The 56,717-nt window shown below is 63.7% G+C and carries 53 protein-coding genes, 1 pseudogene and 1 riboswitch (2 of these 55 cut by a window edge); of the genes and pseudogenes, 17 read left to right on the top strand and 37 right to left on the bottom strand.

Going from position 1 to position 56,717, the window contains the following annotated elements:
* A protein-coding gene (locus J2X56_RS19770) for a methyl-accepting chemotaxis protein (protein WP_310161919.1) crosses the window boundary here: on the top strand, positions 1-71 show its final stretch. 1,492 nt of this gene lie to the left of the window's left edge; the window shows 71 of its 1,563 coding nt (coding positions 1,493-1,563); its start codon lies off the left edge, out of view; it ends in the stop codon at positions 69-71.
* A 9-nt stretch (positions 72-80) separates the two neighbouring features.
* Here the strand turns inward: J2X56_RS19770 and xylB are convergent, their stop codons facing one another.
* The 7 genes and pseudogenes from xylB to J2X56_RS19735 form a co-directional block, all read right to left on the bottom strand.
* Positions 81-1,553: a xylulokinase gene (xylB, locus tag J2X56_RS19765; RefSeq protein ID WP_310161915.1), complete on the bottom strand. Its 1,473-nt coding sequence runs from the start codon at positions 1,551-1,553 to the stop codon at positions 81-83.
* Between the two features lie 63 nt (positions 1,554-1,616).
* On the bottom strand, positions 1,617-3,050 hold the full coding sequence (gene dalD, locus J2X56_RS19760) for a D-arabinitol 4-dehydrogenase (protein WP_310161912.1): 1,434 nt from the start codon (positions 3,048-3,050) through the stop codon (positions 1,617-1,619).
* Between the two features lie 37 nt (positions 3,051-3,087).
* On the bottom strand, positions 3,088-4,206 hold the full coding sequence (locus J2X56_RS19755; RefSeq protein WP_121042696.1) for an ABC transporter ATP-binding protein: 1,119 nt from the start codon (positions 4,204-4,206) through the stop codon (positions 3,088-3,090).
* Positions 4,207-4,250: 44 nt separating this feature from the next.
* A complete protein-coding gene (locus J2X56_RS19750; protein ID WP_121042693.1) occupies positions 4,251-4,976 on the bottom strand; it encodes an HAD family phosphatase in 726 nt (241 codons plus the stop codon).
* Positions 4,976-5,755: pseudogene (locus J2X56_RS19745) on the bottom strand (carbohydrate ABC transporter permease); the annotation flags it as partial. The gene J2X56_RS19750 and the pseudogene J2X56_RS19745, both read right to left, overlap by 1 nt.
* Positions 5,756-5,787: 32 nt before the next feature.
* Entirely contained in the window at positions 5,788-6,762 is a 975-nt protein-coding gene (locus J2X56_RS19740) for a sugar ABC transporter permease (RefSeq protein WP_310161908.1), read from the bottom strand.
* A 153-nt stretch (positions 6,763-6,915) separates the two neighbouring features.
* On the bottom strand, positions 6,916-8,271 hold the full coding sequence (locus tag J2X56_RS19735) for a sugar ABC transporter substrate-binding protein (RefSeq protein WP_121042689.1): 1,356 nt from the start codon (positions 8,269-8,271) through the stop codon (positions 6,916-6,918).
* A gap of 337 nt (positions 8,272-8,608) precedes the next feature.
* On the opposite strand from J2X56_RS19735, the gene J2X56_RS19730 reads away from it, so the two are divergent.
* The 3 genes from J2X56_RS19730 (at position 8,609) to J2X56_RS19720 (ending at position 11,697) form a co-directional block, all read left to right on the top strand.
* Positions 8,609-9,571 (top strand): sugar-binding transcriptional regulator, encoded by a 963-nt coding sequence (locus J2X56_RS19730; protein WP_121042687.1) that lies wholly within the window; start codon positions 8,609-8,611, stop codon positions 9,569-9,571.
* 51 nt (positions 9,572-9,622) lie between these two features.
* Complete coding sequence (locus J2X56_RS19725) at positions 9,623-10,528, top strand: carbohydrate kinase (RefSeq protein WP_121042685.1); 906 nt, start codon at positions 9,623-9,625, stop codon at positions 10,526-10,528.
* A gap of 71 nt (positions 10,529-10,599) precedes the next feature.
* A complete protein-coding gene (locus J2X56_RS19720) occupies positions 10,600-11,697 on the top strand; it encodes a J domain-containing protein (protein ID WP_121042683.1) in 1,098 nt (365 codons plus the stop codon).
* 100 nt (positions 11,698-11,797) lie between these two features.
* Here J2X56_RS19720 and J2X56_RS19715 read toward each other — a convergent pair whose 3' ends face one another.
* Together J2X56_RS19715 and J2X56_RS19710 are read right to left on the bottom strand one after the other, a co-directional pair.
* The gene (locus J2X56_RS19715; RefSeq protein ID WP_158601264.1) at positions 11,798-11,956 is read right to left on the bottom strand and encodes a hypothetical protein; all 159 of its coding nucleotides are present in this window, start codon (positions 11,954-11,956) and stop codon (positions 11,798-11,800) included.
* Positions 11,957-12,078: 122 nt separating this feature from the next.
* Positions 12,079-14,358: a UvrD-helicase domain-containing protein gene (locus J2X56_RS19710; RefSeq protein ID WP_121042681.1), complete on the bottom strand. Its 2,280-nt coding sequence runs from the start codon at positions 14,356-14,358 to the stop codon at positions 12,079-12,081.
* Between the two features lie 120 nt (positions 14,359-14,478).
* On the opposite strand from J2X56_RS19710, the gene aroQ reads away from it, so the two are divergent.
* The 3 genes from aroQ to J2X56_RS19695 all read left to right on the top strand — a co-directional run bounded on the left by aroQ (position 14,479) and on the right by J2X56_RS19695 (position 17,215).
* Positions 14,479-15,048 carry a gamma subclass chorismate mutase AroQ gene (gene aroQ / locus J2X56_RS19705; protein ID WP_310161901.1) on the top strand — a complete coding sequence of 190 codons (570 nt, stop codon included), beginning with the start codon at positions 14,479-14,481 and terminating at the stop codon, positions 15,046-15,048.
* 194 nt (positions 15,049-15,242) lie between these two features.
* The gene (locus J2X56_RS19700; RefSeq protein ID WP_121042677.1) at positions 15,243-16,484 is read left to right on the top strand and encodes an MFS transporter; all 1,242 of its coding nucleotides are present in this window, start codon (positions 15,243-15,245) and stop codon (positions 16,482-16,484) included.
* A gap of 236 nt (positions 16,485-16,720) precedes the next feature.
* Positions 16,721-17,215 (top strand): Dps family protein, encoded by a 495-nt coding sequence (locus tag J2X56_RS19695; protein ID WP_310161898.1) that lies wholly within the window; start codon positions 16,721-16,723, stop codon positions 17,213-17,215.
* A gap of 85 nt (positions 17,216-17,300) precedes the next feature.
* On the opposite strand, the gene thiE is transcribed toward J2X56_RS19695, so the two are convergent.
* From thiE to thiC, 5 genes are all read right to left on the bottom strand, one after another.
* The gene (thiE, locus tag J2X56_RS19690; protein ID WP_121042675.1) at positions 17,301-17,933 is read right to left on the bottom strand and encodes a thiamine phosphate synthase; all 633 of its coding nucleotides are present in this window, start codon (positions 17,931-17,933) and stop codon (positions 17,301-17,303) included.
* 1 nt (position 17,934) lies between these two features.
* Positions 17,935-18,801, bottom strand: a complete 867-nt coding sequence (locus J2X56_RS19685; RefSeq protein ID WP_121042673.1) for a hydroxymethylpyrimidine/phosphomethylpyrimidine kinase — start codon at positions 18,799-18,801, stop codon at positions 17,935-17,937.
* Between the two features lie 2 nt (positions 18,802-18,803).
* A complete protein-coding gene (locus tag J2X56_RS19680) occupies positions 18,804-19,613 on the bottom strand; it encodes a thiazole synthase (RefSeq protein ID WP_121042671.1) in 810 nt (269 codons plus the stop codon).
* 80 nt (positions 19,614-19,693) lie between these two features.
* A complete protein-coding gene (thiS, locus tag J2X56_RS19675; protein WP_121042669.1) occupies positions 19,694-19,894 on the bottom strand; it encodes a sulfur carrier protein ThiS in 201 nt (66 codons plus the stop codon).
* A 5-nt stretch (positions 19,895-19,899) separates the two neighbouring features.
* The gene (gene thiC, locus J2X56_RS19670; protein ID WP_121042667.1) at positions 19,900-21,813 is read right to left on the bottom strand and encodes a phosphomethylpyrimidine synthase ThiC; all 1,914 of its coding nucleotides are present in this window, start codon (positions 21,811-21,813) and stop codon (positions 19,900-19,902) included.
* A 95-nt stretch (positions 21,814-21,908) separates the two neighbouring features.
* A riboswitch (TPP riboswitch) is annotated at positions 21,909-22,019 on the bottom strand.
* A gap of 466 nt (positions 22,020-22,485) precedes the next feature.
* Between thiC and J2X56_RS19665 the strand changes: the two genes are divergently transcribed.
* The 6 genes from J2X56_RS19665 (at position 22,486) to J2X56_RS19640 (ending at position 31,101) form a co-directional block, all read left to right on the top strand.
* Positions 22,486-24,240, top strand: a complete 1,755-nt coding sequence (locus J2X56_RS19665; protein ID WP_121042665.1) for an OmpA family protein — start codon at positions 22,486-22,488, stop codon at positions 24,238-24,240.
* Positions 24,241-24,283: 43 nt separating this feature from the next.
* A complete protein-coding gene (locus J2X56_RS19660) occupies positions 24,284-25,870 on the top strand; it encodes a hypothetical protein (protein WP_310161891.1) in 1,587 nt (528 codons plus the stop codon).
* Positions 25,867-26,709 carry a hypothetical protein gene (locus tag J2X56_RS19655; RefSeq protein ID WP_121042661.1) on the top strand — a complete coding sequence of 281 codons (843 nt, stop codon included), beginning with the start codon at positions 25,867-25,869 and terminating at the stop codon, positions 26,707-26,709. Before J2X56_RS19660 ends, J2X56_RS19655 begins: the two co-directional genes overlap by 4 nt.
* 115 nt (positions 26,710-26,824) lie before the next feature.
* Complete coding sequence (locus tag J2X56_RS19650; protein WP_134040280.1) at positions 26,825-27,499, top strand: flagellar biosynthesis protein; 675 nt, start codon at positions 26,825-26,827, stop codon at positions 27,497-27,499.
* 175 nt (positions 27,500-27,674) lie between these two features.
* On the top strand, positions 27,675-30,485 hold the full coding sequence (locus J2X56_RS19645; protein ID WP_204726160.1) for a valine--tRNA ligase: 2,811 nt from the start codon (positions 27,675-27,677) through the stop codon (positions 30,483-30,485).
* Between the two features lie 151 nt (positions 30,486-30,636).
* Complete coding sequence (locus J2X56_RS19640; RefSeq protein ID WP_209568173.1) at positions 30,637-31,101, top strand: DUF2147 domain-containing protein; 465 nt, start codon at positions 30,637-30,639, stop codon at positions 31,099-31,101.
* 10 nt (positions 31,102-31,111) lie between these two features.
* On the opposite strand, the gene J2X56_RS19635 is transcribed toward J2X56_RS19640, so the two are convergent.
* The 4 genes from J2X56_RS19635 to ruvA form a co-directional block, all read right to left on the bottom strand.
* Complete coding sequence (locus tag J2X56_RS19635) at positions 31,112-31,567, bottom strand: YaiI/YqxD family protein (protein ID WP_310161886.1); 456 nt, start codon at positions 31,565-31,567, stop codon at positions 31,112-31,114.
* Between the two features lie 19 nt (positions 31,568-31,586).
* The gene (locus tag J2X56_RS19630) at positions 31,587-32,429 is read right to left on the bottom strand and encodes a 2-keto-4-pentenoate hydratase (RefSeq protein ID WP_199725087.1); all 843 of its coding nucleotides are present in this window, start codon (positions 32,427-32,429) and stop codon (positions 31,587-31,589) included.
* A 180-nt stretch (positions 32,430-32,609) separates the two neighbouring features.
* The gene (ruvB, locus tag J2X56_RS19625; protein ID WP_034341561.1) at positions 32,610-33,665 is read right to left on the bottom strand and encodes a Holliday junction branch migration DNA helicase RuvB; all 1,056 of its coding nucleotides are present in this window, start codon (positions 33,663-33,665) and stop codon (positions 32,610-32,612) included.
* Between the two features lie 24 nt (positions 33,666-33,689).
* A complete protein-coding gene (gene ruvA / locus J2X56_RS19620; RefSeq protein WP_034341563.1) occupies positions 33,690-34,268 on the bottom strand; it encodes a Holliday junction branch migration protein RuvA in 579 nt (192 codons plus the stop codon).
* Positions 34,269-34,381: 113 nt separating this feature from the next.
* Here ruvA and J2X56_RS19615 point away from each other — a divergent pair, with 113 nt between their 5' ends.
* A complete protein-coding gene (locus J2X56_RS19615) occupies positions 34,382-35,323 on the top strand; it encodes a DUF808 domain-containing protein (RefSeq protein WP_310161881.1) in 942 nt (313 codons plus the stop codon).
* On the opposite strand, the gene ruvC is transcribed toward J2X56_RS19615, so the two are convergent.
* The 5 genes from ruvC to J2X56_RS19590 are packed head-to-tail and all read right to left on the bottom strand — an operon-like array spanning position 35,320 to position 39,292.
* Positions 35,320-35,862, bottom strand: a complete 543-nt coding sequence (gene ruvC, locus J2X56_RS19610; protein WP_034341567.1) for a crossover junction endodeoxyribonuclease RuvC — start codon at positions 35,860-35,862, stop codon at positions 35,320-35,322. The two genes, J2X56_RS19615 and ruvC, sit on opposite strands and share 4 nt — an antisense overlap.
* Before the next feature lie 36 nt (positions 35,863-35,898).
* Complete coding sequence (locus J2X56_RS19605; protein WP_121042649.1) at positions 35,899-37,365, bottom strand: FAD-binding domain-containing protein; 1,467 nt, start codon at positions 37,363-37,365, stop codon at positions 35,899-35,901.
* A 1-nt stretch (position 37,366) separates the two neighbouring features.
* A complete protein-coding gene (locus J2X56_RS19600) occupies positions 37,367-37,783 on the bottom strand; it encodes a thiol-disulfide oxidoreductase DCC family protein (protein ID WP_121042647.1) in 417 nt (138 codons plus the stop codon).
* Positions 37,770-39,104, bottom strand: coding sequence for an FAD-binding domain-containing protein (locus J2X56_RS19595; protein ID WP_310161872.1), 1,335 nt, complete (start codon positions 39,102-39,104; stop codon positions 37,770-37,772). Before J2X56_RS19595 ends, J2X56_RS19600 begins: the two co-directional genes overlap by 14 nt.
* A gap of 11 nt (positions 39,105-39,115) precedes the next feature.
* Positions 39,116-39,292 carry a DUF2256 domain-containing protein gene (locus J2X56_RS19590; protein ID WP_134135654.1) on the bottom strand — a complete coding sequence of 59 codons (177 nt, stop codon included), beginning with the start codon at positions 39,290-39,292 and terminating at the stop codon, positions 39,116-39,118.
* 96 nt (positions 39,293-39,388) lie between these two features.
* Here J2X56_RS19590 and J2X56_RS19585 point away from each other — a divergent pair, with 96 nt between their 5' ends.
* Positions 39,389-40,408 (top strand): MerR family transcriptional regulator, encoded by a 1,020-nt coding sequence (locus tag J2X56_RS19585; RefSeq protein ID WP_134135655.1) that lies wholly within the window; start codon positions 39,389-39,391, stop codon positions 40,406-40,408.
* An 80-nt stretch (positions 40,409-40,488) separates the two neighbouring features.
* Here J2X56_RS19585 and purH read toward each other — a convergent pair whose 3' ends face one another.
* The 7 genes from purH to tyrS form a co-directional block, all read right to left on the bottom strand.
* The gene (gene purH / locus J2X56_RS19580) at positions 40,489-42,060 is read right to left on the bottom strand and encodes a bifunctional phosphoribosylaminoimidazolecarboxamide formyltransferase/IMP cyclohydrolase (protein ID WP_034341574.1); all 1,572 of its coding nucleotides are present in this window, start codon (positions 42,058-42,060) and stop codon (positions 40,489-40,491) included.
* A gap of 108 nt (positions 42,061-42,168) precedes the next feature.
* Positions 42,169-42,402 carry a Fis family transcriptional regulator gene (locus J2X56_RS19575; protein ID WP_006463627.1) on the bottom strand — a complete coding sequence of 78 codons (234 nt, stop codon included), beginning with the start codon at positions 42,400-42,402 and terminating at the stop codon, positions 42,169-42,171.
* A 185-nt stretch (positions 42,403-42,587) separates the two neighbouring features.
* Positions 42,588-43,607: a tRNA dihydrouridine synthase DusB gene (gene dusB, locus J2X56_RS19570; RefSeq protein WP_121042639.1), complete on the bottom strand. Its 1,020-nt coding sequence runs from the start codon at positions 43,605-43,607 to the stop codon at positions 42,588-42,590.
* 217 nt (positions 43,608-43,824) lie between these two features.
* Positions 43,825-44,469, bottom strand: coding sequence for a histidine phosphatase family protein (locus J2X56_RS19565; protein WP_121042637.1), 645 nt, complete (start codon positions 44,467-44,469; stop codon positions 43,825-43,827).
* Between the two features lie 14 nt (positions 44,470-44,483).
* Positions 44,484-45,131: a YbhB/YbcL family Raf kinase inhibitor-like protein gene (locus tag J2X56_RS19560; protein ID WP_209568185.1), complete on the bottom strand. Its 648-nt coding sequence runs from the start codon at positions 45,129-45,131 to the stop codon at positions 44,484-44,486.
* Positions 45,132-45,218: 87 nt separating this feature from the next.
* Entirely contained in the window at positions 45,219-45,701 is a 483-nt protein-coding gene (gene dtd, locus J2X56_RS19555; protein WP_134135656.1) for a D-aminoacyl-tRNA deacylase, read from the bottom strand.
* Positions 45,702-45,713: 12 nt separating this feature from the next.
* Positions 45,714-46,976, bottom strand: coding sequence for a tyrosine--tRNA ligase (tyrS, locus tag J2X56_RS19550; RefSeq protein ID WP_121042632.1), 1,263 nt, complete (start codon positions 46,974-46,976; stop codon positions 45,714-45,716).
* A 244-nt stretch (positions 46,977-47,220) separates the two neighbouring features.
* On the opposite strand from tyrS, the gene J2X56_RS19545 reads away from it, so the two are divergent.
* Positions 47,221-48,618, top strand: coding sequence for a M23 family metallopeptidase (locus J2X56_RS19545; RefSeq protein WP_034341584.1), 1,398 nt, complete (start codon positions 47,221-47,223; stop codon positions 48,616-48,618).
* A gap of 80 nt (positions 48,619-48,698) precedes the next feature.
* Complete coding sequence (locus J2X56_RS19540) at positions 48,699-49,817, top strand: anhydro-N-acetylmuramic acid kinase (protein WP_310161867.1); 1,119 nt, start codon at positions 48,699-48,701, stop codon at positions 49,815-49,817.
* 179 nt (positions 49,818-49,996) lie between these two features.
* On the opposite strand, the gene J2X56_RS19535 is transcribed toward J2X56_RS19540, so the two are convergent.
* The 7 genes from J2X56_RS19535 to J2X56_RS19505 form a co-directional block, all read right to left on the bottom strand.
* Complete coding sequence (locus J2X56_RS19535) at positions 49,997-50,467, bottom strand: glycine zipper 2TM domain-containing protein (RefSeq protein WP_034341587.1); 471 nt, start codon at positions 50,465-50,467, stop codon at positions 49,997-49,999.
* A gap of 135 nt (positions 50,468-50,602) precedes the next feature.
* Positions 50,603-51,568, bottom strand: coding sequence for a magnesium/cobalt transporter CorA (gene corA, locus J2X56_RS19530; RefSeq protein ID WP_039789235.1), 966 nt, complete (start codon positions 51,566-51,568; stop codon positions 50,603-50,605).
* 197 nt (positions 51,569-51,765) lie between these two features.
* The gene (gene mtgA, locus J2X56_RS19525; RefSeq protein ID WP_134135659.1) at positions 51,766-52,473 is read right to left on the bottom strand and encodes a monofunctional biosynthetic peptidoglycan transglycosylase; all 708 of its coding nucleotides are present in this window, start codon (positions 52,471-52,473) and stop codon (positions 51,766-51,768) included.
* A gap of 166 nt (positions 52,474-52,639) precedes the next feature.
* Positions 52,640-53,455, bottom strand: a complete 816-nt coding sequence (gene aroE / locus J2X56_RS19520) for a shikimate dehydrogenase (RefSeq protein ID WP_310161858.1) — start codon at positions 53,453-53,455, stop codon at positions 52,640-52,642.
* Positions 53,456-53,535: 80 nt separating this feature from the next.
* On the bottom strand, positions 53,536-54,417 hold the full coding sequence (locus tag J2X56_RS19515) for a TonB C-terminal domain-containing protein (RefSeq protein WP_121042622.1): 882 nt from the start codon (positions 54,415-54,417) through the stop codon (positions 53,536-53,538).
* A 55-nt stretch (positions 54,418-54,472) separates the two neighbouring features.
* Positions 54,473-56,605 carry an RNB domain-containing ribonuclease gene (locus tag J2X56_RS19510; protein WP_310161855.1) on the bottom strand — a complete coding sequence of 711 codons (2,133 nt, stop codon included), beginning with the start codon at positions 56,603-56,605 and terminating at the stop codon, positions 54,473-54,475.
* A gap of 6 nt (positions 56,606-56,611) precedes the next feature.
* Positions 56,612-56,717, bottom strand: partial view of a chorismate lyase gene (locus J2X56_RS19505; RefSeq protein ID WP_039789229.1) — the end only. Its footprint extends 509 nt past the window's final position; 106 of the gene's 615 nt are visible here — the last part of the coding sequence; the start codon falls outside the window, past its right edge; the stop codon is at positions 56,612-56,614.

Below are 56,717 nucleotides of genomic sequence, written 5' to 3'. Positions count from 1 at the left end.
CCACCAGTCTGGAAGAGCAGACCATGCGCTTGCTGCAGGCCATTTCGGTGTTCAAGTTCCAGCGCAAGTAAGCGCTGCGCTCAGGCACTCTCTCCCTGCAAGGGCGCAAACGGCGCATAGATCGCCCGATAGCGTTGCAGCCGCACCTGCAGGGCCGCATGCCGTGCCGCATCGGGCTGGTACAACGCCTGCTGTTCCGGTTTGCGGCACACCTCGGCTTCATCGCCGCCGTCGGCCAGCCAGGCCAGGCGCGCCGCACCCAGCGCACCGCCGGCCTCGCTGCCCACGTGGGTGACGATGCGCACCTGCAGCGCATCGGCCAGCAACTGTGCCCAATAAGCACTGCGCGCGCCACCTCCTACCAGCGACAATTCGGCCACATCGGTGCCCGCCGCACGCAGCGCATCGAGTCCATCCACCATGCCGAAGGCCACGCCTTCAAGTACCGCATAACCGAGTGCGGCACGCTGGTGTTCCGGTGTCAGCCCGTGGAAGACGCCGGTGGCGTAAGGATCGTTGTGCGGTGTGCGCTCGCCTGACAGGTAAGGCAGGAACAGCGGCGCGTTGTTGCGCGCTTCTTCGTCGAGTTGTTCGATCTCGGCCAGGAGGCTCTTCTCATCCACGGAACACAAACGGCAGAACCAGCGCAGGCAACTGGCCGCCGAGAGCATCACGCTCATCTGGTGCCAGCGCTGCGGCAGGGTATGGCAGAAGGCATGAATGGCCCGCCCCGGATTCGGACGGAAGCGGTCATTGACCACGAACAGCACACCGGAAGTTCCCAGCGAGAGGAAGCCATCGCCGGGCTTGACCGCCCCGATGCCCACTGCACTGGCCGCGCCATCACCGGCACCACCGGCCACGATCACGTCCGCACGCAAGCCCCAGGCCTGTGCCACTTCCGGCAGCAGCGTGCCGGAGACCGCGCTGCCATCGACCAGCGCCGGCATCTGATCGCGCCGCATACCGGAGGCGGCCAGCAGTTCGTCGGACCAGTTGCGGCCTTCCACATCCAGCCACAGCGTGCCGGCGGCGTCCGAGGGATCGCACACCTTGCGCCCGGTCATCATGAAGCGCAGCCAATCCTTGGGCAGCAGCACGGTCGCGATACGCGCAAACAGTTGCGGTTCATGGCGCGCCACCCACAGCAGCTTGGGCGCAGTGAAACCCGGCATAGCCAGGTTGCCGGCGATACCGTGCAGGCGCGGTGCGCGGCGTTCCAGCTCGGCACATTCGGGGGCACTGCGCGAATCGCTCCAGAGGATGGCCGGACGCAGCACCGCATCTTGCGCATCCATCAGCACCGCACCATGCATCTGGCCGGACAGGCCGATGGCGCGGATGCGGCCGAAACGCTCACTGCCGAGCTGCTCGCGCAGTTTGTCCACGGTGGCACAGGTGGCCTTCCACCAATCGGCCGGACTCTGCTCGGACCAGCGCGGATGCGGACGCGAGACCGTCAGCGTACTGCCGGCCAGTGCCAGCAGCGCGCCCGTCTCGTCGATCACCACCGCCTTGACCTCGGACGTACCCAGGTCGATCCCAAGATACATGGTGCTCCTCGTTATTCGTTATTGAACGGCAATTCTATGACGCCTTGGGCACAAAAGGCAGCGTCAGTGCGCCTGCCCCAGCCACTGCTGCACGCGTCCATAAGCCGAGCGCACCAGCGCCACCAGGCGCGCATCACCGGCCAGTTCGCCCCACAGCACGGCATCCGCGCAGAAGGCCTGCACCACATCCTCTGCCGCCAGCATGCTGCGCGCGGCAGCGGCGTCGAAGATACCGTCCTGGTATTCGTAAGGCAGCGCACCGGCGGCCCAGCGCTGCAGGAACACCAGGAACAGCGCAGGCAGCATGGCTGTAGCCTGCGGATCGCGGCCGGCCGCCAGGCTCTCCTGCAAGGTCGGGCGGATGAAGCCGGGGATCTTGGAATAGCCATCGGCAGCCACGCGCTGGTTGGTGTCCTGGATGGCCGGATTGGAGAAGCGCGCCAGCGTCGTATCGCGGTATGCCGCCAGGTCGATGGGGCTGGGCGTGAGGCAAGGAATCACGTCCTGCGTCACATAGTCATGCGCCATCTGGCGGATGTCCTCGCGCAACGTACCTTCGTGGATGTATTGCAGCCCGGCCAGCGTGCCGGCCCAGGCGATGCAGCTGTGGCTGGCATTGAGGATGCGGATCTTGGCTTCCTCGTAGGGCAGCACCGATTGCACCATCTCCACGCCGGCCGCTTCCAGGCGCGGGCGACCGGCCTTGAAGTCGTCTTCGATCACCCATTGGATGAAGGACTCGCCCATGAGGGCGCAGGGATCGTCGACACCTGTATTTTCTTTCACACGGGCCGCAACCGCCGGTGTGGGGCGGGGGGTGATGCGGTCCACCATGGCATTGGGGCAGGTGGCATGGGCATCCATCCAGGCCACCAGTGCGCTCTCGCCGCGCAGGGTCAGGAACTGGCGCAAGCCGTCGCGGAAACGTTCGCCGTTGTGGCGCAGGTTGTCGCAGTTCAGCAGGGTCAGCGCCGCCTGCGGATGGGCCTGGCTGCGTGCGCGCAGGATGGCTGCAATCGCGCCGTAGATGGTGCGCGGTGCACCGCTGCCATCGAGGGCACAACGCAGGTCATCGGCCAGATCGGCGTTGCCGGTGTCGAGCTGGTAGTGATGGTCGAGGTAGTAGCCGCCCTCGGTCACGGTGAAGGAGATGATGCGGGTGCGCTCTTCCGCACCGGCGGCGATCAGTTGCGTGAGCCGCTCATCCCACGGCAGGATGCGGCCGATGGAGGCGATGCGCTGGTAGCTGCGCTCACCCTCGGGTGTGACGGTCTCCAGCGTGTACTGGCCCTGCTGGCGGGCCAGCGCTTCCAGCAGCGGGCTCATGTCGGCGCGGATGTTGGCCAGCGCCAGTTGCCAGCGACGGTCGGCACCGCTCTCGCGCAGCGCATTCAGGTAGACCGCCTGGTGGGCGCGATGGAAGGAACCGGCGCCGATGTGCAGCCAGGTCAGGCTGTCGGCGGCGTACTGGTCGAGGGAAGTGGCGGTACGGGTCATGCCTGGTCCTTGTCGAGGAAGTGAATGGGCGAAGGGATCAATGCGGGCGCGGCGCGGCCACGCCCGATGCCAGGCGCGGCAAGGCCTGGCCGTCGGCACCGAACAGATGGCAGCGGGCCGGATCGGCAGCCAGGTGCAAGACGCTGCCATGCGGCGGATCGAGGCTGTCGGGCACGCGCAGGATCAGCGCATCGTCGCTGCCTTCATGGGCCGCATAGAGGTAAGAGAAATCGCCCAGCAGTTCCAGCGCCGTACACCGTGCCTGCAGCGCGGCCTGGCCCTGGGCGATGTTGAGATGCTCGGGACGTACGCCCAGCGTGACCTTCTGCCCCGCTTGCAGCGTGCTGCCGTCAACCGCAGCCCACTGCAGACCGCCCCCGGGCAATTGCACCTGCACGCCATCGGCCTGCACGGCGGCCACGGTGCCATCGATGAAGTTCATCTTGGGCGAACCGATGAAGCCGGCCACGAAACGATTGGCCGGATGGTGATACAGCTGCTGCGGCGAACCGACCTGTTCGATGCGTCCCTCGGAGAGCACCACGATCTTGTCGGCCAGGGTCATGGCTTCGATCTGGTCGTGGGTCACGTAGATCATGGTGGTCTTGAGGTCATCGTGCAGCTTGGCGAATTCCAGGCGCATCTTCACGCGCAGCGCGGCATCGAGGTTCGACAGCGGCTCATCGAAGAGGAACACGCTGGGCTGGCGCGTGATGGCGCGGCCAATGGCCACGCGCTGGCGCTGCCCCCCGGAGAGCGCACGCGGCTTGCGGTCCAGCAGGTGATCGATGTGCAGGATCTTGGCGGCATGCTGGACGGCGGCATCGATCTCGGCCTTGGACTTGCCCGCGATCTTCAACCCGAAGGCCATGTTGTCGTACAGGCTCATGTGCGGATACAGCGCATAGGACTGGAACACCATGGCCACGCCACGCTTGGAAGCAGGCACGTCATTCATGCGGCGGGTGCCGATGTCGAGGTCGCCATCGCTGATCTCTTCGAGCCCGGCGATCATGCGCAGCAAGGTCGACTTGCCGCAGCCCGAGGGGCCGACGAAGACGACGAATTCGCCATCCTCGATTTCCAGATTGATGTCGCGCATGACTTCGTTGTCGTCGTAGCGCTTGGCCAGGTTCCTGATGCTCACGGCTGCCATGGGATTCTCCTCGTTCTCTTGTAGGGGGACTGCGCGCTCTTTGCTCAGCGCAGCCAGATCAATTCACTCACCAGTTGCGGAAACTGTTTCATGTCCTCGAATACCTGATGCGCGCCGGCATCCTTCAGCTTGCGCGCCATCGTCTTGCGGTCATGCGCCACCCCGGTGAAGCCGAGCACGTACATGCCGGCGGCCACCGCCGCACGCACGCCGGTGACGCTGTCATCGACCGCCACGCAGCGCGCCGGATCAACATTGAAGCCCGCCGCTGCCGCCAGATACACATCCGGTGCCGGCTTGGGATGGGCCACGTCATGACCGCTGTAGATGCGGCCGGCGAATTGCGGATACAGGCCGCAGCGGCGCAAGCCCGCTTCGATGCGCGGCGCATCGCTGTTGCTGGCCACCGCACGCGGCAGGCGGATGGCCTGCAAGGCCTCGACCACGCCCGGCACCGGCTGCGCTTCTTCGCCGCAGGCCACGGCCACCGCCTGGTGGATGCGCTCGGCGGCGGCGGCATCCAGGCCCAGTTCGAATTCCAGATCGACTTCGCCCAGCAGGATGTCGGTGTACATGCCCAGGCGATGCGCGATGGCGGTGTGGAGGGCCTGGCTGCGCTGTTCTTCCTGCTCGTCATCGTCGGCACCGCTCCAGGCCGGCAGCAGCGGCAACAGTTCACGATGCAGCACGCGCAGGGCGATGCTCTCGCTGTCGAGCAGCACGCCGTCGCAATCGCAGATCAGGTGGGTGATCGCCTGGCGCGCCATCATCACTTCACCGCCCCGAAGGTGAGGCCGCGCACCAGCTGCTTCTGCGCCAGCCAGCCCAGCGCCATGATGGGCGCAATCGCCAGCAGGGAGGCGACCGACAGCTTGGCCCAGAACAGCCCTTCCGGATTGGAATAGGAGGCGATGAACACCGTCAGCGGTGCCGCATTGACGCTGGTGAGGTTCAGGCTCCAGAAGGCTTCATTCCACGACAGGATGATCAGCAGCAAGGCCGTGGAAGCCAGGCCCGGCATGGCGGTGGGCAGCAGCAGGTAAATCATTTCCTGCCAGGCATTGGCCCCGTCGATACGGGCCGCTTCGAGGATTTCCTTGGGTACGTCATTGAAGTAGGTGAACGCCATCCACACTGCGATGGGGAGGTTGATGAGCGTATAGATGATGGTCAACCCCGTTACCGTATCAAGCAGGCCGGTGTTTTTTGCCAGCAGATAGATGGGGATCAGTACGCCCACGGCCGGCATCATCTTGGTCGACAGCATCCACAGCAGCAGCTTCTGGGTGCGGCCGGTCGGGAAGAAGGCCATCGAATACGCCGCCGGCACCGCCAGCAGCAGCGACAACAGCGTCGCCCCCAGCGACACGATCAACGAATTCTGCACATAGCCCAGGTAGTGGCTGCGGCTGAAGACTTCGCGGAAGGTGTCCAGCGTGGGCAAGAAAATCAGCGAGGGGGTATAGGCCTGGGACTCGGTCTTGAAGGCCGTCACCGCCACCCAGAAGATGGGGAAGAACAGCACGATGGCGCAGGCCCAGCCCAGCAGCGCCACCCACAGGGGGCTTTTCTTTGGATCGCTCATTTTTCGTTGACTCCCTTGAGGTTCCTGGCCAGCATGCGCACCAGGAAGAACGAGACGATGTTGGCCAGCACGACCGCGAAGATGCCGCCCGCCGAAGCGATGCCGATGTCGAACTGCTGCAGGCCAATCGAATAGACCAGGAAGGTCAGGTTGGTGGTGGCCGTACCGGGGCCGCCTGCGGTGGTGGTGAAGATTTCCGCAAAGACCGAGAGCAGGAAGATGGTCTCGATCATGATGACCACGGTAATGGCGCGCTTCAGGTGCGGCAGAACGATGTAGAAGAAGATGCGCACCGGCCCTGCGCCATCAAGCTGTGCAGCTTCCTTCTGGTCGGTATCGAGCGACTGCAGCGCGGTCAAGAGGATCAGGAAGGCAAACGGAATCCACTGCCAGGCCACGATGATGATGACCGACAGCATGGGGTACTCGGCCAGCCAGTCAATGGGCTCCAGCCCCAGGTGGCGCATCACGTAGGCCAGGATGCCGTAGACCGGATGCATGATCATGTTCTTCCAGATCAGCGCGGCCACGGTGGGCATGACGAAGAAGGGACCGATGACCAGCAGGCGCGCAATGCCGCGCCCGCGGAACGGCTGGTCGAACAGCACCGCCAGCAGGGTGCCGCCGATGACGCTGATGGCCAGTACCGAACCGATCAGCAGTGCGGTGTTGCCGATGGAGGGCCAGAAGGCCGGGTCCTGCAACAGGAAAATATAATTTTCCAGACCCACGAAACCGGTCTGGTCAGGGGCCATCAGGTTGTAGCGATTGACCGAAAAATAGATGGTCATCACCAGCGGAACGATCATCCAGGCCAGCAGGATCAGCACCGACGGCGTCTGCATCAGGCGGATGGGATTGAAGCGCTCCTTGCGCGGCGGACGGGTCTGCTGCTTGCGTGCAGCAGGCGGGGAAGAACTCTGCATCATCGGTGAGGTGGACGACACCTGGGTAGAGTGGATCGTGGACATGACAGCCTCGGCATTTCAATCCGGGCGGCGCACGCAAGGTGCAGACAGCCGGGGAGAACGGCGCGATGTGCAAGGCATGCAGGCATGCCGCTCACATCGCGCGCGGGGCATGCAGCACGGGCTGCATGCCGGCGGAACCACAAGCGGCAGGGCTTACTTGATGTAGCGGCCCTGGCGCATCATCCGCACTGCCTGTGCCTGGGCGGCATCCAGGGCGGCGTCCGCGCTGGTCTTGCCGGCCAGTGCACCGGCAATGGCCTGGCCGGTCACGGTGCCGATCGACTGGAACTCGGGGATGGTGGCGAACTGCACGCCGGTATAAGGCACCGGCTTGAGGGTCGGCTTGTTGGCATCCGCGGTCTGGATCGCATCGAGCACGAAGTCGGAGAAGGGCGAGACCTTCTTGTATTCGGCCGACGCGTAGGTCGAATTGCGCGTACCCGGCGGCACCAGGGCCCAGCCGGAATCCTTGGCGACCAGGTTGATGTATTCCTTGGAAGTGGCCCAGGCCGCAAACTTCTTGGCGGCTTCCTGCGACTTGGAGGACTTGGGCACGGCCAGCGACCAGATCCACAACCAGTGCGAACCCTTGTCGGTCACCTGCTGCGGCGAGGGCGCGAAGGCGGTCTTGTCAGCCACCTTGGAATCCTTGCCGTGATAGAGCATGCCGGCCGCCACGGTGGCATCGACCCACATGCCGCACTTGCCGCTGGAGAACAGCACCAGGTTTTCATTGAAACCGTTGGAGCTGGCGCCCGGCGGGCCGTACTTGCGCATCAGGTCGACATAGAAGTTGACCGATTTCTTCCATTCCGGCGAGGACAGCTGCGGCTGCCATTGCTCGTCGAACCAGCGGCCACCCCAGGCATTGGCCATGGTGGTGATGATGGCCATGTTCTCGCCCCAGCCGGCACGGCCGCGCAGGCAGATGCCGTAGACGCCCTTGGCCGGGTCATGCAGTTGCGCGGCCAGCTTGGCGACCTCATCCCAGGTCGGGTGCTGCGGCATGGTCAGCTTCTTCTGCTCGAACAGATCCTTGCGGTAGTAGGTCATCGAGCTTTCCGCGTAGAACGGCAGTGCGTAGAGCTTGCCATCCACGCTCAGGCCCTCCCGCACCGGCTTGATGAGATCGGCCTCATCGTAATCCGCCGGCAGGCCGCTCATCGGTGCCAGCCAGCCCTTCTTGGCCCAGATCGGCGCTTCATATGCACCGATGGTCATCAGGTCGAACTGGCCGCTGTTGGTGGCGATATCGGTGGTCAGGCGCTGGCGCAGCACGCTTTCTTCCATGGTGACCCAGCGCAGCTTGATGTCGGGATTGGCCTTCTCGAACGCCGGTGCCAGCTTCTGCAGTTCGATCATGTCGGGGTTGTTGATGGACGCGATGTTCAGCGTCACCGGCTCGGCTTGTGCATGGCCGGCAGCAAACAGGGTCGAGATGGCCGCAGCGGCCAGGGTGAAGCGAACGCGGGTAAAGCCGGACGCACGGGTGCGCACGAGTTTGGACATGCTGGTCTCCGAATGTTATGGGCCCTCCTGCACGTTCTTCCTGGGTGGCAGCGGCAGACGATGCCGGTGTACGCATGCAGGGAAAGGCGGTTTTCGCTAACGGTTTTCGCTAACTACGTTTTGAGCAAATATTATTTTTATGGGCAAATATTCATTCATTCTCGAATTTGTGTCAAGCATTTGCTTTTTGATTGAGCATTTGCCCAAGCTTCGCAATAATGGAACGGTCAACTCGCCGTAAAATGGCGACCCAAGAGGGAATTCACCGCATCAACATCACAGAGACAGCCCGCGCCCGCCTGCATTGGCAGCCACGGGGACGGCTGGCGAGGAGAACATGTCTAGCAGCGCATCCAAACTCGACCTGGCGGCGCGCGCCGCGTGGATGTACTACGTGGCCGGCAACACCCAGAACGAAATCGCCGAACGGCTCGGCATCTCGCGCCAGATGGCGCAGCGCATGGTGGCCTATGCGGCCGATGCCAACCTGGTGAAAGTGCAGATCACGCATCCGGTCTCTTCCTGCCTGGAACTGGCGCAGGGCCTGCAGGAGCGCTACGGGCTGGAGGTGTGCCGCGTGGTGCCCGGCGCAGGCGGCGCGGGCAATCCCAACGAATCGCTGGAAGTGCAGCAGATGCTGGCGGTAGCCGGGGCCGAGGTGATGGAGCAATACCTCAGTTCGGAAGCACCGCTGGTGGTCAACGTCGGCTCGGGACGCACGCTCAAGGCGGCCATCGAGCGCCTGTCGGAACTGGAGCGCCCGCAGCACCAGATCGTCTCGATGATTGGTGCCTTTGCTTCCGACGGTTCGGCCAATCGCTACGACGTGGCTCTGCAAGCCGCAGAAAAACTGGGCGCACGCTTCTACCTGCTGCCCGCCCCGCGCGTGGCCGAAAGTGAACGCGACCGCCAGCAATGGTGCAACCACCGCGCCTACAAGATCGTGACCGGCCTGGCCGAGCGCGCCGATGTGACGTTCCTGGGCATCGGCACCATCGCCCTTCAGGGCGCGATGCACGAAGATGGTTTCATCGACGATGAGGAAGTGGCCGACCTGCAGCGCCAGGGGGCGATCGGCGAGATGATCTGCCACGCCTTCGACATCGACGGCGTCATGCTGCCCTCGTCGCTGGCGGCGCGCGTGACCACGCCGCCGCTGGCGCAGAGGCCGCAGCGGCCGGTGATCGCGCTCTCCGGCGGCAGCAAGAAAGCCGACGCCGTGCGCGCCGCCTTGCGCGGCGGCTGGCTCACCGGCCTCGTGACCGACGAGACCTGCGCGCGCCACGCCTTGCAGGATTGAACCGCCTACGCATTTACTGACCACTACAACGACACGCACACGGAGACCAGCATGACCCAGAGCGCCGCATTCGTCGTCTTCGGCGAAGCCTTGACCGATTTCATCCGCCAGCCTGACGGCCAGTGGCGCGCCATTCCCGGCGGCGCCTGCTGGAACGTGGCACGCGCGGCCGCCCGCCTGGGCGTGGCCACCGGTTACGCCGGCAGCGTCAGCACTGACGTCTTCGGCGCCGAGCTGTATGCGCTCACAGAAGCGGCCGGACTGGACATGCGCTTCACCCAGCAGCACGCCAAGGCACCGCTGCTGGCCATGGTGACCTCGACCACGCCGCCCGATTACTTCTTCATCGGCGACGACAGCGCCGACCTGCATTTCGATCCGCAGCGCCTGCCCGCCGGCTGGATGGACGAAGCGCGCGTGCTGCACTTCGGCTGCATCAGCCTGACCCGCGAACCGCTGGCCTCGCGCCTGCTGCAGATCGCCCAGGAAGCGGCGCTGCGCAACAAGAAGATCGCCTTCGATCCCAACTGGCGCAAGTTGATGGACAGCCCCTCCTATCGCATCCTGTTCCAGCAATTGCTGTCCCTGTCGCATTACGTGAAGGTGTCCGACGAAGACTTGGAGCGCCTGTTCCCCGGCGACGGCAACGCGCTGGCCACGCTGCAAGCGCTGGCCCCGCAAGCGGAAATTCTCTACACGCTGGGTGCAAAGGGCATGCAGTGGATCAAGGGTGAGCAAGTCATTGACCAGCCTGCCTATCGCGTCGATGTGGTCGATACGGTCGGCTGCGGCGACGCCTCCATGGGCGGCTGGATCGCCAGCCAGCTACGCCAGCCCGAGGCCCCGGCGCAGGTCCACCTGCAATGCGCCGCGGCCGGTGCGGCCATTGCCGCCTCCAAGGCCGGGGCCTATGCCGCGACCTGGGACGAAGTGCAAGCCATGATCGCCGGGGCCTGAGGCTGGGGACTGCGCTTGTGGGCGCGTGAGCGAATGGCTAGAATCCGGCACCACTGCTCTTCTTTGTCTCCATGAACAAGCCCACCCCGCAAACTGTTGCCATCGTCGATGGCCAATCCGCCATGCGCCTTTCTCCGGCACAGGAACAGTTCAATGCGCTCATCGACGCCATCGGCACGCGCCGTGCGCAGCTCAAGGAGTGGGAAGCGGCCAGTGATGAATTCCACAAGAAATTCACGGCCCAATATGTCCCGTTGGAGCAGGAACTGCTCACCCTCAAACGTCAGGTGGTCTATCGCCTGCATGCCGCCTGGCCCGACAAGGCACTCGGCAAGGGCGAGCGCATCGCACTCTCGGCGCTGATCGCGGACATGGCGCAGGCCCTGTTGCAACGGGCCGATGATGCGGAGTTGGCGCTGATCTACCAGCAGCATGCGGAAGAAGAGGAGACGGAAGAACCCGCCTCCGTTGCGGAAGTACACGAAGACAAGACCATACAAGCAGAGCCCGCGATCGCCGAGGACGATTTCACCACCGGCACGCCGGAAGAAATCATGCAGCGCATGGAAGCGATGCTGGAACGCCAGGAGCGCGAACGCATGCAAGCCGCGCAAGCGCGCGAGGCCCAGCGTGCCAGCCGCAAGAAACCGCCCAGGCAGCGCGCCGCAGAAGCCCGCCAGCAGGCGCAGCGCATCGAATTGAGCCAGTCCATCCGCGCCGTTTATCGCCGGCTGGCCAGCGCCCTGCATCCGGATCGCGAGCTCGACGAGAGCGAACGCGCTCGCAAGACCGCGCTGATGCAGCAGGTCAACCAGGCCTATGAAAAGAACGATCTGTCACGACTGCTTGAACTGCAACTGGAACTGGAACAGATCGACCAGCGTTCCATCCACGGCGTCAGCGAGGAGCGGCTGACGCACTACAACCACATCCTCACGGAACAACTGGGCGACCTGGATCAGGAGATCGCCCACATGGAGCGGCATTTCAGGCAGACCTTCGGACTGGCGCCTGCCACCCGGGTGTCGCCAAAAGGGATAGGTCGCGATTTGAACAAAGTCATTGCAGGCATGCGGCAGGAGATGCGCGATGTTGGAATGGTGTTGGGATCGTTTGACGATGTGGAGCAGGTCAGGGCCTGGTTGAAGCAAGGCGGGCGCAGACAATAAGGCGTTCCTTGGAGGCCTGTCATTTGCGGATCTCAGACATGCTCTTGAAGCATGAGCCACGACTCACATCAACGTATCTCCTCGATAAACCGAGGGCGGTCTATTGCCACCATGCGCCGAACGTCCAGACACTCGCAATGAGCGCAAAGATGAATGCCACCACGACAATATAAATTATTTTTCCCGCAGGCGATGCTTCATGCCAGCGTTGTGCTCTGGTTTTACCGAACAGTTCAGAGAGAATTTCCCGCCCCTTCATGCTGCATCTCCTTTCACTGCGTGCATCTCGGCATCACGCCCACATGAAAAACGCCCCGTTGCGCTGTTGATGGCAACGGGGCGTTTCACTGCTCAAACCCAATTCAACGGCAACGCAAAAACTTAGATTTTCTCCAGTTTCGCCACCGACAGATCCAGCAATTTCATCCCGAACTTGCCAAAGTTGATCTGCGCCCGCGCCGCACCGCCACCCCCTTCGATATTGACGATGACGCCCTCGCCGAACTTGGCATGGGACACGTTCTGCCCAATGCGCCAGCCGGAATCGGTCTGGCGCGAGAAGTTCTGCGCGATGCGGTTGTTACCCGCTTCCGGCACTTCATCCCAGGCCGACTTGGGATTGGCGAACCAGTGATGCTGGGCGATCTTGGGCGAGAGCCACTTGATCGACTGCTCCGGCATTTCATCGAAGAAGCGTGAACGCATGTTGTAGCGCGTCTGGCCGTGCAGCATGCGGGTCTGCGAGAAGGTCATGAAGAGCCGCTTTCTCGCCCGCGTAATGGCCACGTACATCAGGCGGCGCTCTTCTTCCACGCCGCCCTCTTCCTTGGCACTGTTCTCGTGCGGGAACAATCCCTCTTCCATGCCGGTGATGAAGACCGCGTCGAACTCCAGCCCCTTGGCCGAGTGCACCGTCATCAGCTGCAGGGCATCCTGGCCGGCCTGCGCCTGGTTGTCGCCGGCTTCCAGCGAGGCATGCGAGAGGAAGGCTGACAGCGGCGACATGATGGTCACCAGCGGCGCATCGGCATCGAGCACTTCCACGCCATCGGCGGTGGTGATGGCCGTGCCGGCCGAGGCCTGCGCCTGCGGGCCGAGGAAAGCCGGGGCATCGAGGCCATAGCCCTCTTCCGAGACGAACAGCGTGGCCGCACTGACCAGCTGTTCCAGGTTCTCGATGCGGTCTGCGCCTTCCTTTTCGTTGCGGTAGTGGGTCATCAGGCCGGACAGGTCCAGCACCACCTTGACCATTTCGGGCAGGGGCAGATGCTGGGTCTCGAACCGCGCGCCTTCGATCAGCTTGATGAAGGCATTCAAGGAAGAGCCCGCCTTGCCCGCCACGTAAGGCACGGCGGCGTAGAGCGAGCAGCCATACTGGCGCGCTGCATCCTGCAAGGACTCCATGGCCTTGGCACCGATGCCGCGCGTGGGGAAGTTGACCACGCGCAGGAAGGCCGAATCATTGTGCAGGTTGTCCATCAACTGCAGGTAGGCAATGGCGTGCTTGATTTCGGCGCGCTCGAAGAAGCGCTGGCCGCCATAGACGCGGTAGGGAATGGCCGAGCTGAAGAGCGCATGTTCCAGCACCCGCGACTGCGCGTTGGAACGATAGAGGATGGCGATCTCGCTGCGCGCCCACCCTTCGGCGATCAGGTCCTTGACCTGTTCGATGATCCACTGCGCTTCCTGCAGATCGCTGGTGGCTTCATAGACCCGCACCTGCTCGCCGTGGCCGGCATCGGTGCGCAGGTTCTTGCCCAGGCGCTTGCTGTTGTTGGCGATCAGTTCGTTGGCGGTGTCCAGGATGTGGCCGTGCGAGCGATAGTTCTGCTCCAGCTTGATCAGGTTCTCCACATGGAATTCCTGCTCGAAGGCCGACATGTTGCCCACGTTGGCACCACGGAAGGCATAGATGCTCTGATCATCATCGCCCACCGCGAAGACCGCGCCGTGCTGGCCAGCCATGAGCTTCAACCATTTGTATTGCAGGTCGTTGGTGTCCTGGAACTCGTCGACCAGGATGTGGCGGAAGCGGCCCTGGTAGTGCTCGCGCAGCGGCTGGTTGCGCGAGAGCAATTCATAGGTGCGCAACAGCAGCTCGGCGAAATCGACCACGCCTTCGCGCTGGCATTGCTGGTCGTAGAGCTCGTAGAGTTCGACGAACTTGCGGTTGTAGTCGTCGTAGGCATCCACATCTTTGGCGCGCAGGCCCTGGTCCTTGGCGCTGTTGATGAAGTACATCAGGTTGCGCGGCGGATACTTCTCGTCGTCCACGTTCATCTGCTTGAGCAAACGCTTGATGGCCGAGAGCTGGTCCTGCGTATCCAGGATCTGGAAGGTCTGCGGCAGGCCGGCATCCTTGTGATGCGCGCGCAGCAGGCGATTGCACAGTCCGTGGAAAGTCCCGATCCACATGCCGCGCGTATTGATGGGCAGCATGCCCGACAGGCGCGCGGTCATTTCCTTGGCGGCCTTGTTGGTGAAGGTCACCGCCAGGATGCCCGAGGGCGAGACCTGCCCGGTCTGAATCAGCCAGGCGATGCGGGTGGTCAGCACACGAGTCTTGCCGGAACCGGCACCGGCCAGGATCAGCGCCGATTGCGCGGGCAGCGTCACGGCGGCGAGCTGCTCTTCATTGAGGTTGTGGAGAAGATTTTGCATCCCGCGATTATAAAGGGCGCGTGCCCTGACCGGGCGGGCAGGCGCGGCGCTATACTGCCGCACAGTTGATTTATCCACAGCCGAACCCGGCACTCACCTCAGCAATCGACTCTTCCGACCATGCGCCGCCTGTCTTCCCGCTCCTTCGCCACCCTGCCCCTGATCGCCACCCTGCTGCTCGCCGCCTGCGCCACCACACCGCCCCCGGCCGCGCGCAGCGATGTCGAACAATTGTTGACCTTGCAGAAGACCCGTCTCGACGTCGCCGCTCCCGTGGCGCGCAGCAAATGGAATTCGCATGCGCCCATCGATGATCCGGCGCGCGAGGCGGTCATTCTCGACGACGTGGCCGCCCGTGCGCAGAAACTGGGATTGGATGCCGTATGGACGCGGCGCTTCTTCCAGGACCAGTTCGAGGCCGGCAAGATCGTGCAGCGCGACCTGCATCGCCAGTGGCGTGTGGAGCAGCGTCCGCCCTTCGCCAATCCGCCAGACCTGGCGCTGCAGGTGCGCCCGGTGCTGGACCGCCTCACCCCCGACCTGCTGGCGGCGCTGGCCCGCCTGAACGGCCACTGGTGCGAGCCGGCCGTGCAGCGCGATCTGGCCGAGCTGGCACCGGAAATCCTGGGGGCCGACTACGCCCCCGCCGTACGCGAACGGGCCACTGACGCACTGCACTGCGAGCGCTGAAATACAGCCTGCAGGCAACAGGACGTCGCACAAAAACGACTAAGTTGCTGAATTGACAGGCAAAAATCTTTTGCTGTCCTGCAGCATTTTTAGGGCGGGAGTAAAATTCGGTCTGGCTGTTCACGCGCACACCGGCGCGCGCGGCCTGTTCATTCCGGTTTGCCCTTCCGGATTCACATTCCGACTTTCCCGCCATGTCCGACGATTCCTGTAGTCCCAGTTCCACCGGCACGCCTGTGCCCGCCGCTGCGCCGCGTCCATTGACGCCGGCCAAGGTCACGCGGCAGATCATTGCCACCGCCTTCTTCACCTTCCTGGTTTATCTGGCCATCGGCATCCCGATGGCGGTGCTGCCGGGTTACATCCACCTCGACCTGGGCTACAGCTCGGTGATCGCCGGCCTGGGCATCAGCGTGCAGTATTTCGCGACCTTCGTGAGCCGCGCCAATGCCGGCCGCATGATCGATACCATGGGTGCCAAGCACACCGTCATGCGCGGCATGCTGCTGTGTTCGGCCAGCGGTGGCTTGTTGCTGCTCTCGGCGCTGGCGCAGCCGCTGCCCTTCCTGTCGCTGGTGCTGCTGTTTGCCAGCCGCGCCTTCCTGGGCCTGGGCGAGAGCCTGGTCGGCACCGGCGCCATCATGTGGGGCGTGGGCCGCGTGGGGTCGGAGAACACCGCCAAGATGATCTCCTGGAACGGCATCGCCACCTATGCGGCACTGGCCATCGGCGCGCCGCTGGGCGTGGTACTGGACCGCTCGCTGGGCTTTGCCATGATCGGCCTGACCGGCATGCTGCTCACCGTACTCGGCTTCGTGCTGGCACGCGGTGGTCCGGTCACCCCGGTGGTGCAGGGCGAACAGTTGTCCTTCAAGCTGGTGCTGCGCAAGGTGTTTGCGTATGGCATGGGCCTGGCCTTCGGCACCATCGGCTTCGGCTCGATCGCCACCTTCATCACCCTGTATTACGCCGATCAGCACTGGAGCGGCGCGGCCTTCGCGCTGACCGCGTTCTCGTCTGCCTTCGTCGGTGCGCGCCTGCTGTTTGCCAATGTCATCACGCGCTTCGGTGGCTATCGCGTGGCGGTGGTGTGCTTCCTGACCGAATCGGTCGGCCTGCTGCTGCTGTGGAGTGCGACCACGCCTGCGCTCGCATTGCTGGGCGCGGCGCTGGCCGGTTTCGGCTTTGCGCTGGTGTTTCCTTCGCTGGGGGTGGAAGCCGTCAGCCTGGTGTCACCGGCCAATCGTGGCGCGGCACTGGCGGCGTATTCGGTATTCCTCGATTTGGCGCTGGGCATCACCGGTCCGCTGGCCGGGGCCATCGCGGGACAGCTGGGATATCCGCAGGTGTTCCTCTTCGCCGCCATTGCGGCCATTGGTGGCGTGGCCCTGTCACTGTCCTTGTATCGCACTGCGCAGCAGGGCGCCAAATCGTGATCTGATTGCCGTTGCAGTCGATGAGACGTCGGGCCGATAGGTTTTGATCTATCGGCCCGATTGATTTATAGGCGTGCATTTATCTCCAAAATCGATTGAAATGGGGAACGTCGGCCCCACTCTTTTATCAATAGTTGCGTAGTCGCAGTTTGTCCGTTTGCGATTTGCAATAGAATCGCGGTGTTGCGCAGTGTATGTACCCGCTTACGAAAAACCGAACAGCTAAGGAGCGAATAATGGCAAAGAAGAATGTGGCAGCCCCCTCGATCAACATCGGCATCAACGACAAGGACCGCAAGAAGATTGCCGACGGCCTGTCCAAACTGCTGGCAGACACCTACACGCTGTACCTGAAGACCCACAACTTCCACTGGAACGTGACCGGTCCGATGTTCAACACCCTGCACCTGATGTTCGAAGGCCAGTACAACGAACTGGCACTGGCAGTGGACCTGATCGCTGAACGCATCCGCGCACTGGGCTATCCGGCACCGGGTTCGTACAAGGAATTCGCCAAGCTGTCTTCGATCCCCGAAGCCGAAGGCATGCCCAATGCGCAAGAGATGATCGCCCAGCTGGTGGCCGGCCAGGAAGCCGTGACCCGCACCGCACGTTCGATCTTCCCGACCGTCGATGCCGCCGCTGACGAACCGACCGCCGACCTGCTGACCCAGCGCATGCAGCTGCATGAAAAGAATGCGTGGATGCTGCGCAGCTTGCTGGAAGGCTGATAATCTCCCGGCGTTAGCCAAAGAAAAATGCCGTTCACAATTTGAACGGCATTTTTTTCGTCGACGCTCCAGATGGGCCCGGCATTCAGCGATACAGATCAACCAACTGCCGCGTCTTGCGCTCCTCCAACGGCACCAGATAGACGCTGCTGATGACGGCCACCATATCAGCTCCCTGCGCCACCAGCGGCGGCGCGTTCTCCAGCGTGATGCCGCCGATCACGACCACCGGCAAGGGGATCTCGCGCTTGGATTGCGCAATGATTTCCGGCGCGGTCCGGAAATCATATTTTTTCACGCGCGACGGATAGAAGCCCCCGAAGGCCACGTAACTGGCCCCATCGCGATACGCCGCATGCGCCAGCTCCAGCGTGCCGTAGCACGAGGCCCCGACGATGCGGTCGGGCCCCACGGCCTTGCGCACCTCGGCAATGGACGCATCGGTACCACCGACATGGATGCCATCGGCATCGATCTCCAGACACAGGTCTACGTGGTCGTTGATGATGAGCGGCACATCATATTGCCGGCACAGCGCCAGCAATGTCGATGCCTGCGCGCGGCGCTGCTCCACACCGGCGGTCTTGTGGCGGTACTGCACCAGCGCGGCCCCGTTCTGCAAGGCCAGCTCGGTGGCGGCCAGCAGTTGGGCGGTGTCATCCCAATCCGGCGTGACGATGTAGAGGCCACGCAGATGCGTTGCGTACTGGGGGTTCATGTCAGGCTCCTGCCGCAACGGCGGCGTCAATAACAGGTTCAAAGGCAGGCACGCGATTGGGGATGCGCTGCCCCTCGGCAATCGCATAGGACGTCGACAAGGCCTGCTGCGTGTACTGCTGCGCCAGGTCGATGGCCTCGCGCATCGGCAGGCCGCGCGCCAGGCAGGCCGACAGCGCGGCCGCCAGCGTGCAGCCGCTGCCGTGGAATTCATCAGGCAGCCGGGTCCAGCGCCAGCGCGCGCTCTCGATGGCCTCTTCGGCAAACTCGGAACGGAACATTTGTCCGTACCAGCGATTGATCACATCCTGCTCCTGCGGACCATGGCCGCCCTTGAGCAGCACATGCGCACATCCGCGCTCCATCAGCAGCGCCGCCTGCCGCGGCGGTTCCACATCGCCGCACAAGCGGCGCGCCTCGTTGAGGTTGGGGGTGATGACGGTGGCCAATTCATACAAGGGTTCGATCACGCGCGCAGCATCGTCGCGCGAGAGCTGGTCGCCCTTTCCATTGGCCAGCACCGGATCGAGCACCACCGGTAAATGCGGGTCACGCGCACGCAAGTGTCGGATCAGGCCGGCGATCACTTCGGCATTTTCTCGACTGCCTGCGATGCCCAGCTTGACCGCTGCGATGTCGAAGCGGTCAATCAGCACCTGCGCCTGATGACGCACCAGTTCCGGATCGAGCGCATGCACCGCAAAGACGCTGACGTTGTCCTGCACCGTCAATGCCGTCGGCACCGACAAGGGATGCGCACCCAGTGCCGTGATGGCCGGGATATCGGCCTGCATGCCGGCCCCGCCGCTGGGGTCGGAGCCGGAGAAGACCAGCACGCAGGGTGGCGTGGCGCGATAAGCTGCCTGCATGCTCACGCCACGCGGCCGGCCATCGGCGAGGACGGCGAGGCGGCAAACTTGCGCGCAATGCGTCCAGCGAGGAAGGCTTCGCGGCCCGCCTCCACCGCCAGTTTCATGGCGCGCGCCATGCGAATCGGATCGCGTGCACCGGCAATGGCCGTATTCATCAGCACGCCATCACAGCCCAGTTCCATCGCAATGGCCGCATCGGAAGCCGTGCCCACGCCGGCATCGACCAGCACCGGCACGCGCGCCTGTTCGATGATGAGCGAAAGATTCCAGGGATTCAGAATGCCCATGCCCGAGCCGATCAACGAGGCCAGCGGCATGACGGCGGCCACCCCCAGGTCTTCCAGCATGCGCGCCTGGATCGGATCGTCGCTGCAATACACCATCACGTCGAAGCCATCCTTGACCAGGGTCTCGGCGGCCTTCAGCGTTTCGGGCATGTTGGGGAAGAGGGTTTTCTCGTCGCCCAGCACTTCCAGCTTGACCAGCTTGTGTCCACCCAGCAGTTCGCGCGCCAGTTGCAGCGTGTAGACCGCATCGGCGGCGTTGTAGCAGCCGGCGGTATTGGGCAGGATGGTGAATTCGGAAGGCGGCACCGCGTCCAGCAGGCTGGGCGCATTCGGATCCTGGCCGATGTTGACGCGGCGGATCGCCACCGTAATGATCTCGGCACCGCTGGCGACCGTTGCCGCGCGGGTTTCGTCGAGGTCTTTGTACTTGCCGCTGCCGACCAGCAGACGCGAGCGATAGGTCTTGCCGGCGATGGTCAGGCCCTTGTCCTCGCTCAGGAGGGGGGCGTCGTTCATGTTCATGTCGATTCCTTGTCTGTGAGAGCTGCATGCCACGGGAGGCGGCCGCTGGCGACACGCACGTGCCGCAGCGGAACAATCGTTCATCCGCCTCCGATGGCGCGCACTACGTCTACCTTGTCGGCCTCGGCCAGCGCGCGCGCAGGCCATTGCGCGCTGGGCACCACCTGGCGGTTCACCGCCACGGCCACTGCCTTGCCGGCCAGAGAGAGGCCGGCAATGAGCTGGTCCAGCGTGGCGCCGTCAGGCAGGGGATGAGGCTTGCCGTTCAGTTCGATCTGCATGGCGCTTACTGCTTCGCATAAATCTCGGCGCCCATCTTGACGAACTCGACCGATTTCACCTGCATGCCTTGCTTCAGGGCGTCGATCTCGGAGATGCCTTCCTTGGCGGCGTAATCACGCACTTCCTGAGTGATCTTCATGGAACAGAAATGCGGGCCGCACATGGAGCAGAAATGCGCCACCTTGGCCGAATCCTTGGGCAGGGTTTCGTCGTGGAATTCGCGCGCCTTGTCCGGGTCCAGGCCGATGTTGAACTGGTCTTCCCAGCGGAATTCGAAGCGCGCCTTGGACAGCGCGTTGTCGCGGATCTGCGCGCCCGGATGGCCCTTGGCGAGGTCGGCTGCATGCGCGGCAATCTTGTAGGTGATGATGCCGTCCTTCACATCCGTCTTGTTGGGCAGGCCCAGGTGTTCCTTGGGGGTGACGTAGCACAGCATGGCCGTGCCATACCAGCCGATCTGCGCGGCACCGATGCCGGAGGTGATGTGGTCGTAGCCAGGCGCGATGTCGGTGGTCAAGGGGCCGAGGGTGTAGAACGGGGCTTCGTGGCACTGCTCCAGCTGCAGGTCCATGTTCTCCTTGATGAGATGCATGGGCACGTGGCCGGGACCTTCGATCATCACCTGCACGTCGTGTTTCCAGGCGATCTGGGTCAGTTCGCCCAGGGTGCGCAATTCGCCCAGCTGGGCTTCGTCGTTGGCGTCGTAGATCGAGCCGGGACGCAGGCCGTCGCCCAGGCTGAAGCTGACATCGTAGGCCTTCATGATCTCGCAGATCTCTTCGAAGTGTTCGTAGAGGAAGGATTCGCGGTGATGCGCCAGGCACCACTTGGCCATGATGGAACCGCCGCGCGAGACGATGCCGGTCATGCGCTTGGCCGTCAGCGGCACGTATTGCAGGCGCACGCCGGCGTGGATGGTGAAGTAGTCCACGCCCTGCTCGGCTTGCTCGATCAAGGTGTCGCGGAAGATTTCCCAGGTCAGGTCTTCGGCCTTGCCATTGACCTTTTCCAGCGCCTGGTAGATCGGCACGGTACCGATGGGGACCGGCGAATTGCGGATGATCCATTCACGGGTCTCGTGGATGTTCTTGCCGGTGGAGAGATCCATGACGTTGTCGCCGCCCCAGCGGATGGCCCAGGTCATCTTTTCCACTTCCTCGCCGATGGAGGAAGTGACGGCCGAGTTGCCGATGTTGGCGTTGATCTTGACCAGGAAATTGCGGCCGATGATCATCGGTTCGACTTCCGGGTGGTTGATGTTGGCGGGGATGATGGCACGGCCACGGGCGACTTCGTCACGCACGAATTCCGGAGTGATCTCGGCGGGAATGGACGCTCCGAAAGACTGGCCGGGATGCTGGCGACCCATCAGGTCGGCCAGCTTGTTGCCCATGGGGCCGGAGGCTTTCAGTTGCTCCAGGTATTCCTTGCGGCGCAGGTTTTCGCGGATGGCGATGAATTCCATTTCCGGCGTGATGATGCCGCGGCGTGCGTAGTGCATCTGGGTCACGTTGGCACCGGCCTTGGCACGGCGCGGCTTGCGATGCAGGTTGAAGCGCAGCTCGGCCAGGGCCGGGTCGTTCAGGCGCTGCTGGCCGTATTCGGAAGTCGGGCCGGGCAGTTCCTCGGTGTCGTTGCGTTCCAGGATCCAGGGCAGGCGCGGGGTGGAGAGACCAGCGCGGATGTCGATCTTCACGTCCGGGTCGGTGTAGGGGCCGGACGTGTCATAGACATAGATCGGCGGATTCTTTTCGGAACCGAACATGGCCGGCGTGTCGGCCTGGCTGATCTCGCGCATGGGCACGCGGATGTCCGGGCGCGAGCCGGTCACATAGATCTTGCGGGAATTCGGGAGAGGCTGGACGGCTGCCTCGTCGACGGTGGCCGTCGCGGACAGGAATTTCGGGTTGGCATTCATTTCGGCTCCTTTGCTTGATGACTCATGGCTCGGAGCCAGCAAAGGAGGTTGCGGAAGAGGACGAACGGCGTGGAGTACTGCGGACCGTGGGTGCGTCATGCTGCCGGTTGCTTCCCTTCGCTGGCATTATCCAGATCAGGTTCAAGGGTATTTCTCACCCGGCTGCCAGAGCATGTGCTCCGGTGCCAGGACCCCTAGCGATGCGACGCGGACCGCTTGCGCAGTCCTTGTCGTGGACCGGATTCTACACCGATGGCCAGCGGAGACAAGCGCTGCTTCATGAAAACTGAACTCCTGCAGCATGAGATTCAGGAACGGCAAATCAAGATAATCAAGTAATTATTTGCCATTCATTTAACTAATAATTAAAAATAATCAAATCCTGCCAAGCGAGAAACTTTCTGCGTGATATATTTTCGGCGGGAAAGAAAATGGGTTGCGCCAGAGCAAGCAGTACAGGCAACAAGCGCTTGCGGTCAACCCCATCCAGCCCGCCGCCAACGAGGCGGGCACGAGGGCACGATAAGGCAGCCTGGCACAGGGGCTGGATACGCCGGCTGCCACCGCAACACCAGACGACGCGTCGCACCCGACCGGGTGCATGCTGGGGGGCATGCGCGACTGGCAAGAAGAAATACGGCGATCCCGCTGCGCCGTCAGCAAACAAGAAACATGACTCTGACACTTCGTCGCAAGACGCTGGTGGTGCGCACGCTCGTGGCGGCCATCGGTGCAAGTTTCGTCTCGGGCTGCGCGGTCGATCCGGCCACCGGCAAACCCTCCTTCAAGGAAACCTTCGCCAGCGATGATCCCTGCTCGCAAAACGCGCGCAACATCGGCATCGGCGTGGGCGTGCTGGCCGGCGCACTGCTGGGCCGCCAGGTCGGCGGCGACAACAAGGGGCTGCTGGTCGGTGCCGCACTGGGCGGCGTCATCGGCGGCCTGATCGGCAACGACATGGACAAGCGGCGCTGCGAGTTGTCCAAGATCGCGAAGCAGTATCAGCTCGACCTGCAGATCACGGCGCTGGACAACAAGGGCGAAGCGATCACCACCACCGACAGCGCCAAGGCCAAACAGGAGACGGCGGGATCGGTGGTCGAGATCCGCGATCCGGCCGGGGCCGGCGGCCACTTCGAAAGCAATTCCGATCAGCTCACATCGCGTGCCCGCGATTACTTCACCGCGATCGCCGCCACTTACGACATACGCAAAAGCGCGGCCGAAATACAGGATCCCAACCTGCGCAAGCAATACCTGGAGAAGATGAGCCAGCGCAAGCTGCTGCTGGTCGGGCATACCGACGACACCGGCTCCTCGCGCCTGAATGCCGACCTCTCCGAGCGCCGTGCCCGCGCAGTGTCGCGCTTCATGCAGGAGCACGGCGTACCGGCAGCTTCGCTGTATTTCCAGGGTGCGGGCGAGTTCTATCCGATTGCCAGCAACGACACCGAAGACGGACGATCCAGGAATCGCCGCGTGGAAATCGTCGAGTTGGGCGACAAGGCCAGCTTCGACAACTATCTCGCCGCGCGTCGTCCGCGCGTGGAGTTCTATCGCCAGGAAAAGAGCGACGCACCGACCGTCGCGCAGTCCGGTGCAAGTACCGGGGTCACCGCTGCAGCCGCAACTCAAGGAGTGCCGCGCACGCGTGCGGCCACCAGCGCCAAAAACAACACGGCCAGGACTACCAGGAGTGCGGACGTCGTTGCCAGGGACAATCGCAACGACGGCAAAGGCGATGCGGCAGCCACTGCCCCTGCGCCGAAGACCTCTGCGTCTGCGCCTGCCGCGAACGCACCCGCCAGCGCATCCACCCGTAAAGCGGGGTTGCCCGACAGCGGCGACTGGATCGACTTTGGCGGCGCGCCGCTGATCGCCTCCAGCGACACGGCCGCCATCGGCAAGGTCGAGGGCAAGCGTCCCTTCTCCTCGCTGATCAGCCCGGCCTACGCCGATGAGCCGCCGGTACTGGCCGACTGCACGCGCGACCGGCCGCGCGCAGCCAATGGTGTCAAGTCGTTGGCTGACGGCAAGGCCTATCGCACCAGCGAACACATCCCCGGCCTGTATGGCAAGACCTGGACCGAGCAGGTCAACGGCCATCAGGTGGTGATCAACCGCATCGCCGTGCTGGCGGGCGACGGCACGCTGGCCAACCTGCCCGAGTTCAAGGTCTACAAGAACTACGATGCGGCGCGCCGCACGTCGGCCAAGGCCGATGTCCAGCTGCAGCCGGAGGTCAACACCTACCTGGGCAGCAAGGGCCTGCTGTATCGCATCTTCCTCAAGGGCCAGGGCGGCATGCAGTGCGCCGACATCGTCTTCGATGCCGGTGGTGGCAGCGCGGCCAGGGCCGGACGCCTGGTCTACCTGCGCGCCAACACGCCCTATGCGGCCGACTTCAAGCCCAGGATGTACCAGTAGGCCAGCACCGACAACCACAACACATCAACCGGGGAGCCCCTCAATGAAAGAATTCTTCGACACCTATCCACTGGCGGCCTGGAGCGTGGTGAGCGTTCTCATGGCAGCCGTCGTCATCATGACCCTGTGGGAGCAGGTCAAATGGTGGTGGTTCAACACCTGGGTCCGCTTCCCGCTGGTGGGCCGCATCGCCCGCCTCTCGCGCGACCTCAACGAAGACTCCAGCCTGCCCGGCTGGCACAAGGGCGAAAGCACGCTGTGCCTGGAATACAAGAAGTTCATCCACATCCAGGACGAGCATGACTTCAACGAGAAGGTCACCTATCTGACCAAGTCCGGTGACAACGGCCGCAAGGCCACGCCCAACTGGATCTGGCTGCTGACGATCTCGATGGTGTTCGTCGAAGCGATGGGTTTCTCCTACGTGCTGGCGGGCTACACGCTGCCGGGTGCCAGCGAGAACCTGCAGCAGACCGGGGCTTACGGTATCGCTTTCCTGATCTCGGTGATCCTGGTCGCCTTCACCCACCTGGCCGGACATGAGCTGTACAAGTCAGAGCGCGTCAATCTGGCGCGCCGCCAGTGGAACGAGGCAGGCCGCAAGCAGGAACTCTTTACCGGCACCATTCCGCTGGCCCGTCCGCAATCCAGCGATGACCACAAGCCCACCTTCACCCAGCTGTGCAACCGCGTGGGCTCGCACCCCAGCTACAAGATCACGGTGCTGACCGTGATCTTCGTGCTGCTGGTGGCCAGCCTGGCGACCTACGTCCGCGGCCAGGTGCTGGAGCGCGAGCTGGAAGCACGCGTGACCCTCAGCAGCAATCAGGCCGGCAATGCGGCACGCTCCGCAGCGGGCAGCCTGGACATGTCCGCTACCAATGTGCGACTGCCGGCCGACGATGATGCCGCCAACCGCGCCGCCGACCGCAAGGCCGTCAGCGACGAGGCCGACATTGATCGTCACGGCGGCTGGGCGACCTTCATCGTGCTGGCGTTCGTGTTCGTGTTCCTGCAGATCCTGGGGGTCATCTTCGGCTATCGCTGGGGCTTTGCCGGCGAGAACAGTGCCGAAGCCTATCGCGACATCGGCAGCGGCCGCTATTCCAGCTACAGCGCCGTACGTGAACACTATCGCCGCATCGCCGACACCGCCCAGGCCAGCCTGGCCACGCTGCAGCAGAAAAAGATGATGCACAACAGCACGCATGGCACGTCCGGCCAGCACCTGAGCAAGACCTTCCGCGACTTCATGCAGCAGACCCGTCTGGCCGATGCCGCCGAACGCCAGAGCGAACGCGACTTTGCGCAGACGGTCGCGGCCCAGCAGGCGACGCCCTTGCACGTTCCCGCCCACCCTGCGGCAGCGGCCGCGCCGGTGGCTGCACCGGCCGTGGTGGCAGTGGCTGCGGTGGTACAGGCCCCTGCCGCCCCCGCTGGCACCGACAGCCTGCCGGACGTGATGACGCGCCTGGATGCGCTCGGTGAAGACAAGGAAGCCAAGAAGAAACTGATGGCGCAATTGCCCGAGGCACTCAACGTAGCTGTGCGGGAAGAACTCAAGCGCCGCAAGGACGAGCGCGAACGCAAGGCGCGCGAGGCTGACGCCGAACTGGAGGATCTGCTGTGAGGAACTGGTCTGCCCTCGTCCTGGCCACCAGCCTGCTGGGCGGCAACGCCTGGGCTGGTGCCATCGATGCCATCCCGACCTGCTACGACAACAAGCTGGTGGGGACGGCCCCGGCTGTCGTGGAGTCCGAACTGTTCGTGGTCATCGACCAGACCACCCTGCTCGATGGCGGTCTGAAACAGTCAGTGGCCGACAACCTGAAGCCTTTCCTGGCAGGGGGCAATGCATTCCAGATCATCACCTTCTCCGCCTATACCCAGGGCCATTACACGGAAGTGCTGGCCTCCGGCAAGCTGGATGTACCGATGGAGGCCAGCCGCCGCAATGATGTCTCCAAGACTGCGCTGGCCAAGTTCGACCAGTGCATGGCGCGCCAGCCGCAGCTGGCGGCGCAGGTCGCCGGCGGGGCCTTGCGCGCTGCCTTCGATGGCACCAGCGGCGAGATCGCCAAGTCCGACGTGCTGGCCAGTCTCAAGTCGATTGCCGAACTGAGCCGCAAGTCCAAGGCGCGCAACCGCATCGTGCTGCTGGTCTCGGACATGCTGGAGAACTCCTCGGTGTCCAGTTTCTACGCCGACCGCGGCCACAGCGTGCGCAAGATCGACCCGGCCAAGGAAATGCAGCTGGCCGAACAGAATCAGCTGCTGGGCGACTTCGGCGGGGCGCGCGTGTATGTGATCGGTGCCGGGCTGCTGTCCGAGGATGGCAAGAAGAGCAAGAGCTATCGCGATCCCAAGACCATGCAGGCGCTGGCCGGTTTCTGGAAAACCTATCTGGAAAAGTCCGGTGCACAGCTGGTGGAGTTCGGCCAGCCGGCGCTGCTGAGCCCGATTCGTTGAGCTAGCCAACGATACAAGCTCGTCAGTTGCCTTAACCTGAATGTATAGTAAGGCTCGCGACATTTTCTGATGTCGCGAGAAAATCAACCTCAAAAATCCAAGAATCAGGGGAATCATGAATCAACTCCAGATGTTCAAAGCCGGCGTCCTGCTTGCCGTTTCCATCGTACTGACCGGTTGCGCTACCAGTCGCAGCGAGATCAAGCTGAGCGAACCATCAAGCGCCGCTGCCACCAAGGCCGCAGTGGCCTCCAAGAACAAGACGGTATTGCTGCGGGAAGTCTTCGATGAACGCGTCTTCGAAGATGCCCCCTCGTCGCCGAGCACTCCTTCGCTGGGCTTTGAGGGCTCTGCAAAAAGCACCGCCGAGATCAAGGCGCGGGCGATCGGTCGCAAGCGCAACGGCTTCGGCAAGGCGCTGGGCGATGTGCTGCTGGAAAACGGCATGACGGTGAGCCAGGTGATGCGCAAGAACATCACCACCAGCTTGCAAGAGGCCGGCTTCAAGGTGGCGGTCAACGCTGCTGACGCAGGCGAGGCCCCCATCGTGATCGATGCCCATGTGAAGAAGTTCTGGGCCTGGTTCACCCCTGGTTTCTGGGCCGTCAGCGTGGGAACGCAGATCTCGACTGATCTGGTGGTGCAGAACAAGAACATGCCCATCGTGATCAACATCGAAACATCGGAAAACCATATGGCGGTCACCGAAGGCGTCTGGATCGAGGACATCGACAAGGCGCTCGTGAAGTACCGTTCCGAAGCCACCGGCCGATTCATGGACATGAACTGAACCACAGCAGCTGCTGCAGCTGGTCGAGCAACTAAACAACGGGAGTCTCAGGACTCCCGTTTTGTTTCCGCAAAGAAAAAGGTTGCCCGTCAGCGCCCCGGCCAACGCTGCGCTTGGCCGGTTTGGCGCGCCGTTCCCTTATAATGGATGGTTTCGCAAAAACACACGTCAAATCATGGAATTAGCCAAGTCGTTCGAGCCCGCCGAGATTGAGAAATTCTGGCGCGAGGAGTGGGAAAAGCGCGGTTACTTCGCCGCCACCACCGACGCGGAGAAGCCCTCGTTTTCCATCCAGCTGCCGCCGCCCAATGTGACCGGCACCCTGCACATGGGTCACGCGTTCAACCAGACCATCATGGATGGCCTGACGCGCTACCACCGCATGCGCGGCTACAACACCGCCTGGATCCCCGGTACCGACCACGCCGGCATCGCCACTCAGATCGTGGTGGAACGCCAGCTGGATGCGCAGAAGGTCTCGCGCCACGACCTGGGCCGTGAAAAATTCGTCGAGAAGGTGTGGGAGTGGAAAGAAAAATCCGGCTCCACCATCACCGGCCAGATGCGCCGCATGGGCGCCTCCACCGACTGGGCCCGTGAATACTTCACGATGGACCCGAAGATGTCCAAGGCCGTCACCGAAGTCTTCGTGCGCCTCTACGAGCAGGGCCTGATCTACCGTGGCAAGCGCCTGGTGAACTGGGACCCGGTGCTGGGCACCGCCGTCTCCGACCTGGAAGTGGTGTCGGAAGAAGAAGACGGTTCCATGTGGCACATCAAATACCCGCTGGCCGATGGCAGCGGCCATATCGTGGTAGCCACCACCCGTCCGGAAACCATGCTGGGCGACGTCGCCGTGGCCGTGGACCCGACCGACGAGCGCTACGCCGCGCTGGTGGGCAAGATGATCAAGCTGCCGCTGGTGGGCCGCGAAATCCCCATCATCAAGGATGAATACGTCGACAAGGAATTCGGCACCGGCTGCGTGAAGATCACCCCGGCGCACGACTTCAACGACTACCAGGTGGGCGCACGCCACAACCTGGAAATGATCAGCGTGTTCACCCTCAAGGCTACCATCAACGAGAATTCGCCCGAGAAGTACCAGGGCCTGGACCGCTTCGAAGCGCGCAAGCAGATCGTGGCCGACCTGGACGCGCTGGGCCTCTTGGAACTGGTCAAGCCGCACAAGCTGATGGTGCCGCGTGGCGACCGTACCGGCGTGGTGATCGAGCCCATGCTGACCGACCAGTGGTTCGTCGCCATGAGCAAGCCGGCACCGGAAGGGACCTGCTTCCCCGGCAAGTCGATTGCCGAAACCGCGCTGGAAAAAGTCTCCTCGGGCGAGATCAAATTCGTCCCCGAGAACTGGACCAACACCTACAACCAGTGGCTCAACAACATCCAGGACTGGTGCATCTCGCGCCAACTGTGGTGGGGCCATCAGATCCCGGCCTGGTACGACGAGGATGGCGGCATCTACGTTGCCCGCACCGAAGAAGAAGCGAAGAAGCAAGCCGGTGGCAAGTCCGTCAAGCGCGATGAAGACGTGCTCGATACATGGTTCTCCTCGGCGCTGGTGCCCTTCTCCACCCTGGGCTGGCCGGAAGAAACGCCGGACTACAAGCTGTTCCTGCCCTCCTCGGTGCTGGTGACGGGCTTTGACATCATCTTCTTCTGGGTGGCGCGCATGGTCATGATGACCACGCACTTCACCGGCAAGGTGCCTTTCGATACCGTCTACGTCCACGGCCTGGTGCGCGATGCGTCTGGCCAGAAGATGTCCAAGTCCAAGGGCAACACGCTGGACCCGATCGACCTGATCGATGGCATCGGCGTGGATGAACTGGTGGCCAAGCGCACCGTCGGCCTGATGAATCCCAAGCAGGCGGCTAGCATCGAGAAGGCTACCCGCAAGGAATTTGCGGACGGCATTCCGGCCTTCGGCACCGATGCGCTGCGCTTCACCTTCGCCTCACTGGCGACCCTGGGCCGCAACATCAACTTTGACCTGAACCGCTGCGAAGGCTATCGCAACTTCTGCAACAAGCTGTGGAACGCCACCCGCTTCGTGCTGATGAATACCGAAGGCCAGGACTGCGGTTTCGACGGCCACGAGAAGGGTGTCTGCGACAAGGAAAAGCTGCAGTTCTCCAAGGCTGACCGCTGGATCGTGTCGCTCTTGCAGCGTACCGAAGCCGAAGTCGAAAAGGGCTTTGCCGACTACCGCTTCGACAACATCGCTACCGCCATCTACAAGTTCGTCTGGGACGAGTACTGCGACTGGTACCTGGAAATGGCCAAGGCCCAGATCCAGAGCGGCAATGAAGCGCAACAGCGCGCCACCCGCCGCACCTTGCTGCGCGTGCTGGAAAGCGTGCTGCGCCTGGCTCATCCGGTGCTGCCCTTCATCACCGAGCAGCTGTGGCAAAGCGTGGCCCCGCTGACCGATCGCAAGCCGGATCCGGCGGGCGATTCCATCATGCGCCAGGCCTATCCGCGTCCCGACCTGGAAAAGATCGACACCGATGCCGAAGCCTGGGTTGCCCAGTTCAAGGCCTACACCGATGCCTGCCGCAACCTGCGCGGGGAGATGCAGCTGGCACCGTCCCTGCGCGTGCCGCTGATCGTGGAAGCCGCCGATGCGTCGGCCGTGGAATCCTTCCTGCCTTACCTGCAAGGGCTGGTGCGCCTGTCGGAAGCCACGGTGGTGCCGCAACTGCCGGAGTCGCCGGCACCGGTGGCCATCGTCGGCGAAGTCAAGCTGATGCTGAAGGTGGAAATCGACGTGGCCGCCGAACGTGAACGCCTGGGCAAGGAAGTCACGCGTCTGACCGGCGAGATCGCCAAGGCCAATGGCAAGCTGTCCAATGAAAGCTTCGTGGCCCGTGCGCCCGAAGCCGTGGTGGCGCAGGAGAAGGAGCGTGTCGCCAACTTCAGCGCTACGTTGGAAAAGGTGAAGGAACAGCTGGCCAAGCTCAAGTAAGCCAGCCTGTTTCTTCATGAAGCCGTCGTCCCTTGCGGGGCGGCGGCTTTTTTTGTGCTTGCCTTGCGGCGCGGGCTTGTCTAGACTGGATCGAATAAATTAGAACAATCGTGCTTTTTTATGGCATTCGACTTGATAACAGGAGACAAACATGCCCCGTACTTCCTCCCCTTCCCGTCTGTTCAAGCTGTCGCTGCTGGCAGCCGGCCTCCTGGCCAGCGCCGCTGCCTGGGCCGATGGCTCGCCAGTCGGCCTGTGGAAGAGCATCGATGACGCCACCGGCAAGCCCAAGGCGCTCATCCGCATCAGCGAAAACAATGGCGAACTGAGCGGCAAGATCGAGAAGCTGTTCCGTGCGCCGGAAGAAGACCAGAACCCGGTCTGCCAGAAGTGTGAAGGCGAGCTCAAGGACAAGCCGGTCATCGGCATGACCATCCTGTCGGGCCTGAAGAAGGACGGCGAAGAATACAACGGTGGCCAGATCATCGATCCGGCCAATGGCAAGGTCTACAAGAGCAAGCTGACGGTGGTCGATGAGGGGCAAAAGCTCAATGTGCGCGGTTATGTCGGCATGCCCATGCTGGGCCGCACCCAGACCTGGCTGCGGGAGCAGTAACGCCGGCGCGTCAGGCCGGACGTGAAGCTTTGAGCACGTAACGCTCCAGCTCACGGGCGAAGGCGCGGCCGTCGCTGGCGCTGAAGGCGGCCGGGCCGCCGGTCTCGACGCCGCTGCTGCGCAGCTCTTCCATGAAATTGCGGGTGCTGAGGTGATGGCCGATGTTCTGCGCCGTATAGAGCTCGCCGCGCGGATTGAGCGCCAGCGCGCCCTTGGCCACCACGTCGGCAGCCAGCGGAATATCGGCGGTGATGACCAGGTCGCCGGGTTCACACTGGCGGGCGATTTCCTTGTCGGCCACGTCGAAGCCGGCCGGCACCACCATGGATTTGATGTAACGCGAAGGCGGTGTGCGCAAGGGGCGGTTGGCCACCAGCGTCACGATGATGGTGGTGCGGTCGGCCACCCGGAACAGCATGTCCTTGATGACACCCGGACAGGCATCGGCATCCACCCAGATCGCCATCAGCGCGCGTTCGCCCGCGTCAGACGAAGGACACGGTCAGGCCCGGCAGGGTCACGCCCGAGAAGGCTGTTGTCCAGGTCTGGCCGGGCTCGATGGGACAGGCGTCGGTCCACGTTCCGGTGCTGATGATCTCGCCGGCCTGCAGCTGGCGGAAGCGGGTCTGCTTCTGCAGCAGCTGGTGCAGGTGCCACAGGGCGTGCAGGGGGCTGTCCATCTCGTCATTGCAGAAGCCGGCGGCACGCAGCACGCTGGACGACTCCGTGTTGCAGGACAGAGAGACGCTGGCGCTGGCCAGGATCTGCGGCAGGTGGTGTTTGGTCGCCGAAGACAGCACGTGCGGCTCGCCCACGATCAGGGTGCCATGCAACCCGAAGGCGGCAATTGAATCGGCTACGGTGAATTCCCAGTTGGGGAAGGGACAGACCACGATTTCGAAGCCATGCGCCATCCACTCCAGGCAATCGGCCAGCTCCAGCAGCGATGCGCCGGGGGCCGGGGTCTTGCCGAGCTTGAAGACAATCTCCGGCTCGATGCGCGGCTGCACCGCACCGGTGAGCGATTGCGCGCCGTGATTGTCTTCGGCGAAGCGCACCGTGGCATCGTACATAGGTGCCCAGGTCGGAATGCGCGCTTCATCGATGATGCCGTAGCGCTCCCAGTTCTTGCGCACCACAAACCCGATCTTGCGGCCGATAGGCTGCTCGCCCTGGGCAACGCGGATATTGCGGATGTTATGAGCGATTTCGTAGGCGTCTTCGACCGACAGCGGCTCGGACTCGGAAATGCGCGGGATGATGCGGGACTGAGCGCGGGCATCCAGCAACTGATGCGCGTAGCGGAGGGCTTGGCTCGACATTAGCATGGAGGGCTCACATCGAAAGATAGTGAATAGCTATCCATTGTCGATGACGATTAATTTTTGCACAAGCAAAAACTCGCTTTTATACGAGATCTGACAAAAATTTCATCAGATTGACCTGCTCCGCGTCATGCTGTTTTTCAATGGCTGCAACAGTCCTGTCCAGCTTGAGAATGGCAGAGCTCATGCGCCCCAGAGTTCACCGTTCGGACCGGTTTGCGGCGCGGTCACGCCGAAATGCTGATAGGCCAGCCCCGTGGCGATGCGCCCGCGCGGGGTGCGCTGCAGGTAGCCTTGCTGGATCAGGTAGGGCTCCAGCACGTCTTCGATGGTGTCGCGTTCTTCACCGATGGCCGCCGCCAGGTTGTCCAGCCCGACCGGCCCACCGCCGAACTTGAAGAGCACGGCCTCCAGCAGCTTGCGGTCCATCAGGTCGAAGCCGACCGGGTCCACGTCCAGCATCACCAGAGCGGCATCGGCCATCTCGCGGGTGATGCGCCCCTCCCCCTTGACCTCGGCATAGTCGCGCACGCGGCGCAGCAGGCGGTTGGCGATACGCGGGGTACCACGGCTGCGGCGGGCGATTTCCAGCGCGCCTTCCTCGACGATGGGGGCATTGAGCAAGCCGGCGCTACGCGTGACGATGCGGGCCAGCTCGGGCGGAGTATAGAACTCCAGCCGGGCGACGATGCCGAAGCGGTCGCGCAGCGGATTGGTCAGCATGCCGGCACGGGTGGTCGCCCCCACCAGCGTGAAAGGCTGCAGGTCCAGACGCACCGAACGGGCGGCCGGGCCTTCGCCGATCATGATGTCGATCTGATAATCCTCCAGTGCCGGGTAGAGGATTTCCTCCACCACCGGCGACATGCGGTGGATCTCGTCGATGAAGAGCACGTCATTGGCTTCGAGATTGGTCAGCAGCGCGGCCAGGTCGCCCGCGCGCTCCAGCACGGGGCCCGAGGTCTGGCGCAGGTTCACGCCCATTTCGCGGGCGATGATGTGGGCCATGGTGGTCTTGCCCAGGCCGGGCGGGCCGAACAGCAAGGTGTGGTCGAGCGGCTCGCCACGCTTGCGGGCGGCCGAAATGAAGATTTCGAGCTGGGCGCGCACCTTTTCCTGGCCGACGTATTCGTCCAGCTGCTTGGGCCGCAGGGCGCGCTCGATGGCTTCCTCGTTGGCCGAGGCCGGGGTGGCGGAGATGATGCGCTGCTCGGAGAAATCGTCGGTCTGGATGCTCATGCTCTAATCCTTGTCTGGCCGGGCTCAGCCCTTGGAGAGCGCCTTCAGGGCCAGCTTGATGCCGTCCGAGACGCTGCTGTCCTTGGGCACCTGCTTCATGGCCAGGGTCGCTTCCTTGTCCGAATAGCCCAGCGCCAGCAGGGCATTGAGGATGTCGGCCGAGGCGTCGCTGTGGACCACGCCGGCCACCGCGCCAAGATCGGCACCGAGCTTGCCCTTCAGTTCCAGCAGCAGGCGTTCGGCGGTCTTCTTGCCGATGCCGGGCACGCGGGTCAGACGGCCGGCTTCCTGCAGGGTCACGGCCTGGGCCAGGTCGGCCACCGACATGCCGGAGAGGATCGACAGTGCCGTGCGCGCGCCCACGCCGGAAATCTTGATGAGCTCCTTGAACGTATTGCGTTCTTCGGCGGTCCCAAAACCGAACAGGATGTGCGCGTCCTCGCGGATGGCCAGATGGGTCAGCAGCGTGACCTTCTCGCCCAGGCCCGGCAGGTTGTAGTAGGTGCTCATGGGCACGGCCACTTCGTAACCGACGCCCTGGCAGTCGACCAGCAGGTTCGGGGGGATTTTTTCTAGAAGAATTCCGGAGAGGCGACCGATCATGGCGTCAGGGATGTGCGTGGGAGGCAGCTTCTGTGATAATCCCGCGATGATACAGCACTGTTCGGATAAACAGTATCCAAGCCCCCCCTCAGAGATGAAGACAAAGGAAAAACATGGCCGGTAGCGCCTTTTTTGCATTGATTGACGACATCGCCACCGTGCTCGATGACGTTTCCCTGATGACCAAGGTGGCCGCCAAGAAGACGGCCGGCGTGCTCGGCGACGACCTGGCCCTCAATGCCCAGCAGGTCGCGGGCGTGCGCGCCGAGCGGGAATTGCCCGTGGTCCGGGCGGTCGCCAAGGGGTCGTTGAAGAACAAGGCCATCCTGGTACCGGCGGCACTGGCCATCAGCGCCTTCATCCCCTGGGCGGTGACGCCGCTGCTGATGCTGGGCGGCGCTTTCCTCTGCTTCGAAGGCTTCGAGAAACTGGCGCACAAGTATCTTCCGCACGATGACGAGCATCATGAAGTCGCGGCCAAGGCGGCGGAGGACGTCGATCCGCTGGTCTACGAGCAGGAAAAGATCAAGGATGCCGTGCGCACCGACTTCATCCTCTCGGCCGAGATCATCGCCATCACCCTGGGTACCGTTGCCGGTGCGCCGCTGCAGCAGCAGATCACGGTACTGGTCGGCATCGCACTGATCATGACGGCGGGCGTGTATGGGCTGGTGGCCGGCATCGTCAAGCTTGATGACGGTGGCCTCTATCTGGTGCAGCATGCGGGCGCAAGCGCCTGGGGACGCTTCAAGGCCGGTATCGGCCGGGCGGTGCTGGCGGCCGCACCGAAGATGATGCGCAGCCTGTCAGTGATCGGGACGATTGCCATGTTCATGGTCGGCGGCGGCATCCTGACCCACGGCCTGCCCTTCGCGCATCACGCCATCGAGGCGGCATCGCAAGCGGTGGAGGGTGTCGCCGTAGTTGGACCGGTCCTCGGGGCGATCACCCCGGCGGTCTTGAATACCCTCTTCGGCGTAGTCGCCGGGGCAGTGGTGCTGGTGGTGGTGAAGCTGGCGCAGCGCGTGCTGTCGCTCTTCAAGAAAAAGCACTAACCGACCAGACGCCCGCCGCGCATGCGGATGCCCTTGCGCGCCAGCGCCGGGGCCAGCGCGCCGAGGTCCGACAAGACTCCCCCCCCATGCGCATGGCAGATCGCCACGCCCAGCGCATCGGCGGCATCGGTACCCGGCAGGCCGGGCAGCTTCAGCAGCCGCGCCACCATCTCCTGCACCTGCGCCTTCTGGGCGCGTCCATGGCCGGCCACAGCTTGCTTGACCTGCAAGGCCGTGTATTCGGCTACCGCCAGGTCGGCGGCCACCAGCGCGCAAATGGCCGCGCCACGCGCCTGCCCCAGCAGCAGGGTGGATTGCGGATTGACGTTGACGAACACTTTTTCGATGGCCGCGCAGTCCGGTGCATAGGACTTCACCACTTCGCCGACGCTGGCCAGGATCACCTTCAGGCGTGAAGGCAAGTCGCCGTCCGGCGTCTTGATGGTGCCGGAAGCGATATAGGAGAGCGTGTTGCCCTGCTTGTGGATGACCCCGAAACCGGTGGTGCGCAAGCCAGGGTCGATACCGAGGATTTTCATGCCCGCCAGTCTAACCGATCAGGCGGGCAACCCGTGTCAGAACAAGACGCCCTGCCCCGGATCCGCGGTTTTCTGGCGCGGGCGGCGCTGGGTGGTCGAGGGCAGGCCACTCTTGCGCGAGCCGTGCTTGTCCTGGATGGCATCGGCTTCCGCCCGCGCGGTACTGCTGCTGCGCTGGCCGTAGAGGGCATCCTTGGCCTGCTTGAGCGCCGTCTTCTCATCGACGATGGGGTCGGGATAAGCGGCCGTGCCGACTTCCGGCACCCAGCGCCGCACGTACTCGCCCAGCGGATCATGATCGCGCGCCTGCTTGGCTGGCGAATAGATGCGCAAGGTATTGATGCCGGTGGTGCCGGATTGCATCTGCATCTGGCTCCAGTGGATGCCCGGCTCAAAATCCAGGAACTGCCGCGCCAGGAACAGCCCCGGCGCACGCCAGTGCAGCCACAGGTGATAGGCGGCAAAGCTGACCAGCATGGCGCGCATGCGGAAGTTGAGCCAGCCGGTAGCGCACAGCTGGCGCATGCAGGCATCGATCATGGGATAGCCGGTACGGCCTTCGCACCAGGCATCGAAACGCGCTTGCGCCTCCACGCCCCACGGACCGCCATCGCCCGGACGCAAGCCATCGAGCGAACGCGCCACATTGCGCCATTCGATATCGGGCTGGTCTTCCAGCTTCTGCATGAAGTGGCAATGCCAGCGCAGGCGGCTGGAGAAACCGCGCAGGCCGTAGGCCAGTTCGCGGTCGGCCGTGTGCTCGATGGCCAGCTCGGTAGCCTGATGCACGCTGCGCATGGAAATGGTGCCGAAGGCCAGATGCGCGCTGAGCCGGCTGCAGGCGTCGGGTGCGGTCAACGGACTGGACATGCCGCGCCGGTAATCGCGCCCGCCGCCGCCGAGGAAGGCGCGCAGCGTATCCCATGCCGCTGCCTCGCCAGCGGGCGGTTGCAGGCGTACCTCGGGCAAACCCAGTGCGGTCAATGTGGGCAGCTTGTCGGGCTGCATCCCTTGCGGTGCACGAAAGCCGACAGGATTGGCAATCTGCGCTGCTTCCATGCGCTGCACCCAGCGCACGGCCCAGCCATCGCGGCTGCGCAGGCGGCGCACCACGCCGGTTTGCGGAAACTCCTGCCACTGCACGCCCTGGATGCGGCTCCAGCGGTTCACCGAAATATCGCGGGCATAGCTCCAGGCAGGGCCGGTTTCTTCGTGGCTGAAGAGATGGGTCACGCCCCATTCGCGACGCAGGGATTCCAATACCTGCACTGCCTCACCAATGCGCAGAAGCAAAGGCAGGCCGCGTTGCTTCAATTCGATCTGCAAGGGGGCGAGGGAACGCAACAGGAAATCCACATGACGCGGATCGCATTCAAAACTCTGCAGCCATGCAGGCTCGATGATGAAGACCGCAAACGCACGCTCACACCGCGCGGCCTCGGCCAGCGCCGCGTGATCGCGCAAGCGCAGGTCGCGCTTGAACCAGACCAGGCCAACGCTCATGTCAGCCTCGGTCCTGGCGGCGTTCGAGCCGCACCACCAGCCGTTGCACGGCCGGACGCACGTGCAGGAAGCCGCGATAGCTGCGCTCCATCAGCCACAGCATGCCGGGCAGACGCGCCAGCCGGGCCAGCCAGCGCCATCCCGGCAAGGTGGCCCACAACTTCACGAAGGCTTCGGCACCGCTGAAGACCACGCCATCGGCACGACGCACATGAAAGCGCGCCAGCAACTGCTCGCGCGTCATGCCCGCAGGAAGCTCTGTGGCGGGCACATCCGCGCGGCTGATATCGCAAAAGCGCAGCGGGGCATCCTCCGCGCCGCGCTGGTACACGCCGATCTCGCGCCGGCACAGCGGACAGGCACCGTCATACAGCACGGTAATCTCTTCCTTTGACGGACGAGGGTCAGGCTCCGCCATCGCGCCGCTCCTTGCGCTCGGTGCGCGCCAACAGCTCGGCGGCGCTCTGCAGGCCTTGCGTGCTGCGCCGCCACCACTGGGTGAACAGGTCGCTGGGCTTGTCGACCACCGGGAACAGTTCCGGTGCTGCCACGCATTGCGCCCACAGCGGCAGCCAGGGGGCCAGATGCGGATCGGCCACACAACGCACGCTGCGGGCAGACTTCAGCGCACGGCCGACAGTGGCGGCATCGCCATGCCAGCACAGCGATGTCAATTCGCGCATGCGCTTACCGATGAAATCCCAGCGGCGCTGATCCCAGGGCCAGAGCAGATGGAAGTCCGACAGATACAGTCCCACCACCACAGTGTCAGCCGGCAGATCGGCGGGCAACTCGCCAAGGCTCCACGGATGGACCAGCCAGACATCCCGTCCGGCTACCGCTTCCGCCTCCGGGGTCACACTGCCCAAATGTTCAGGTGGCACTGGCAGCAGGGCCGGCTCCTTGCAGCGTTCCCGCGCGCGCTGGGCGGGTTCGGTGGCCACCGGGTCGGGATTGAGGGCGATTTCGCCCAATACTTCATATGAGGTGTCTACCACGGTGCCCGGGCTGTGCCATTCGGCCGGGGCGTACTTGGCCACGTTCTCGGCATTGAACAGATAAGGCTTGTGGCTGCCGGTCCCGGCCACCCACTGCCAGCTCAGGTGATTGCTGGCCAGGTCGCCATCCAGCAGATGCCCGACCATCCAGTCCGCCCCCGCACGCCAATGCACCTTGCGCAGATGCACCACATAGCTGGCCAGCCACATGCGCGCGTGATTGTGCAGGGTGCCGGTGGCATACAGGGTGCGCACGGCCTGGTCGATCACCGGCAGGCCGGTGGCAGCTTCGCGGATATCGGCCGGTAGTTCGCGCGCATAGGCCGACTCCGGCAGCGGGCCGGCGTGCAGCGAATCGAAGATGCGCGCCCCGCGCCTGGCCCACACGTAGCGATAGAAGGCACGCCAGCCCAGCTCATAGACGAACTTGTGCTGCACATCCAGAGCCTGGCGGCTGCACACGCCTGCCAGCACCTCGCGCAGGCTGACGAAGCCGTGCGTGAGATAGGGCGACAAGCCCGTCACGGCACCGTCAAGACTATTGCGGGTGCGGGCATAAGCACCGGGACGCACGGCGGCGATGCGCTCGCGCGCGGCGGCCAGGGTCGGCAGCAAGGGCAGCAGCGCCAGCGGTCGTGGTGCGGGAACCGCAGCGCCAGCAGCAGGGGCGGTGGATGCAGCGGGTGCGTCTTCCGGGGAAGGGGACTCCAGCACCAGGTCGAATTGATGTTTGCGATACATGGCTCGACTCCTCAAAGGCCAGGGTGGGCGCGCTTGCGGCGGCAGGCTTCGGAACAGTATTTGACCTCGTCCCAGTTCTTGGCCCAGGCGCGCCGCCAGGTCATGGGCAGGCCGCACACGGCGCAGGGCTTGCTGGGCAAGTGCGCCTTGTTGCCGCGATGTCCGGCGACTTGGCTTTTCTGTTTCATGACTCAGGATTGTACTGAATAAATGCGTCACACTTGACTCATGACGCCAAATTAGCGTCTATAATCTGTGTCAAACATGATTCACCGGAGCCCATCATGAGCCTTGCGCAATCGACCCCTTCCCCGGCCCTTGCGGCCGACAAACCTGCTGGCGAAGCCTTGCGCCGCACTGGCGCGGTGGCGCGCATGCTGCGCATGCCGGTGGCCACGCTGCGGGTGTGGGAGCGCCGCTATGCACTGACCCACGGCCAGCTGTCACCGAGCGGCCAGCGCCTGTATTCGGAAGCCGATGTGCGGCGCCTGGCGCTGATCCGGCAGTTGACCGAACTGGGCCACGCCATCGGCAGCCTGGCCGGACTGGATATGGATCAGCTGCAGCAAGTGGCGGCCACCCACGCCGAACTGCACGCAGCCCGCCCGACGCCACCGGAAGCGGTGCAGGGGCAATGGCGGCTGGCCGTGATCGGCTCCACCCTGGCGCAGCGCCTGGACAAACCCGGCCTGCTGCAGCGCCTGGGGCGTCCGCTGCAGTTGCTGGGCCCGTTCGAGACCATCGAACAGGCGGCCATGGCCTTGAAGCGTGAAGAAGTGGATGCCCTGCTGCTGCACGAGCCGCAGTTGCACGCCGGCTGGCTGGGCGCGCTGGAGAGTTCGGCACCGGCGCTGAGCGGGCTGCCGATGGCGGTGCTGTATGGATTTGCCAGCGAAGCCGTGTGCGAGACGCTGGCGGCGGTGGGCATCAGCCTGCTGCGTGCGCCGCAGCCCGATGTGGTGATCCTGCAATGGCTGCGCGGCCTGGCGGCACTGTCGTCACCGGCGCGCGATGAAGAGGCAGGCGACAAGGCGCTGCCGCCGCGCCGCTGGGATGACAATGAATTGATCGCCTTTGCCAACCAGTCCACCACGGTGGCCTGCGAGTGCCCGCGCCACGTGGCGGAATTGCTGATGCAGCTCTCGCAGTTCGAGCGCTACAGCGCGCAATGCGCCAACCGCAACGTGGCTGACGCACAGTTGCATCAATATCTGCAGCAACTGACCTCGGAATCGCGGCAGCGGTTTGAGGCGGCCTTGACGCGCATTGCCATCCATGAAGGAATGATCAGCGAGAACAGCTGAGCCCTGCGCACTGCGGCACACGAAGCACCAACAAAAACGCCCGGCATGAAGCCGGGCGTTTTCGTCGGATCTGGCAGCGATCAGTGACGGAAGTGACGCGTCCCGGTCAGCAGCATCACGACATCGCGCTCATTGGCCGCATCGATGACTTCCTGGTCGCGCATGGAGCCACCCGGATGGATGACGCAGGTGGCACCGGCATCGACCACCACATCCAGGCCATCGCGGAACGGGAAGAAGGCATCCGACGCCACGGCCGAACCGGCCAGGGTCAGGCCGGCATTCTGCGCCTTGATGGAGGCGATGCGGGCGGAATCGATACGGCTCATCTGGCCGGCACCGACGCCCAAGGTCATGCCATTGCCGCAGAAGACGATGGCATTGGACTTGACGAACTTGGCCACGCGCCAGGCGAACATCAGATCCTGCAATTGCTGCTGGGTCGGCTGCTTCTTGCTGACCACCTTTACATCGGCCAGCAGCACGTTCTTGGCGTCCGGCGACTGCACCAGCAGGCCACCGCCGACACGCTTGAAGTCGTAGCCATTCAGACCGGTGCCCAGCGGGATTTCCAGCAGGCGCACGTTCTGCTTGGCAGCGAAGATCTGCTTGGCTTCAGCGCTGAAGGACGGAGCGATCAGCACTTCCAGGAATTGCTTGGCCACAGCTTCGGCCGCTGCGGCGTCCACTTCGCGGTTGAAGGCGATGATGCCGCCGAAGGCCGAGGTCGGGTCGGTCTGCAGGGCCTTGCTGTAGGCTTCCAGCGGGTGGGCACCGATGGCCACGCCGCAGGGGTTGGCGTGCTTGATGATGACGCAGGCTGCTTCCGTGGCCGGGTCGAAGCTCTTGACGCATTCCCAGGCAGCATCGGCATCGGCGATGTTGTTGAAGGACAGTTCCTTGCCTTGCAGCTGGGTGTAGTTGGCCAGGGCGCCATCGACCTTCTTGATGTCGCGGTAGAAGGCAGCGCTCTGGTGCGGGTTCTCGCCGTAGCGCATGTCCTGGACCTTCTCGAAATGAAGGTTCAGGGTCGCGGGGTAGGCGCTGCGGGTGCTGTGCTGCTTGTCTTCACCCAGGGCGGTGAAGTAATTGGTGATGGCGCCATCGTATTGCGCGGTATGGGCGAAGACCTTCTTGGCCAGCGCGAAGCGCTTTTCGTAGGGCAGGTCGCCACCGGACTTCAGCTCGGCCAGCACGCCTTCATAATCGGTGGGATCGCAGATGACGATCACGTCCTTGTGGTTCTTGGCCGAGGAACGCAGCATGGCCGGGCCGCCGATGTCGATGTTTTCGATCGCGTCTTCCAGCGAGCATTCATCCTTGGCCACGGTCTGCTGGAACGGGTACAGGTTCACCACCACCATGTCGATGGTGGGGATGCCGTGCTGTTCCAGCGCAGCGACGTGCTCGGGGAAATCGCGACGGGCCAGGATGCCGCCATGGACCTTGGGATGCAGCGTCTTCACGCGGCCATCCAGCATTTCCGGGAAACCGGTGTAGTCGGCCACTTCGGTGACCGGCACGCCATTGTCGGCCAGCAGCTTGGCGGTGCCACCGGTGGACAGGATGTTGACGCCCATGGCGGACAGTGCGCGCGCGAAGTCGAGCACGCCTGCCTTGTCGGATACGGAAATGAGTGCTTGTTTGATCATGGTAGGCAAGACTGGTAAGGAAAAGGAAACCTGAAAAACCGTGGAAGGAAGCTGCACCCGCGCACCCTCCCGGCGCCCGCCCTGGCGCGCCGGCAAGGCCGCTGGCGGCTACAGCAGGCCGTGCTGCTGCAGCTTCTTGCGCAGCGTGTTGCGGTTGATGCCGAGGATCTCGGCGGCCTGGGACTGGTTGCCCTCGGCGCGCGCCATCACGGTCTCGAAGACCGGTTTTTCGACCGTGGCCAGCACCATGTCGTAGACATTGGTCGGTAGCTGTTCACCCAGATCCCGGAAATATTTTTCCAGGCTCTTCTTGACGACATCCTCAATACTTTCTTTGCTCATTGCTCTGCTGCTTCTGTTCTTGTCGGTGTCACCCCGCAAACCTGAATGCGCCGTTTTCCCGCGGGCGCGATGGTGCGTGGCGATGCCGTGTTGTTGATCAATTGCGCCCGCTGTTGCTGCTTGCGCCAGCGCATCCGATACCCTTGTTGTCCTGTCGTGCTGTCCTGCCGTCCTGCGGTGTTGCTTCAGGCGGCCAGGGCTACCTCGTCGGCCAGTCCGTATTGCAGGCGATCGCCATGCACGGCCTGCTCGGCAAAGAACTGCCGCACCGCCTGCAACTGCTGGCCGCAGTCTTCGATGCGGTTCATGCTGCGGCGGAAGGTCTCGCCGCCCGGCAGGTCGCGCACATACCAGCCGATATGCTTGCGTGCCGTGCGCACGCCCAGGTAGTCGCCATAAAAAGCGTAGTGGGCTTGCAGGTGCTCATCCATGAGGTGCTCCACCTCGGTCACCAGCGGTGCCGGCAGGTGCTCGCCGGTGCGCAGGAAGTGATCGATCTCGCGGAAGATCCACGGCCGTCCCTGGGCGGCACGGCCGACCATGACGGCGTCGGCCCCGGTCAGGCGCAAGACTTCGCGCGCCTTCTCGGGCGTAGTGATGTCGCCATTGGCCACCACCGGGATCTTCACGGCAGCCTTCACGGCGGCGATGGTCTCGTACTCGGCTTCACCGCTGTAACCGTCGGCGCGGGTGCGGCCGTGCAGGGTCAGCATGGCGATACCGGCGGCCTCGGCCCGGGCGGCAATCTTGAGGGCGTTCTTGTTGGCGCGGTTCCAGCCGGTGCGGAATTTCAGGGTCACCGGCACATCCACCGCCGAGACCACCGCGTCCAGGATGCGCGCCACCAGTTCCTCGTCCTGCAGCAGGGCCGAACCGCACCAGCTGTTGCAGACCTTCTTGACCGGGCAGCCCATGTTGATGTCGATGATCTGCGCCCCGCGCTCGACGTTGTACTTCGCGCAATCGGCCAGCATGACGGGATCGGCCCCGGCGATCTGCACCGCCTTGGGTTCCATCTCGCCATCGTGGTTGATGCGGCGCGAGGTCTTCTCGCTCTGCCACAGGCGCGGATCGGACGCGGCCATTTCCGAGACGGCATAGCCCGCCCCCAGCTGCTTGCACAGCTGGCGGAACGGACGGTCGGTCACACCCGCCATGGGGGCGACGAACACGTTGTTGCGCAGGGAATAGGGCCCAATGTTCACGACGTGGATAGGGGGAGATACGGGGAAGGGCGCTATTTTAGCGCGATTGCCTGCCTCGCCCAACAAGAATCGGGCGCGGTTACATCTTTGGGGCTGATTATTTATTGGGCAGCGGAGATTGTTGAAGAAATGCCAATATCAAATATCACTGCACAGGAAAAACGGCAGGCCAAATGCCTTCCTGCCACCCTGCTGATTACCTCAAGGCAATGAATGATCAGCGATCCACCTCATCCAGCGTCTCCCGCTGGAGATGCCCGATCTCGCCCCAGGAGCGGATGTGGGCACGTTCGCCATCCCAGTGCAGTCGATTGACGCTGGCGTTGAAGATGTCAAAGCTGCGTGGCTGGGCGAAGGAAGTCTGGCTGGCCCAGTGATGCACGCACTCCAGCACGCCGCCATGGGTGACGATGGCCACCTTGCGATAGCGGCCCGAAGCCAGCACGCGCTGCACGGCCGCCACCGAACGTTCATAGAATTCGCGCATGGTCTCGGCGATGCGCTCGCCGGCGGGATAGCGGAAGTCCGGCTCGCGCGCCTTCCACTGGCGATACGCCTCCGGATAGCGCGCTTCGATCTCGGTATGGCGCAAGCCCTCGAAGCCGCCGTAGCAGCGCTCGCGCAAACCCGCATCGATCTGCACCGTCAATCCCGCTGGCCCGGCCACGGCCTGCGCCGTATCGCGCGCACGCTGCAGGTCGCTGGCGAAGACGGCATCGATGCCCTCCCCCGCCAGCGCCTCGCCCAGCGCCAGGACCTGGCGCTGGCCGGCTTCATTCAAGCCGATGTCGATATGCCCTTGCAGGCGCTTGTCCACGTTCCAGTCGGTTTCGCCGTGGCGGATCAGCAGGATGTCGGTCATGCAGTGCAGTCAGGTCAGCTACGCGGTACCGCGTTGGGGTTGAGGGTGTAGAGGCCGGTGAGGGACGCCTGATCCAGCACATGGTCGCGCAGCGCAGTGACCACCACCGAACCTTCCAGGTTGCCGGCCACGGGCAGCTGTTCCACGTCCAGCGCGTACAGCGTGAAGATGTAGCGGTGCACCAGCGCATCGTTCCACGGCGGGCAGGGGCCGTCATAGCCGAAGTAGTCGCCGCGCATGTCGCCGTCGCCGGCGAACCAGCCGGTGTAATCGTTGATGCCTTGGCGCGCGCCCGGCATCACATCGCCCAGCACCGCCGGTCCCGGCTTGCCGCGCGCGGTCACCCCGTTGCTGAACTGGCCGGCCTTGATTTCGCTCACGCCCGCCGGAATGTCCACCAGCGTCCAGTGATAGAAATCCACACGCGGCAGCTCCAGCGGCACGGTCTTGCCTTCCTGGTTCACATCATCGCCGCGCGAAGGCACGTCGGGATCATGCACCACCAGTGCCAGCGACTTGGTGCCGGCCGGCAGATCGCTCCAGGCGAAGTGCGGATTGCGATTGGCAGAAAGGGCCACGTGCGTCTTGGGATCCATCACCGCAAAGGCGAATTCGCCCGGGATGGTGGCACCGTCCTTGAAAGAATCGCTCCAGAATTTCATATCACCTCCTAAAAGTAAGGCCACATGCAACACGCATTACGAATCCATTTGGGGACGCGCCGCCCGGCTTCAATGCCGGGCTCGGTTTTATTCAGTAACGTTCATATCGGCAACCGGTGCCTTGGGCTTGACCTGCAGCCAGAAGGTCACCGGACCGTCGTTGGTGAGCGACACCTTCATATCGGCTCCGAAGCGCCCTGTCCCCACCCTTTCCTCGCCATGGCGCGCACGCGCCTGGGCCACGAAGTGGTCGAACAGTTGACGTCCCAGTTCCGGTGCCGCCGCCGGGGTGAAGGACGGGCGCGTGCCTGAATTGGTATCGGCCGCCAGCGTGAATTGCGGGATCAGCAGCAAGCCGCCTTGCACGTCGGCAACGCTGCGGTTCATCTTGCCGGCCTCGTCGCTGAAGACGCGATAGGCCAGCAGCTTCTTCAAGAGGGCATCGGCTTCGGCCGGGGTGTCATGGCGCTCGGCGCAGACCAGCACCATGAGCCCGGTGCCGATGCTGCCCAGCGTCTGGCCATCCACCACCACCGAGGCCTGGCTGGCCCGCTGCAAGAGGGCGATCATGCGCGTTCCAGCTTACGCCAGGGTGACGCGGGCGAACTTGCGCTTGCCCACTTGCACCACGCACTGGCCGGCCTCGACCTTCAGGCCCTTGTCGCTGATGACGGTGCCGTCGATGCGCACACCGCCCTGCTCCACCATGCGCAGCGCTTCCGAAGTGGAGGCGCACAGGTTGGCTTGCTTCAACAGCTGGCCGATGCCCAGCGGCGCGCCCGACAGCGAGACTTCCGGGATATCGTCCGGGATGCCGCCCTTGGAGCGGTTCACGAAGTCGGCCAGCGCATCTTCCGCGGCCTGCTGCGAGTGGAAGCGGGCGACGATTTCCTGAGCCAGCGCCACCTTGATGTCGCGCGGGTTCTTGCCGGCCTCGACCTCGGCCTTGTAGCCAGCGATCTCGGCCATCGAACGGAACGACAGCAGGTCGTAGTAGCGCCACATCATCACGTCGGAAATGCTCATCACCTTGGCGAACATGGTGTTGGCCGGCTCGGTGATGCCGATGTAATTGCCCTTGGACTTGGACATCTTTTCCACGCCGTCCAGGCCTTCCAGCAGCGGCATGGTCAGGATGCACTGCGGCTCCTGGCCGAAATCCTTCTGCAGTTCGCGGCCCACCAGCAGGTTGAATTTCTGGTCGGTGCCGCCCAGCTCCAGATCCGACTTCAGGGCCACCGAGTCATAACCCTGCATCAACGGGTAGAGGAATTCATGCACCGAAATCGGCGTGCCTTCCTTGAAGCGCTTGGTGAAGTCATCGCGCTCCATCATGCGCGCCACCGTGTAGCGCGAGGCCAGCTGGATCATGCCGCGGCTGCCCAGGGCATCGCACCATTCGGAGTTGTAGCGGATCTCGGTCTTGCTTGGGTCCAGCACCAGGCTGGCCTGGGCGAAATAGGTCTTGGCGTTGATCTCGATCTGCTCGCGCGACAGCGGCGGGCGCGTCGCATTGCGGCCGGACGGGTCGCCGATCATGGAGGTGAAATCGCCGATCAGGAAGATCACCTGATGGCCCAGGTTCTGCAGCTGGCGCATCTTGTTCAGGACCACGGTGTGGCCCAGGTGCAGGTCGGGCGCGGTCGGGTCCAGGCCCAGCTTGATGCGCAGCGGCTGGCCGCTTTGCTCGGCGCGCGCCAGCTTTTGCGCGAATTCGCTTTCGATGAGCAGCTCATCGATGCCGCGCTTGGTGATGGCCAGCGCTTCCTGCACCTGGTCGGTGAGGGGCAGGCGGGAAGGAGCTGCTTGGGCAGCGGCGGCGGAGGTGGACTGGTCGGCGTTCATCGATATAACTAAAAAATTGGCTTTTGTAGGACAGGACCGCTAAATCGTGTTGCTATAATTCCGACTTTCGTTTTTTCTGCACAGCGCCAGGACGCGGCCTCAGAAGCTCAGCAGCAGGAAAACGTTCTCGACCCGTAGGCGATGTTACGCGGGCGCAACACGGCGGGGGGACAGGAAACGCCGCATTGCAGCCATCACCCGCCATCCGCCACGGAAACGTCAGATTTTAACGTATTCGGTTTGCATGTTCCCACAAGATAAACTCAAGCACGTCTCGTCCCTGTGCTTCTCCGCGTTGCAGTCCTGCCACCACAAAGTCGCCGCTTCCTCGCCCAAGACCCGCATCATCGGCGCCAGCGCCCTGTTCCTGGCCGCCTTCACCATCGGTGCCGCCGGCTTCGCCCCGGCCGAGCCTGACCTGCGCGATGCCCCGGTGAACCCGATTTCCAAGGAGCTGGCCCTGCCCGACCTGCAACAGCAGATCAGTGCACTGGAAGAGCGTTCGCAGTATTACGTCAACGAAGAGAAGGTCCGCAGCGGCGACACCCTGGCCACCCTGCTCAACCGCCTCGGTGTGGATGACGATGAGGCCACCGCCTTCATCAAGTCCGATACCCTGGCGCGCACCGTGATGCAGTTGCGCGCCGGCAAGCGCGTCGTGGCCCAGACCGATGACAACGGCGAGCTCATCAAGCTTTCCGCCACCCTCGACGACGGCAGCGACACGCCCAAGAACCTGGTGATCGCGCGCCATGACGGCAAGCTCACCGCCGAAGCCCAGCCCGCCGTGCTGGAGCGCCGCGTGGAAATGCGTGCCGGCACCATCTTCTCCTCGCTCTTCGCCGCCACGGACAACGCGCAGATCCCCGATGCGGTCGCCATGCAGCTGGTGGACATGTTCGCCACCAACATCAACTTCGCCTCCGACCTGCGCCGTGGCGACCGTTTCAACGTGGTCTACGAGACCTTCTACCAGAATGGCGACCTGGTGCGCACCGGCCGCGTGCTGGCCGGTGAATTCGACAATGCCGGCAACCGCTACCAGGCTGTCTGGTTCAGCGACCCGGCCAGCAAGACCGGCGGTGGCGGCTATTACGCCTTCGATGGCAAGTCGCTCAAGAAGGCGTTCCTGAAGTCGCCCCTGGCCTTCACCCGTATCTCTTCCGGTTTCTCGATGCGCCTGCACCCGATCCTGGGGCAGTGGAAGCAGCATACCGGCGTGGACTTCGCCGCACCGACCGGCACGCCCATCCATGCAGCCGCCGATGGCGTAGTCGATTTCGTGGGCCAGCAGAATGGCTACGGCAACATCGTCGTCATCAAGCACTGGAGCGGCTACTCCACCGCCTACGGCCACATGAGCCGCTTCGCGCCCAACATCAAGAAGGGCATGAAGGTCAGCCAGAATGACGTGATCGGTTTCGTCGGCATGACCGGCTGGGCCACCGGCCCGCACCTGCACTACGAGTTCCGCGTCAACAACCAGCCGCGCAATCCGCTGTCGGTGGAGGTGCCCAACAACCAGGCCCTGACCGGCCCGCAGTTGCAGCGCTTCCGCACCGTGGCCGCCGACATGCAGCATCGCATGGCCATGCTGCGCGTGCCGGGTGCGCCCGATGTGAAGCTGGCGGCAGCCAAGTAAGAGACGGCTGTCCGAACTCCCCGACCAGGGCGGCGCTGTAGAATCAGCGGCCGCCCTTTTCTTTTTACGAGCTGCCTGCCATGAACGATTCTCCCTTTTTGACCATCGGCCTGATGTCCGGCACCAGTCTTGACGGCGTCGACGGCGTCCTGGCCGCCTTCGATGGCCAGACGATCACCGCCACGCTGGCGGCGGCTTACGTGCCCTTCCCCGCCCATCTGCGCGCGGACCTGATGGCCCTGCAGGCCGCCGGACACAACGAGATCGAACGCGAAGCCCTGGCCGCCAATGCGCTGGCCGTGCATTACGCCGACTGTGTGGCGCAACTGCTGCTGCAGGCTGGCAAGACGGCGGCCGACGTGCGCCTGGTGGGCGTGCATGGACAGACCATCCGCCACCGTCCCGAACTCGGTTTTACCCGCCAGAGCAACAACCCGGCGCTGCTGGCCGAACTGTGCAACATCGATGTGGTGGCCGACTTCCGCAGCCGCGACGTCGCCGCCGGCGGCCAGGGCGCACCGCTGGTGCCGGCCTTCCATCGCGCCATCTTCGGCGATGCGGCGCAGTCGCGGGTGGTGGTCAATATCGGCGGCATTGCCAACATCAGCATCCTGCCGGCGGGGGAAGACGGCGCCTACGGCTTCGATACCGGCCCCGGCAATGCGCTCATGGATGGCTGGATTCATCTGCACCAGCAGCGCGCCTATGATGCCAACGGCGACTGGGGTGCATCGGGACAAGTGCATGCAGGACTGCTGGGGCAATTGCGCGATGAGCCCTTCTTCCGCTTGCCGCCGCCCAAGAGTTCGGGACGCGACCTGTTCCATCTCGACTGGCTGCAGGCGGCCCTGCTGCGCACGGGCGCTGCAATCGCCCCGGAAGATGTGCAGGCTACGTTGACCCTGCTCACGGCCAGTACCATTGCCGACGCCATCGTCGCGCACGCACCGGCGGCACGGCAGGTCTATGTGTGCGGAGGCGGCGCCGAGAATGCCTTCCTGATGCGGCTGTTGCAGCAGCAACTGGACGGCCGCGCAACCGTGCAGTCGACGGCCGCTCTGGGCGTGTCTCCGCAGCATGTGGAGGCGCTGGCCTTTGCCTGGCTGGCGCGGCGCTTTGATCTGCGGCTGCCGGGCAACCTGCCGGCGGTGACCGGGGCACGCGGCTCGCGGGTGCTCGGCGCGTTGTACCCGGCCTGAGGTCCGATCGCTGAAACGAGAAAGCCGTCCGGTGCATGGCACGGACGGCTTTCTCTTTAGCGCTTCATGATGTTTGGCGCCTGTTTCAATACCGAACGGGTCGGTATCAAAATGAATTCAACAATCAGTAATATCAGTAATGGCGCTTGATGACGCTTGATTACTCTTGCTGACGGCGATCAATAACGGCTGATGCGGCCGTTATCCAGTCGCACACGATCCCCCACGCGGAAATCGGTATTGTCTTCCTGCGCGAAGGTCTGCAAGGAGCCATCGCTCATGCGTACGCGGATGTTGTAAACCTGGCGGCCGGCAGAGTTATTGCGCTCGACCTGGTTACCGGCATAGGCACCACCGGCGGCACCCGCGACGGTCGCCAGCACGCGGCCGGTGCCGCCACCGACGGCATTGCCCAGCAGGCCACCGGCCACGCCACCCACCACCGCACCGGCCACGCCGCTGCTTTCCTTGTGGGTCACTTCAATGGCTTCCACCACGCCGGTACCGGAATAGGACGCCACGCGTTCATAGTTCTGCGAGGTCGGTGCCGCGCCATAAGGGGCTTGCTGCGGACTCGCGCAGCCGATCAGCAGACCGGCGAAACTGGCGCTGATCACGGCCAGCGAGATGTAGTGATGACGGACGGACATGGTGTTCTCCTCTGCACGAATGCACGAATGCGATGGACGATGTTCGCAGTGTGCCGCGCAGCCTGCGTGCGCGGCATCGGAGAAGCCCGGCAATGCTTGTCGGAGAAATGAGGACGTCGCCGTCAGCAGACAGTCTCAGTTGAGCCAGCCGCGCCGACGGAAATACCAGAACGGCGCGATGGCCGACCCGACCATCATCAGGATGGCCAGCGGATAACCCACCACCCAATCCAGTTCCGGCATGACCTTGAAGTTCATGCCGTAGATGCTGGCGATCAGCGTCGGCGGCAGGAAAGCGACGGAGGCCACCGAGAAGATCTTGATGATCTTGTTCTGGTTGATGTTGATGAAGCCGACGGTGGCATCCATCAGGAAGTTGATCTTGTCGAAGAGGAAGGCGGTGTGGCCATCCAGGGATTCGATGTCGCGCAGGATCTGGCGCGCATCCTCGAACTGCTCCGAACTGAGCAGACGTCCGCGCATCAGGAAGCTGACCGCGCGGCGCGTATCCATCATGTTGCGGCGGATGCGGCCGTTCAAGTCTTCTTCGTGGGCGATGGTGTTGAGCACTTCGGCGGCGGCCTGGTCGGAGAGGCTTTTCTTGAGCACGCTGGTGCTCACCGCTTCGAGCTTCTGGTAGATGCCTTCGAGGGCATCGGCCGAATATTCGGCATCGGTCTCGTAGAGGTCCAGCAGCACGTCGCGGTAGTCGCCGATGGAACCGGGCCGCGAGCGCGCGCGCATGCGCACCAGGCGGAACACCGGCAGGTCTTCCGCATGCACCGAGAACAGGATGTTGCGTGCCAGGATGAAGGCCACCGTCATGGTGGAGGAAGAATCGTCGTCGCCTTCGAAGAGGAAGTCGGTACGCAAGTGCAGGTCGCCGTTCTCGGCTTCGAAGTAACGGGCCGAGGCTTCGATGTCGCTGAATTCATCCTCGTCGGGCAGGGTCACGCCGTAGATGCTCTTGACCCAGGCGCGCTCTTCGTCATTCGGTTCGGTCAGGTCCACCCAGACCGGCGCGGCCTGTTCGAGGTCGGTGCGGCTGTCGATGTTGACCTGGCTCAGCCGTCCGTTTTGCAACACGAATACATTGATCATGGGTTCTCGCTCGGTGGAACGCGGGGGGAAGAGTCCCGGGTGAAATGCGGCAGCCCGTGGCGACAGGCGCGAAACGTGCGCAAGTGTACGTTCAAGCCCCGTGCCAGGCAAGCGCCAATCCAGCGCTGGCGGAACGGCTGTGGTGAGCGTGGCGCGCTGTCATACGGCGGTCATCTGGCTGCGGCAGCAGCGCAGGATTACTTGTGCGCCGGCGGCAGCGTGGCCGCGTTCATGCGGCGCAGGATCAGGCTGGTGCGCGCGGCCAGGTAGCCCGAGCCACGATTGCGGTCGTAATAGCGCGGACGCGGCAGCATCACCGCCAGCCGTGCTGCCTGTTCGGCGCCGAGATTGGCGGCCGTGGTGCGGTAGTAATGCTGGGCTGCGGCCTCGGCACCGAAGACGCCGTTGCCCCACTCCACCACGTTGAGGTAGAGCTCGAAGATGCGCTGCTTGTCGAGCAGGAATTCCAGCATGTAGGTGATGATGAATTCCTGGCCCTTGCGCAGATAGCTGCGCTCGCCCGAGAGGAACAGGTTCTTGGCCAGCTGCTGGGTGATGGTGGAACCGCCGGCCACGACCTTGCCCTTCTTCTCGTTCTTTTCGTAGGCCTTCTGCAAGGCCTCCCAGTCGACGCCGTCATGCTCGGAGAAGTTGGAATCTTCCGAGGCGATGATGGCGCGTTTGAGATTGTTGGAGATGCGAGCGTAAGGCACCCAGCGGAATTGCAGCTGGGCATTCGGGTCCTTCTCGCGCAGGATCGACAACTGCTGGCGCATGAAACTGGTGGACTCCGGATTGTGATCCTTCCACCACCAGATCTGGACGAAGAAGTACAGCTGCAGCAGCAGTACCAGGGTGATGGGCAGGACGATGATCCAGAAGAGCAGCTTGCGTAGCGATTTCATGAGCCGGTTGTTGTTCTGTTGCCGTGTTCTGTCGATCGGGGAAATTCCGTCATGGTGCGATCCTGCAAAGATGCACTCATGCACTCATACAGTCCTGCACTCCTGCAGTCCTCTGCATCTGTGGAGGACTGCCCTGCCTTGTTGCCTGTTGCCTGTTGCCTATCGCTTATTGCGACAACTGCTGGCGCAGGCTGGCAAACACCTCGGCGGTGGCGGGCCGCACGCCGCGCCACAGCTGGAAGGCTTCGGCGGCCTGCTCGACCAGCATGCCCAGGCCATCGCGCACGCTGGCCCCGTGTTGCTGGGCGCTCTGCATGAAGACCGTGGGCTGGCGGCCATACATCATGTCGTAGGCCAGGGTCTCGCTGCCATACACCGATACCGGCAGCGGCGGCAGATCGTCCGACAGGCTGGCCGAGGTGGCGTTGATGATGACATCGAACACGCCCTCCAGTCCGGCATAGGCCGCACTGCGTACCGGGCCGAATTCCCGGAACTGGCGCGCCAGTTCATCGGCCTTGGCTTGCGTGCGGTTGACGATCACCAGTTCGGCCGGCTGCTGTTGCAGCAGCGGCAGCAGCGCGCCACGCGAAGCACCGCCGGCGCCCAGCAACAGCACGCGACGGCCTGCCAGCGCCTGGCCGGCATTGACCATGATGTCGGTCACCAGGCCGGCACCATCCGTGTTGTCGCCGAGGATGCGGCCGCCTTCGAACTTGAGCGTATTGACCGCTCCGGCCAGACGCGCGCGTTCGGTCAGCTGATCGGCCAGCGCGTGCGCTTCCAGCTTGAAGGGAACGGTGACGTTGGCACCGCGTCCGCCGCGCCGCTGGAACACCTGCACTGCCGCCTTGAAACCGCGCAGCGGCACCAGCAGACGGTCGTAGTGCAGTGACTGGCCGGTCTGGGCGGCGAACTGCGCATGGATCTCGGGCGACTTGCTGTGGGCAATCGGATTGCCGATGACGACGTATTCATCCATGGTGGTTTGCCTGCTCCCTCGTTATATGTTCTGACTGCTCTTTGCTGTTCTTGTGTCGGACCGCTGCGCCGCTGGCGATATCAGCCGGCCCCCAGTTCTGCCTGCACGCCCTGGTCACGGGTGAAACGGAAGGTCACGATGACTTCCCACACATCATCCTTGCCGCTGGTGCGCATGTTCTCCGGAAAACGGCCGAACGGCACCGAGCGCCGCACGATGGCCACCGCCGCCTGGTCCAGCGCGGCATTGCCGGAACTGGTGCGCACCACCACGCCGCCATCGCGCTCGTAGATGCTGCCGTCCTGGAATACCGGAATCACCACCAGCAGTTCACCGTAGAGCTTCTTGCCGTCGCGGGTCGGGAAGTTCAGGGTGCCGACCTTTTCTATCTTGTCCTGCAGCGCCTTGAAGTACTGGGCATAACCGACTTCGCGGGTGCTTGGCGTGATCTGAGTCTTCTTGGGGCGCTTGTTGTATTGCGCGATGTCCTTGGCCAGTTCGGCTTCCATGCGCGCCATGGCCTTGGCGGTTTCGGTCAGGTCGCGCGCGTTGGGCTGCGGCGTCTCGGTCGGTTTCTGCTGCTCGGCGCTGGCCACGTGCTGGCGCGCCTCCTGCAACTGCGCCAGCATCTTGCGCTGCTGCTGTTCCAGTTCGGCCACCTTGCGCTGCGCGGCCTTGACGCTGTCACCGCTCTCCACGTGCTGCATGTCCGGCAGCGGCGATCGGGCGCGGCCGTCGTCGGCATTGCCGCCGCCATCCAGGTTGGCCTGCGCCAGCGCCTGGGCGTTGACCGGCTTCTTGTCATGCTTGGCGTTGACCAGGATGACTTCCAGTTCCGGATCGGACGGCTTGAAGCGGAAGGCGTCGGGCGCGGCAAAGTGCACGGCCAGCAGCAGGCCATGCACCAGCAGCGAGATTCCGAGCGCGACGCTCAGCAGACGGTGTTGGGCAAACAGATTCACAGCAGACGGGGAGCAACGACGATATTCACAGCGCCAATTCTACGCCAGCACCGCGTCATTGCGCGGCTTGGGCCGACGGGTTTTCGTCGGCATCGGCGGCGTCGGGATGTGGCTCTTCCTGTGCATTTTCCTGTACGGAATCCTGTGCATCGTTCTGTACATTGTTCTGTACCGAATTCTGCTCGGCCGCGGCTTCCTCGCCCTGTTCTTCGCTGCCCATGGAGGCCATGCCTTCGAGCAACTCGTCATCGTCCTCACCGAGGTCGCTGGCCAGCGCCTGGGCCGCAGCGGCCGGCACTTCCAGCAGGCGCGCCTCCACGGTCAGGTCGACCTCGTCCCAGCGCAGCAGATCCAGCTTGACCTGCAGGCCGCGCGCCAGCTGCGGCAGGCCCGGCATGCGCAGCACCAGCGGGATCTCGACCAGGCGCAGGATTTCATCCTTGAGCACCACCGCTTCCACGGTACGGGCGTTTTCCTGCGCCAGCCAGCGCAGGCACCAGTAGCGTTCCATGGTCGACTGGAAATCGGCATAGCCGGAGTAAGCCGCATCAAAGCCCGAGACGATGGCGAAAAGATCGGCATCGCGCGGCTTGAAGGGCGCCACCAGCGGGGCGGTCACGCCGTGCTCGATGCAGGCCAGGATCTGCCACTGGTTGACCAGGTCGGTATAGCGGCGCAGCGGCGAGGTGCTCCAGGCATATTGATCCACGCCGAGGCCCTGGTGAGGCGCGGCGTGAGTGACCATGCGCACCTGCATCTTGGCAGCCCAGCCGCCGGCTCCGCCGCCTTGTGCGCGGTAGATGCCCGGCACGCCGTGATCGGCCATGAGCTTGCCCCAGGTGCTGTTGGCGAAGATCATCAGCTCGGCCACGATCTTGTCCAGCGGCGCGCCACGGCGGCGGCGCACGATGCTCACCACATCGTTCTCGACGTAGAAGTTGAAGTCGACGCGATTGTTCTGTTCCGGGCGCAGGCCGAAACTCTCGCGCTTGGCCATGCGGCCCTGTTCCAGCAATTGCACCCACTGCCACAGGAGCGCGATCTCTTCCTTGTGCGGATACTCGCCGCGATTCTCGGCCAGCGCTTCCTCGGTGACCAGCTCGTCGAGGTCGTTGTGGCGCAGGTTGGCGGCGATCGGCACCAGCTCGGCGCGGGTCTCGGTGCCCAGCACTTCCCAGTTGGCCGCATCCAGCGTGGCGTACAGCGACAGCGCAGGACGGGCAGCGCCGGCATCCAGCGTATAGGTGGCCACCAGGTCGTCTGGCAGCATGGTGATCTTTTCGCCCGGCATGTAGACGGTGGACATGCGCGCACGCGCAATCGCATCGATCGCATCGCCGCGCTTGATGGCCAGGCCCGGTGCGGCGATGTGGATGCCCACGCGCAGCTTGCCGTCCGGCAGGCGGGTGACCGACAGGGCATCATCGATCTCGGTGGTGGTCACGTCATCGATGGAGAAAGCTTGGACATCGGCCAGCGGCAGGTCGGTAGCCGCCGGCGGGATGTCGATGGCCGGGAAGCCGGTGCCGCGCGGGAAGAATTCGTAGAGGAAACGCGCGTAATGCAGATCCTTGGGCGAGGCCACGCCACCGGCGGCCAGCATCAGGCGCTGCGGGGTGGTCTGCATTTCCTTGGCGGCGGCGTCCAGGGCCTTGAATTCGATGCCGTTCTTGTCCGGCTTGAAGAGCAGTTGGAGGGCGATGGGGCGGAAGGATTCCGGCAGTTTGTGGGCCTTGAGTTCTTCCACATACACGGCCTGTGCGGCCAGTTGCTGCTTCTTCTTTTCCAGACCGGCCAGGGCCGCCTGCAGCGAGGCTTGCGGTGCCGCCTTGTAGCGGCCACGGCCCTTCTTGTAGAAATAGATCGGTGCGCGATGCAGGCACAGCAGCAGGCCGGCCGCTTCCGGGGGCAGCGGGGCGTGACCGAAATACTCGGCGGCCAGGTCGGTGAAACCGAATTCTTCTTCGCCAGCCACTTCCCACAGGAAATCCAGGTCGACTTCATCAGCGATGGCCTGGGCCTGTTGCATCAGTTCCTGCGGCGCGGGCGCAGCGAATTGCAGCAGCGCATCGCGCGACTTCACCTTGGCGCGCTTGCCGGAGGCCATCTCGACCTGGTAGGACTCGCCCTGCTGGGTCATGATGGAGCCGGCCTTGAAATCGCCGGATTCTTCGAACAATAAATTCATCTGCTTCTATCGCTTTTCAATCGGTACGTGGGCCGGCAGCGGACGCATCAGCGCCTCCAGTGCCGGCAGGAAAACATCGGTGACCATCAGCACGCCGCCGCGCCGGGTAAAC

The sequence above is a fragment of the Herbaspirillum sp. 1173 genome (genome assembly GCF_031455335.1).
Taxonomy (GTDB): domain Bacteria; phylum Pseudomonadota; class Gammaproteobacteria; order Burkholderiales; family Burkholderiaceae_D; genus Herbaspirillum; species Herbaspirillum huttiense.
The sequence above is the reverse complement of the archived record's forward strand: the minus strand, read 5'-3'. Positions and strand labels throughout refer to the sequence as shown.

Coding starts and splice junctions, on each gene's coding strand:
- J2X56_RS19595 (WP_310161872.1), bottom strand. CDS start 39,104: ATGTATCGCAAACATCAATTCGACCTGGTGCTGGAGTCCCCTTCCCCG.
- J2X56_RS19695 (WP_310161898.1), top strand. CDS start 16,721: ATGGCAAAGAAGAATGTGGCAGCCCCCTCGATCAACATCGGCATCAAC.
- J2X56_RS19750 (WP_121042693.1), bottom strand. CDS start 4,976: ATGATGGCGCGCCAGGCGATCACCCACCTGATCTGCGATTGCGACGGC.
- J2X56_RS19630 (WP_199725087.1), bottom strand. CDS start 32,429: ATGCTAATGTCGAGCCAAGCCCTCCGCTACGCGCATCAGTTGCTGGAT.
- mtgA (WP_134135659.1), bottom strand. CDS start 52,473: ATGAAATCGCTACGCAAGCTGCTCTTCTGGATCATCGTCCTGCCCATC.
- ruvC (WP_034341567.1), bottom strand. CDS start 35,862: ATGAAAATCCTCGGTATCGACCCTGGCTTGCGCACCACCGGTTTCGGG.
- J2X56_RS19645 (WP_204726160.1), top strand. CDS start 27,675: ATGGAATTAGCCAAGTCGTTCGAGCCCGCCGAGATTGAGAAATTCTGG.
- J2X56_RS19640 (WP_209568173.1), top strand. CDS start 30,637: ATGCCCCGTACTTCCTCCCCTTCCCGTCTGTTCAAGCTGTCGCTGCTG.
- purH (WP_034341574.1), bottom strand. CDS start 42,060: ATGATCAAACAAGCACTCATTTCCGTATCCGACAAGGCAGGCGTGCTC.
- thiC (WP_121042667.1), bottom strand. CDS start 21,813: ATGAATGCCAACCCGAAATTCCTGTCCGCGACGGCCACCGTCGACGAG.
- corA (WP_039789235.1), bottom strand. CDS start 51,568: ATGATCAATGTATTCGTGTTGCAAAACGGACGGCTGAGCCAGGTCAAC.
- J2X56_RS19665 (WP_121042665.1), top strand. CDS start 22,486: ATGACTCTGACACTTCGTCGCAAGACGCTGGTGGTGCGCACGCTCGTG.
- J2X56_RS19540 (WP_310161867.1), top strand. CDS start 48,699: ATGAACGATTCTCCCTTTTTGACCATCGGCCTGATGTCCGGCACCAGT.
- J2X56_RS19680 (WP_121042671.1), bottom strand. CDS start 19,613: ATGAACATGAACGACGCCCCCCTCCTGAGCGAGGACAAGGGCCTGACC.
- J2X56_RS19710 (WP_121042681.1), bottom strand. CDS start 14,358: ATGCAAAATCTTCTCCACAACCTCAATGAAGAGCAGCTCGCCGCCGTG.
- J2X56_RS19585 (WP_134135655.1), top strand. CDS start 39,389: ATGAGCCTTGCGCAATCGACCCCTTCCCCGGCCCTTGCGGCCGACAAA.
- ruvB (WP_034341561.1), bottom strand. CDS start 33,665: ATGAGCATCCAGACCGACGATTTCTCCGAGCAGCGCATCATCTCCGCC.
- thiE (WP_121042675.1), bottom strand. CDS start 17,933: ATGAACCCCCAGTACGCAACGCATCTGCGTGGCCTCTACATCGTCACG.
- J2X56_RS19715 (WP_158601264.1), bottom strand. CDS start 11,956: ATGAAGGGGCGGGAAATTCTCTCTGAACTGTTCGGTAAAACCAGAGCA.
- J2X56_RS19615 (WP_310161881.1), top strand. CDS start 34,382: ATGGCCGGTAGCGCCTTTTTTGCATTGATTGACGACATCGCCACCGTG.
- J2X56_RS19700 (WP_121042677.1), top strand. CDS start 15,243: ATGTCCGACGATTCCTGTAGTCCCAGTTCCACCGGCACGCCTGTGCCC.
- xylB (WP_310161915.1), bottom strand. CDS start 1,553: ATGTATCTTGGGATCGACCTGGGTACGTCCGAGGTCAAGGCGGTGGTG.
- J2X56_RS19660 (WP_310161891.1), top strand. CDS start 24,284: ATGAAAGAATTCTTCGACACCTATCCACTGGCGGCCTGGAGCGTGGTG.
- J2X56_RS19755 (WP_121042696.1), bottom strand. CDS start 4,206: ATGGCAGCCGTGAGCATCAGGAACCTGGCCAAGCGCTACGACGACAAC.
- J2X56_RS19635 (WP_310161886.1), bottom strand. CDS start 31,567: ATGGCGATCTGGGTGGATGCCGATGCCTGTCCGGGTGTCATCAAGGAC.
- J2X56_RS19730 (WP_121042687.1), top strand. CDS start 8,609: ATGTCTAGCAGCGCATCCAAACTCGACCTGGCGGCGCGCGCCGCGTGG.
- aroQ (WP_310161901.1), top strand. CDS start 14,479: ATGCGCCGCCTGTCTTCCCGCTCCTTCGCCACCCTGCCCCTGATCGCC.
- J2X56_RS19535 (WP_034341587.1), bottom strand. CDS start 50,467: ATGTCCGTCCGTCATCACTACATCTCGCTGGCCGTGATCAGCGCCAGT.
- J2X56_RS19685 (WP_121042673.1), bottom strand. CDS start 18,801: ATGCAGGCAGCTTATCGCGCCACGCCACCCTGCGTGCTGGTCTTCTCC.
- dtd (WP_134135656.1), bottom strand. CDS start 45,701: ATGATCGCCCTCTTGCAGCGGGCCAGCCAGGCCTCGGTGGTGGTGGAT.
- thiS (WP_121042669.1), bottom strand. CDS start 19,894: ATGCAGATCGAACTGAACGGCAAGCCTCATCCCCTGCCTGACGGCGCC.
- aroE (WP_310161858.1), bottom strand. CDS start 53,455: ATGGATGAATACGTCGTCATCGGCAATCCGATTGCCCACAGCAAGTCG.
- J2X56_RS19560 (WP_209568185.1), bottom strand. CDS start 45,131: ATGAAATTCTGGAGCGATTCTTTCAAGGACGGTGCCACCATCCCGGGC.
- J2X56_RS19510 (WP_310161855.1), bottom strand. CDS start 56,605: ATGAATTTATTGTTCGAAGAATCCGGCGATTTCAAGGCCGGCTCCATC.
- ruvA (WP_034341563.1), bottom strand. CDS start 34,268: ATGATCGGTCGCCTCTCCGGAATTCTTCTAGAAAAAATCCCCCCGAAC.
- J2X56_RS19590 (WP_134135654.1), bottom strand. CDS start 39,292: ATGAAACAGAAAAGCCAAGTCGCCGGACATCGCGGCAACAAGGCGCAC.
- J2X56_RS19720 (WP_121042683.1), top strand. CDS start 10,600: ATGAACAAGCCCACCCCGCAAACTGTTGCCATCGTCGATGGCCAATCC.
- J2X56_RS19740 (WP_310161908.1), bottom strand. CDS start 6,762: ATGTCCACGATCCACTCTACCCAGGTGTCGTCCACCTCACCGATGATG.
- tyrS (WP_121042632.1), bottom strand. CDS start 46,976: ATGAACGCCGACCAGTCCACCTCCGCCGCCGCTGCCCAAGCAGCTCCT.
- J2X56_RS19735 (WP_121042689.1), bottom strand. CDS start 8,271: ATGTCCAAACTCGTGCGCACCCGTGCGTCCGGCTTTACCCGCGTTCGC.
- J2X56_RS19725 (WP_121042685.1), top strand. CDS start 9,623: ATGACCCAGAGCGCCGCATTCGTCGTCTTCGGCGAAGCCTTGACCGAT.
- J2X56_RS19650 (WP_134040280.1), top strand. CDS start 26,825: ATGAATCAACTCCAGATGTTCAAAGCCGGCGTCCTGCTTGCCGTTTCC.
- J2X56_RS19565 (WP_121042637.1), bottom strand. CDS start 44,469: ATGACCGACATCCTGCTGATCCGCCACGGCGAAACCGACTGGAACGTG.
- J2X56_RS19605 (WP_121042649.1), bottom strand. CDS start 37,365: ATGAGCGTTGGCCTGGTCTGGTTCAAGCGCGACCTGCGCTTGCGCGAT.
- J2X56_RS19545 (WP_034341584.1), top strand. CDS start 47,221: ATGTTCCCACAAGATAAACTCAAGCACGTCTCGTCCCTGTGCTTCTCC.
- J2X56_RS19600 (WP_121042647.1), bottom strand. CDS start 37,783: ATGGCGGAGCCTGACCCTCGTCCGTCAAAGGAAGAGATTACCGTGCTG.
- dalD (WP_310161912.1), bottom strand. CDS start 3,050: ATGACCCGTACCGCCACTTCCCTCGACCAGTACGCCGCCGACAGCCTG.
- J2X56_RS19575 (WP_006463627.1), bottom strand. CDS start 42,402: ATGAGCAAAGAAAGTATTGAGGATGTCGTCAAGAAGAGCCTGGAAAAA.